Source organism: Pseudodesulfovibrio sp. zrk46 (assembly GCF_012516435.1).
Taxonomy (GTDB): Bacteria; Desulfobacterota; Desulfovibrionia; order Desulfovibrionales; family Desulfovibrionaceae; genus Pseudodesulfovibrio.
In genome coordinates this window covers 115,343-173,013 of the sequence record NZ_CP051216.1, presented here as the reverse complement: position 1 = coordinate 173,013, position 57,671 = coordinate 115,343, and the positions used below count along the sequence as shown (strand labels likewise).

Annotated in this window: 45 protein-coding genes (1 of these 45 cut by a window edge); 20 read left to right on the top strand and 25 right to left on the bottom strand. The window is 55.8% G+C overall.

The annotated features are described in order from the left end of the window. Window positions 1–198 precede the first annotated feature (198 nt). A complete protein-coding gene (locus tag HFN16_RS00795) occupies window positions 199–1,473 on the bottom strand; it encodes an IMP cyclohydrolase (protein ID WP_168888887.1) in 1,275 nt (424 codons plus the stop codon). Between the two features lie 256 nt (window positions 1,474–1,729). On the opposite strand from HFN16_RS00795, the gene HFN16_RS00790 reads away from it, so the two are divergent. The 6 genes from HFN16_RS00790 (at window position 1,730) to HFN16_RS00765 (ending at window position 9,040) form a co-directional block, all read left to right on the top strand. Further along, a complete protein-coding gene (locus HFN16_RS00790) occupies window positions 1,730–3,400 on the top strand; it encodes a methyl-accepting chemotaxis protein (RefSeq protein WP_168888886.1) in 1,671 nt (556 codons plus the stop codon). Between the two features lie 168 nt (window positions 3,401–3,568). Beyond that, on the top strand, window positions 3,569–5,788 hold the full coding sequence (locus HFN16_RS00785) for a bacteriohemerythrin (protein ID WP_168888885.1): 2,220 nt from the start codon (window positions 3,569–3,571) through the stop codon (window positions 5,786–5,788). A gap of 148 nt (window positions 5,789–5,936) precedes the next feature. Further along, entirely contained in the window at window positions 5,937–6,326 is a 390-nt protein-coding gene (locus HFN16_RS00780) for a hypothetical protein (protein WP_348771080.1), read from the top strand. Between the two features lie 112 nt (window positions 6,327–6,438). Continuing rightward, complete coding sequence (locus tag HFN16_RS00775) at window positions 6,439–7,704, top strand: adenylosuccinate synthase (protein ID WP_168888883.1); 1,266 nt, start codon at window positions 6,439–6,441, stop codon at window positions 7,702–7,704. Window positions 7,705–7,718: 14 nt separating this feature from the next. Then, entirely contained in the window at window positions 7,719–8,558 is an 840-nt protein-coding gene (locus HFN16_RS00770) for a DNA polymerase III subunit delta' (RefSeq protein WP_168888882.1), read from the top strand. A 2-nt stretch (window positions 8,559–8,560) separates the two neighbouring features. Continuing rightward, window positions 8,561–9,040, top strand: coding sequence for a GNAT family N-acetyltransferase (locus tag HFN16_RS00765; protein ID WP_168888881.1), 480 nt, complete (start codon window positions 8,561–8,563; stop codon window positions 9,038–9,040). Here the strand turns inward: HFN16_RS00765 and HFN16_RS00760 are convergent. Together HFN16_RS00760 and HFN16_RS00755 are read right to left on the bottom strand one after the other, a co-directional pair. Beyond that, entirely contained in the window at window positions 9,037–9,354 is a 318-nt protein-coding gene (locus HFN16_RS00760) for an antibiotic biosynthesis monooxygenase (RefSeq protein WP_168888880.1), read from the bottom strand. The two genes, HFN16_RS00765 and HFN16_RS00760, sit on opposite strands and share 4 nt — an antisense overlap. Next, the gene (locus HFN16_RS00755; RefSeq protein ID WP_168888879.1) at window positions 9,351–13,181 is read right to left on the bottom strand and encodes a class I adenylate cyclase; all 3,831 of its coding nucleotides are present in this window, start codon (window positions 13,179–13,181) and stop codon (window positions 9,351–9,353) included. The genes HFN16_RS00760 and HFN16_RS00755 overlap by 4 nt, the downstream gene beginning before the upstream one ends. A 279-nt stretch (window positions 13,182–13,460) precedes the next feature. Here HFN16_RS00755 and HFN16_RS00750 point away from each other — a divergent pair, with 279 nt between their 5' ends. From HFN16_RS00750 to HFN16_RS00730, 5 genes are all read left to right on the top strand, one after another. Next, window positions 13,461–15,581, top strand: coding sequence for an acyl-CoA dehydrogenase family protein (locus HFN16_RS00750; protein ID WP_168888878.1), 2,121 nt, complete (start codon window positions 13,461–13,463; stop codon window positions 15,579–15,581). An 84-nt stretch (window positions 15,582–15,665) separates the two neighbouring features. After that, window positions 15,666–17,507: a 4Fe-4S ferredoxin gene (locus HFN16_RS00745; protein ID WP_168888877.1), complete on the top strand. Its 1,842-nt coding sequence runs from the start codon at window positions 15,666–15,668 to the stop codon at window positions 17,505–17,507. Window positions 17,508–17,826: 319 nt separating this feature from the next. Beyond that, a complete protein-coding gene (locus tag HFN16_RS00740; RefSeq protein ID WP_168888876.1) occupies window positions 17,827–18,633 on the top strand; it encodes an electron transfer flavoprotein subunit beta in 807 nt (268 codons plus the stop codon). A gap of 12 nt (window positions 18,634–18,645) precedes the next feature. Beyond that, the gene (locus HFN16_RS00735) at window positions 18,646–19,659 is read left to right on the top strand and encodes an electron transfer flavoprotein subunit alpha (protein ID WP_168888875.1); all 1,014 of its coding nucleotides are present in this window, start codon (window positions 18,646–18,648) and stop codon (window positions 19,657–19,659) included. 77 nt (window positions 19,660–19,736) lie between these two features. Then, on the top strand, window positions 19,737–20,141 hold the full coding sequence (locus HFN16_RS00730; protein ID WP_168888874.1) for a rhodanese-like domain-containing protein: 405 nt from the start codon (window positions 19,737–19,739) through the stop codon (window positions 20,139–20,141). Window positions 20,142–20,212: 71 nt separating this feature from the next. Here the strand turns inward: HFN16_RS00730 and HFN16_RS00725 are convergent, their stop codons facing one another. The 8 genes from HFN16_RS00725 to HFN16_RS00690 all read right to left on the bottom strand — a co-directional run bounded on the left by HFN16_RS00725 (window position 20,213) and on the right by HFN16_RS00690 (window position 31,346). After that, window positions 20,213–21,607 carry a glutamate decarboxylase gene (locus HFN16_RS00725; RefSeq protein WP_168888873.1) on the bottom strand — a complete coding sequence of 465 codons (1,395 nt, stop codon included), beginning with the start codon at window positions 21,605–21,607 and terminating at the stop codon, window positions 20,213–20,215. 29 nt (window positions 21,608–21,636) lie between these two features. Then, the gene (locus HFN16_RS00720) at window positions 21,637–24,006 is read right to left on the bottom strand and encodes an adenylate/guanylate cyclase domain-containing protein (protein ID WP_168888872.1); all 2,370 of its coding nucleotides are present in this window, start codon (window positions 24,004–24,006) and stop codon (window positions 21,637–21,639) included. Window positions 24,007–24,033: 27 nt separating this feature from the next. Next, entirely contained in the window at window positions 24,034–26,109 is a 2,076-nt protein-coding gene (locus tag HFN16_RS00715; protein ID WP_168888871.1) for an ATP-binding protein, read from the bottom strand. Further along, window positions 26,102–28,405, bottom strand: a complete 2,304-nt coding sequence (locus tag HFN16_RS00710; protein ID WP_168888870.1) for an ATP-binding protein — start codon at window positions 28,403–28,405, stop codon at window positions 26,102–26,104. Before HFN16_RS00710 ends, HFN16_RS00715 begins: the two co-directional genes overlap by 8 nt. A gap of 18 nt (window positions 28,406–28,423) precedes the next feature. Then, the gene (locus tag HFN16_RS00705; protein WP_168888869.1) at window positions 28,424–29,197 is read right to left on the bottom strand and encodes a transporter substrate-binding domain-containing protein; all 774 of its coding nucleotides are present in this window, start codon (window positions 29,195–29,197) and stop codon (window positions 28,424–28,426) included. Between the two features lie 176 nt (window positions 29,198–29,373). Next, window positions 29,374–30,549 (bottom strand): pilus assembly protein TadG-related protein, encoded by a 1,176-nt coding sequence (locus tag HFN16_RS00700; RefSeq protein ID WP_168888868.1) that lies wholly within the window; start codon window positions 30,547–30,549, stop codon window positions 29,374–29,376. Between the two features lie 2 nt (window positions 30,550–30,551). Then, window positions 30,552–30,941 carry a TadE family protein gene (locus tag HFN16_RS00695; protein WP_168888867.1) on the bottom strand — a complete coding sequence of 130 codons (390 nt, stop codon included), beginning with the start codon at window positions 30,939–30,941 and terminating at the stop codon, window positions 30,552–30,554. A 3-nt stretch (window positions 30,942–30,944) separates the two neighbouring features. Continuing rightward, a complete protein-coding gene (locus HFN16_RS00690; protein ID WP_168888866.1) occupies window positions 30,945–31,346 on the bottom strand; it encodes a TadE/TadG family type IV pilus assembly protein in 402 nt (133 codons plus the stop codon). Window positions 31,347–31,604: 258 nt separating this feature from the next. On the opposite strand from HFN16_RS00690, the gene HFN16_RS00685 reads away from it, so the two are divergent. Beyond that, window positions 31,605–32,687 (top strand): (Fe-S)-binding protein, encoded by a 1,083-nt coding sequence (locus HFN16_RS00685; protein WP_168888865.1) that lies wholly within the window; start codon window positions 31,605–31,607, stop codon window positions 32,685–32,687. Here HFN16_RS00685 and HFN16_RS00680 read toward each other — a convergent pair. From HFN16_RS00680 to HFN16_RS00655, 6 genes are all read right to left on the bottom strand, one after another. Beyond that, complete coding sequence (locus HFN16_RS00680; protein ID WP_168888864.1) at window positions 32,684–33,436, bottom strand: hypothetical protein; 753 nt, start codon at window positions 33,434–33,436, stop codon at window positions 32,684–32,686. The two genes, HFN16_RS00685 and HFN16_RS00680, sit on opposite strands and share 4 nt — an antisense overlap. A 101-nt stretch (window positions 33,437–33,537) precedes the next feature. Continuing rightward, a complete protein-coding gene (hgcB, locus tag HFN16_RS00675) occupies window positions 33,538–33,825 on the bottom strand; it encodes a mercury methylation ferredoxin HgcB (RefSeq protein WP_168888863.1) in 288 nt (95 codons plus the stop codon). 11 nt (window positions 33,826–33,836) lie between these two features. After that, complete coding sequence (gene hgcA, locus HFN16_RS00670) at window positions 33,837–35,045, bottom strand: mercury methylation corrinoid protein HgcA (protein WP_264175419.1); 1,209 nt, start codon at window positions 35,043–35,045, stop codon at window positions 33,837–33,839. Continuing rightward, window positions 35,042–35,341: a metalloregulator ArsR/SmtB family transcription factor gene (locus HFN16_RS00665; protein ID WP_168888862.1), complete on the bottom strand. Its 300-nt coding sequence runs from the start codon at window positions 35,339–35,341 to the stop codon at window positions 35,042–35,044. The genes hgcA and HFN16_RS00665 overlap by 4 nt, the downstream gene beginning before the upstream one ends. A gap of 90 nt (window positions 35,342–35,431) precedes the next feature. Then, complete coding sequence (gene rarD, locus HFN16_RS00660; RefSeq protein WP_168888861.1) at window positions 35,432–36,349, bottom strand: EamA family transporter RarD; 918 nt, start codon at window positions 36,347–36,349, stop codon at window positions 35,432–35,434. Window positions 36,350–36,442: 93 nt separating this feature from the next. Beyond that, window positions 36,443–37,894, bottom strand: a complete 1,452-nt coding sequence (locus tag HFN16_RS00655; protein ID WP_247648393.1) for a PLP-dependent aminotransferase family protein — start codon at window positions 37,892–37,894, stop codon at window positions 36,443–36,445. Window positions 37,895–38,027: 133 nt separating this feature from the next. Between HFN16_RS00655 and HFN16_RS00650 the strand changes: the two genes are divergently transcribed. The 5 genes from HFN16_RS00650 (at window position 38,028) to HFN16_RS00630 (ending at window position 45,155) form a co-directional block, all read left to right on the top strand. Beyond that, window positions 38,028–38,738, top strand: a complete 711-nt coding sequence (locus HFN16_RS00650; RefSeq protein ID WP_168888860.1) for an AzlC family ABC transporter permease — start codon at window positions 38,028–38,030, stop codon at window positions 38,736–38,738. Further along, window positions 38,723–39,049: an AzlD domain-containing protein gene (locus HFN16_RS00645; RefSeq protein ID WP_168888859.1), complete on the top strand. Its 327-nt coding sequence runs from the start codon at window positions 38,723–38,725 to the stop codon at window positions 39,047–39,049. Before HFN16_RS00650 ends, HFN16_RS00645 begins: the two co-directional genes overlap by 16 nt. A 12-nt stretch (window positions 39,050–39,061) precedes the next feature. Continuing rightward, window positions 39,062–39,763, top strand: a complete 702-nt coding sequence (locus tag HFN16_RS00640; RefSeq protein WP_348771066.1) for an aspartate/glutamate racemase family protein — start codon at window positions 39,062–39,064, stop codon at window positions 39,761–39,763. A gap of 112 nt (window positions 39,764–39,875) precedes the next feature. Further along, window positions 39,876–43,208 (top strand): ATP-binding protein, encoded by a 3,333-nt coding sequence (locus HFN16_RS00635; RefSeq protein WP_168888858.1) that lies wholly within the window; start codon window positions 39,876–39,878, stop codon window positions 43,206–43,208. A 63-nt stretch (window positions 43,209–43,271) separates the two neighbouring features. After that, complete coding sequence (locus tag HFN16_RS00630; protein ID WP_247648392.1) at window positions 43,272–45,155, top strand: AMP-binding protein; 1,884 nt, start codon at window positions 43,272–43,274, stop codon at window positions 45,153–45,155. A 74-nt stretch (window positions 45,156–45,229) separates the two neighbouring features. On the opposite strand, the gene HFN16_RS00625 is transcribed toward HFN16_RS00630, so the two are convergent. The 5 genes from HFN16_RS00625 to HFN16_RS00605 form a co-directional block, all read right to left on the bottom strand. After that, on the bottom strand, window positions 45,230–45,772 hold the full coding sequence (locus HFN16_RS00625) for a peptidylprolyl isomerase (RefSeq protein ID WP_168888856.1): 543 nt from the start codon (window positions 45,770–45,772) through the stop codon (window positions 45,230–45,232). Window positions 45,773–45,791: 19 nt separating this feature from the next. Further along, window positions 45,792–47,039 (bottom strand): glycosyltransferase, encoded by a 1,248-nt coding sequence (locus tag HFN16_RS00620; protein WP_168888855.1) that lies wholly within the window; start codon window positions 47,037–47,039, stop codon window positions 45,792–45,794. A gap of 142 nt (window positions 47,040–47,181) precedes the next feature. Next, on the bottom strand, window positions 47,182–47,556 hold the full coding sequence (locus HFN16_RS00615; RefSeq protein WP_168888854.1) for a response regulator: 375 nt from the start codon (window positions 47,554–47,556) through the stop codon (window positions 47,182–47,184). 168 nt (window positions 47,557–47,724) lie between these two features. Beyond that, a complete protein-coding gene (locus HFN16_RS00610; RefSeq protein WP_168888853.1) occupies window positions 47,725–48,873 on the bottom strand; it encodes a hypothetical protein in 1,149 nt (382 codons plus the stop codon). A gap of 140 nt (window positions 48,874–49,013) precedes the next feature. After that, complete coding sequence (locus HFN16_RS00605; protein WP_168888852.1) at window positions 49,014–49,256, bottom strand: hypothetical protein; 243 nt, start codon at window positions 49,254–49,256, stop codon at window positions 49,014–49,016. Between the two features lie 156 nt (window positions 49,257–49,412). Here HFN16_RS00605 and HFN16_RS00600 point away from each other — a divergent pair, with 156 nt between their 5' ends. The 3 genes from HFN16_RS00600 to HFN16_RS00585 all read left to right on the top strand — a co-directional run bounded on the left by HFN16_RS00600 (window position 49,413) and on the right by HFN16_RS00585 (window position 54,602). After that, on the top strand, window positions 49,413–52,406 hold the full coding sequence (locus HFN16_RS00600; RefSeq protein ID WP_247648391.1) for a sigma 54-interacting transcriptional regulator: 2,994 nt from the start codon (window positions 49,413–49,415) through the stop codon (window positions 52,404–52,406). A 194-nt stretch (window positions 52,407–52,600) separates the two neighbouring features. After that, a complete protein-coding gene (locus HFN16_RS00590) occupies window positions 52,601–52,924 on the top strand; it encodes a thioredoxin family protein (protein ID WP_168888851.1) in 324 nt (107 codons plus the stop codon). Window positions 52,925–53,018: 94 nt separating this feature from the next. Next, window positions 53,019–54,602: a diguanylate cyclase gene (locus HFN16_RS00585; RefSeq protein WP_168888850.1), complete on the top strand. Its 1,584-nt coding sequence runs from the start codon at window positions 53,019–53,021 to the stop codon at window positions 54,600–54,602. A 72-nt stretch (window positions 54,603–54,674) separates the two neighbouring features. Here the strand turns inward: HFN16_RS00585 and HFN16_RS00580 are convergent, their stop codons facing one another. The 3 genes from HFN16_RS00580 to HFN16_RS00570 all read right to left on the bottom strand — a co-directional run. Beyond that, window positions 54,675–55,091 carry a MarR family transcriptional regulator gene (locus tag HFN16_RS00580; RefSeq protein ID WP_168888849.1) on the bottom strand — a complete coding sequence of 139 codons (417 nt, stop codon included), beginning with the start codon at window positions 55,089–55,091 and terminating at the stop codon, window positions 54,675–54,677. Between the two features lie 10 nt (window positions 55,092–55,101). Next, window positions 55,102–55,920, bottom strand: a complete 819-nt coding sequence (locus tag HFN16_RS00575) for a sulfite exporter TauE/SafE family protein (RefSeq protein WP_168888848.1) — start codon at window positions 55,918–55,920, stop codon at window positions 55,102–55,104. Window positions 55,921–56,314: 394 nt separating this feature from the next. Then, window positions 56,315–57,671: the final stretch of a cadherin-like domain-containing protein gene (locus tag HFN16_RS00570; RefSeq protein WP_168888847.1), read on the bottom strand. Its footprint extends 3,482 nt past the window's final position; the window shows 1,357 of its 4,839 coding nt (coding positions 3,483–4,839); its start codon lies off the right edge, out of view — the gene reads right to left on this strand; the stop codon is at window positions 56,315–56,317.

Here is a 57,671-nt window from a genome sequence, read left to right as displayed (position 1 = left end):
CGGCGCGGAAATTTCTATTATCAATCACTTTGCGCCTTCAGGCGCAGAATGGGATTCCAAAGGGTTATAGCCCTTTGGCCGCCGGAGGCGAAGTCATCAGACATCGCCGCGTAGCGGCATCCTCTTTAGTGTCTTATCTAAAAAAAGACTTCGCCGAATCGTGTTCGGCGAAGTCTTTTTTTTCAATGTCTCGCCAGTTTAGTGCTTGAAGGAGCGCTGTCCGGTGAAGACCATGGCCACCTGCGGGGTGGCTTCGTTCACGGCGGTGATCACTTCGTTGTCGCGGATGGAACCGCCGGGCTGGGCAATGGCGGTGACGCCCTGATCGATACAGAGGTCCACGCCGTCGCGGAACGGGAAGAAACCGTCGGAAACGACTACGGAGCCGGGCAGGCCGCCGCGAGCTTCTTCGGTGCGCTTCTCGATGTCTTCCAGCTTGGCCTTCATGTCTGCATCCTTGATGGCTGCCAACTTCAACTCGAAGAGTGACATTTCCAGTTCCTTGGATGCGAGCAGATCGGCGTACTTGATGTAGGCCTTGGTGGTGGCGAGGAGCACGCAACCAACGCGGTCCTGCTCACCGGTGCCGATGGCGGTGGTGACACCGTCGCGGGCAAAGATGACGGAGTTGGAAGTTACTCCGGCTTCTACGGCCCAGGCAAAGAGCATGTCGTCCGCTTCCTGCTTGGAGGGGGTGCGGGCGAGGAAGACGTTGCCGTCCTTCTCTGCCTTGGCTTCGATGAAGTCGTCGGCAGTGAGGATGCGGTTACGGAAGGAGAACTGGAGCACCATGCCGCCGTCGGAGAGGGACTTGATGTCCAGGAACGGCTGCTGGGCCAGTTCGGCCAGCTCGGTGATGCCGGGAATCTGCAGGATGCGCAGGTTCTTTTTCTTCTTCAGCAGCTCAAGGGCTTCGTTTTCGAATGCCGGGGCTGCGACCACTTCCACGTAAACCTTGCTGATGTGCTCGGCAGTGGCGAGGTCGAGGGTACGGTTGACCACAACAGCGCCGCCGAATGCGGCAATGCGGTCAGCCTCGAAGGCGCGGCGGAAAGCTTCGGCTACGCCGTCTTCGGTCCAGGCTGCGCCGCACGGGTTGTTGTGCTTCAGAATCAGCGCGGCGGGCTTGGCCGAAAGGTATTGCAAAATATTCAGTGCGTTATCAACGTCGGTCAGGTTGGTCTTGCCGGGGTGCTTGCCTGCCTGGAGCATGTGCTCTTCGGTCAGTGCGGAAACAAGGCCCTGTCCTGCGCCGATGAATTTGACGCCACCCACTTCGAGCGCGCCTGCCACCGGCTCGTAGAGCGCGGCGGGCTGGTCCGGGTTCTCGCCGTAACGCAGACCTTTGGTCTCGCCGTCGATCTCCCAGGTGCGCTTGCGGAAGGTCAGCTCCTGGTCGCCCAGAGTGAGCTTGAGGTCCTCCGGAAACGGGTCCTGCTGAAGGGTACTATACATTTTTTTCAGATCACTCATGTCGGTAAACTCCCTGTTGTTCTCTCGGTGGCGCGGTCTTAGCACACCTTCCCACGGCGGGCAAACGTCTCCTCAATAGGCAAATGGGTGGGATATTCATGGTGTGAAATGCATAATAACGGTCAAAAAATCATTCAACGTTGCAGTTTATAATAAGATTCTAATTCCCACATATTAACAAATGTGGCATAGTTGATCCAAAGTTGTACAATAGTATGCAGATCTCAAATTGAATGGGCAGAAAAAGGGGGTTGTCATGAAGCGCTTTAGGGATTGGGGAATGAGGAGCAAGATTCTCAGTTTGTTCCTCGCAACTGTGGCCCTGGTTCTGATTGGGCTGCTGGGATACTTTATCCCGGTTGTTGGCAATTCATTGATGGAAGAAAAGCGCGTCGCCACCAAGAGCGTGGTCGAGGTCGCTTATGGCGTCATCGATTACTGGGCAGGGCAGGCCGCCTCTGGTGCTGTCACCAAGGAAGAGGCTGAAAAGCGTGCCAAGGACGAGATTCGGGGTTTCCGCTACAAGGGTAGTGAGTATTTCTGGATCAACGATATGAACCATGTCGTGGTTATGCACGGTGCCAAGGCTTCCCTTGAAGGCAAGGACGTAAGCGGTCTCAAGGATGAAGATGGCGTTTACCTCTTCCGGGAAATGGTCACTGTCTCCAAGAAGCACGGACAGGGGTTCGTAAATTATCGTTGGCCCAAGGCCGGATCTGACCAGCCTGTTCCCAAGATCTCCTTCGTCAAGCTGTATAAGCCTTGGGGTTGGATCGTGGGTAGTGGTATTTATGTCGACGATGTTGAATCTCAGGTCATGAGTCTCAGGTTGCAGATTTTGATACCCACCATCATAGGTATCGCACTGCTTATTGCCGTGGTCATTTTCGTTGTTCGCGGATTGGTCCTGCCGTTGCAGCAGGCACTGATCGTGTCCAATGCCATGGCAGAAGGTGACTTGACCCATGACATTGAGGTCAAGAGTCAGGATGAAGTTGGTCTGTTGACCCAGGCGATGTCAGACATGCTGACGGCGCTCCGTCGGGTTGTCGGCGAAGTCGCTACCGCTACCGAGCAGGTTGCTGCCGGTAGTGAGGAGCTGGCATCCTCCGCCACCATCCTGTCCGAAGGTGCCACTGAGCAGGCCTCCAGTGTTGAAGAAGTCTCCGCCTCCATGGAAGAGATGACCTCCAGCATTGAGCAGAACGCCAGTAATGCAAAGATCACTGACGACATGACAAACAAGGCGGCCACGGATACCGAGCGCGGCGGCGATGCCGTAGCCAAGACCGTGGAGGCCATGAAGCAGATCGCTGAAAAGATCTCCATCATTGAAGACATTGCCCGTCAGACCAACCTGCTGGCATTGAACGCAGCCATTGAGGCCGCGCGTGCCGGTGAGCATGGTAAGGGCTTTGCAGTTGTTGCGGCCGAAGTTCGCAAGCTGGCCGAGCGTTCTGGAACCGCCGCTGCCGAGATCAGTGAACTCTCGGTGTCCAGTGTGGAAGTAGCGGAACAGGCCGGTGAGCTGCTTGGCCAGATCGTGCCGGATATCCAGAAGACCGCAGAGTTGGTGCAGGAAATCGCAGCCGCGAGTAACCAGCAGCGCAACGGCGGTGATCAGGTGAATTCCGCAGTGCACGAAATGGACAAGGTTATCCAGCAGAACGCTTCCGCTTCTGAGGAAGTCGCCTCCACTGCAGAAGAGCTGGCCGGTCAGGCGCAGCAACTGCAGGAAAGCATGCGCTTCTTCCAGGTAGGCGGATATGGCGGCAACACCATGATGCGCCAACCTCCTGCACCAAAGAAGACTACCGTGGTCAATCGTCCGGCTCAGCCGCTCCCCTCGGCTGCTCCGGCACCGAGTAAGGGCAACGGCGTAGACTTGGGCATGGATGACGATGATACCGGATTCGAGCGCTTCTAATTAATAAAGAACCACTAATATAAACAGGGCTTTTCCGTAAAAGGAGGGGCCCTGTTTGTTGTTATTTCCAGCAGAGTCGGTTAGGTTCTTCATAATGCGCTTATTTCCCTCTGTCGGAAGTGGGCTTGAAGTCTCGCAGACAGGCATATCGTTTTTTTGGAGGACTGTGTGAATATCAAAATGCGTCTTATTGGTTCAGTGGCACTCATTTCTCTGATCATTGTCGGCATGTTCGCCGCCACTTGGGTCGTCACCTCAAGCCAGAAGGATGACAGCCTGATCATCAATCTTGCTGGAAGACAGCGGATGCTCAGCCAGAAGTTGGCCAAGGAAACGTTGGCATATGGTGCGAGTGGCAATGCTGCTTACAAAGCAAATATCGAGAAGACCATCGCTGTCTTCGAATCCACCCTTATGGCGTTGTCTGATTCCGGTAACGCTCCCTTGAGCTTGGATCCCGCCGGAGCAAAGGCCTCTTTGCCAGCAGCCAGCCCTGCCGTGTACGCTCAGTTGGGCAAGGTGAAAAAGCTGTGGGTCGCTTATCGTCAGAATGTTGAAGAGGCTGTGGCTTCAGGACAGCCTGATGTGACCAAACTCTCTGCAATCAGCCTGAACGTGCTCAAGGAAATGAATAGCGCTGTGGGCATGATGCAGAAAGAGTCGGAAGGCCGGGTTACTACTCTGCTCATTGTACAGATGGTCGGCGTGGGAGTTGGAATTATTATCGTCCTCATTGTCCTGATCAGCCTCAACTCTCGGCTGACGACGCCGCTTTCCAACCTGCAGAATTACGCTGGTGAGGTGGCCAAGGGCAATCTGGATGCGAAGATTGAGGGCGACTATGTTAAGGAACTGTTGGTCCTCAAAAATTCCATCGTCACCATGGTGGAGAATATCAAGGAAAATATCGCTGAAGTGGCGTCTCAGAAGACCGAGGCCGAACGAAATGCTTCGACAGCACGAAAGGCCAAGGAGGCGGCTGAAAAACAGCAGGAACAGGTCAAAGAATTGCTGGATGCCATGGCTAAAGCCGCGCAGAAGGCTAGCGCAATCTCTCACGATGTGGCCGGTTCCGTCACTGAATTGGCTTCTCAGGTGGATGAGGTCAATCACGGTACAGATGTACAGCGTGACCGCATGACCGAGACTGCCACGGCCATGGAAGAGATGAATGCGACTGTTCTTGAAGTAGCCAATAATGCTTCCAATGCAGCAGAAGCTGCCGCCCGTGCTCGTGAAAACGCACAGACTGGTGCCGAGGGCGTGCGTCAGGCTGTTACTTCCATTGATGCAATCAAGGATCAGATTCTTGATCTTAATGAATCCATGTCTGAGCTCGGCCAGCAGGCCGAAAGCATTGGCCATATTATGAACGTGGTCACGGATATCGCTGACCAGACCAACCTGTTGGCCCTGAATGCCGCCATTGAGGCTGCCCGTGCCGGTGAGGCCGGTCGCGGTTTTGCCGTTGTTGCAGACGAAGTTCGCAAACTTGCCGAAAAGACCATGGACGCCACCAAGGAAGTCGGCGGGGCGGTCAATACCATTCAGGAACAGGCCCGCAGCAATATTCGCGCTGTTGAGAATTCCGTGAAGGATATCGTCAAATCCACCGAAGCAGCTAGCGAATCAGGGCGGTTCATGGATGAGATCGTGGCCATCGTCGAGGATACCGCCAATATGGTGGAATCCATTGCCACGGCGTCGGAAGAGCAGTCTGCTGCCAGCGAAGAAATCAATCAGGCCGTGGCCGACGTTACCCGGGTTGCTTCCGAAACCGCTGAAGGCATGGCGTTGGCTGCGAAGAAACTGGACTCCATGGCTGCCATGACCTCTGATCTGGATGTTGTTATTCGTGACATGTCCACAGGTTCGGCTCAGGTGGAGAAGGCGGGCCGGGGACTCAAGGAAATCGAGGCGGAGCTCAAGGTGCAGGGCTTGCGCATGTCAGATCGCTCCGGTCTCAGGGCCAGCGATTCCAGCGGCATGATGCAGTGGACCGATGAACTGTCCACCAATATTCGTGAGATTGATGAGCAGCATATCCGTTTGATCAATCTTATCAATGCCCTGCAAAAGGCCATGGTGTCCGGCAAGGGCAAGGAAGCCGTGGCGCAGGTGCTGGAAGAGCTCAAGGATTACACCGTATTCCACTTTGCACACGAAGAGACGCTGTTCGAGGAGTATGACTACCCCGAGACAGAAGGGCATGTGCAGGCGCACAAGATGTTCGTGGAGAAGGTTGTAGAGTTCGAACAGAAGATTTTGTCCGGTAAGGCATCGGTGACAATGGAAGTTCTTGATTTCCTGAAGGATTGGCTGGTGAAGCACATCATGGGTGTGGATCATCGATATAGCCCGTACTTCAACAAGAAGGGCCTGTACTAGATTGTCGAAATTGAATTAATCGCCTCCGGCCTCGTTCTGGGGCCGGGGGCGATTTTGCGTTGGCGGGTTGACGGTAATTTTGCTATGGCTAAAAATCCCGGCGTTCGCGCCAAGTACAATGTAAGGATTAACCATGTCTGATTCATATATGGAAAAGGCCCTTCTCAAATTGGCTCGTCAGATCAATGCGTTTGACGAAGCCTCGCTCATGAGCCTTTGGGAAAAATATGCGGAAATCGTGGCGAACTTCGAACCCACCAAACGATGGGAAGAAGCGGTTATCGTTTTCAATCTCATCCAGTCCACCCGCATGAAGAACCAGCTTTTCAACTACAACTGGGCGCAATCTCGTATGCCCGGTGAAGAACCTTCGGATATTGATCTCATGGCTCTGACCGCGCCGCAGACTCCCGTCCAGAGGGAGCCCGTGCAGGACTCCCCAGAGGCGCTGGAGGCGGAAGAGGCCGCCCGGGAAGAGGAAAAGAAGAAGGCGCGTCGGGGCAAGCTACTCACTCTGACACCGAAAAACAGGAAATAATTCATACCCTCCTGTAGTTGACATACGTACATATTTATACTTACGGAAGATAACCGTTTGTGTGCGTAAATTCCGCCGGGACGGTTTTCCCGGTTTTTTAAGGAGCAATAACATGGCCAATATTGTGGTTTTCGGCTCTCAGTGGGGAGACGAAGGCAAAGGCAAAATCGTCGACATGCTGGCAGAGGACTCTAAGGCTATCGTCCGTTTTCAGGGCGGTAACAACGCTGGTCACACTCTGGTAGTGGACGGCGAAGAGTGCATCCTGCATCTCATTCCCTCCGGTGTTCTTCACGAAGGCAAGCAGTGCCTCATCGGTAACGGTGTGGTTCTGGACCCGTTCGTTTTCTGTGAAGAGCTGGACAAGCTGGACGCCAAGGGACTCGATGTCTCCGCGGCCCGTATGATGATCAGCAAGAAGACTCACATCATCATGCCTTACCACCGGCTCATGGATTCGGCCCGTGAGGCCGCCAAGTCCGATGACGGTAAGATCGGTACCACCGGTCGCGGCATCGGCCCCTGCTACGAAGACAAGATGAATCGCTGCGGTATCCGCGCCGGTGACTTCACCGACACCGATCTGCTTAAGTCTAAGATCGCCAAGGCTTTGGAAGAGAAGAACGTTCTGTTCCAGCACCTGTACGGTGCAGAGCCCATGGATGTCGACGCTGTCTTCAACGAAGTTCTGCCCGTGGCTGAGCGCCTCGTCCCGTATCTGGGCGACGTGTCCTCCGCCATTCAGGAAGCGAACGGCTCCGTCCTGTTCGAGGGCGCGCAGGGTACCCATCTGGATATCGATCACGGCACCTACCCGTTCGTGACCTCCTCCAATACCGTCACCGCCAATGCTGCTGGTGGCGCTGGTTGTTCCCCTCGTGACCTCGATCGCATCATCGCCATCGTCAAGGCCTACACCACCCGTGTTGGTTCCGGCCCGTTCGCAACTGAACTGTTCGACGCTGACGGCGATTACCTGCAGAAGCAGGGCCACGAGTTCGGCGCAACCACCGGCCGCAAGCGCCGCTGCGGTTGGCTGGATCTGGTGGTGCTCAAGGAGTCCGTCCGTTTGAATGGTCCCACCGAGCTCGCCATCACCAAGCTGGACGTGCTGTCCGGCCTCAAGGAAATCAAGCTCTGTACTTCCTACGAATACAAGGGTGAGCAGATCGCCTACCCGCCGCAGGAGCAGAACGGCATGGCTTACGTCACGCCGGTTTACGAGACCATGCCCGGTTGGGATGACGACATCACTGGTGCTCGTTCCTGGGATGAACTGCCCGAGAACGCGGTTAACTACCTGCGTCGTATCGAAGAGATTACCGGCGTGAAGATCGGCATCGTTTCTGTCGGTCCGGACCGAGTTCAGACATTCTAAGGAGGGAACGGTAGATGACATCGAACGCCGATCCGTTGGCTGCCCTCATAGGGCACGAACACGCGGTCAAACGCCTCAATGCCATCGCCCATGATCCTCCGCAATCCATAGTTATCGAAGGGGGCGATGCGGATAGCCGCGTCGCCCTCGCCCTGTATTGGGCCATGCGTCTTAACTGCGCCTCCGGTTCCATTCCGTGTGGCCAGTGTCCGGCGTGTAAGCAGATCGCGGATTTCGCATTTAATGACCTGATTATGTTTGATGGTCGCGAAGGGTTGATCAAGGTGGAACCTGTCCGTGAGATGCGTGGCACTTGGGGCCAGCCGCCCAACGGCGACGGCCACCGCGTGACCGTGTTTGCCGAGGCCCAGATGTTCATGACCGAGTCGGCCAACGCACTGCTCAAGACGCTGGAAGAACCGCGTCCCGGTAATGTGTTCGTGCTGACTGCACCACAGCGGGAGCGATTGCTTGAGACGCTGGTATCCCGTTCGTGGGTCGTGACTTTAGCGTGGCCCGATGTTCGGCAAAACAATCCCGAGATCGATGAATGGACTCGTGCGCTGGTCAATTTCTGGTCCAGCGGCCGCGGCTGGTTTGGCCGCACCTCGGCAAAAGGGGCGGTGGACAAGCACCTCGCCATGCAGGTGGTGCTGGGCATGCAGCGTGAACTGCGCGAAGCCCTGTCCGGTAACTGCGCTACGCCGCTCTCCAATACCATGCGTCAGCAGCATGATCCTAAGTCTCTGCGTCGCATCGGGCTCATTCTCGATCAGGCCCAGGAAGCCCTCAACACACAGGTCCCGGTGAACCCGGCCATGGTGCTCGACTGGGTCGCCACAAGGATGTTCTAGTCATGCGCATCACGCCCTACGTAAATCAGTCTTCCGACGAGATCATCAAGCTCATCACCACCATCCAGATCGAAGAGTTCGGCGTTGCCACCTCTGCCGAGGCCCAGCCCGACCTGCGGGATATTCCCGGCTTCTATCAGCAGGGGCGGGGCAATTTCTGGCTCGCCTATGTGGAAGATGATCTGGCTGGCACCATCGCCATCAAGGATTGCGGTGACGGAGTGTGTGCTCTGCGCAAGATGTTCGTGAAGTCGGAATATCGTGGAAAGCAGCACGGCGTTGCTGCCGCTCTGATGCAGACGTTGCTGGAAGGGGCAAAGGCTGGCGGTGTGAGTGAAATCTATCTCGGCACCGTGGACGTCTATCACGCCGCCCATCGTTTCTACGAGAAAAACGGCTTTGTCGAAGTCGCGCGTAATGACGTCCCTGACTCCGTCCCTCTCATGGACGTAGACGTCAAATACTACCGCTATCGTTTTTAGCGAACGAAGCTGTTCTGTTTTTCCACCACACAGATTCGGGTGGTGAAATTCTCATACCATTCTTTCCGGCCCAGTTTCTGAGCCTTCAAATGTTCCGGGTGGAGCCGCCATGCTCTGATGGCTTCCAGTGATTCCCAATAGGAAACAGTGATCCCGGTTTCTTCTCTGACGGATTCCACACCGAGAAATCCTGGCATTGTCTGGGCAAGGGCCAACATGCGTGCAGCCGTTTCAGCGTACCCCGTGTCGACTTCAGTGCGAGTGGAAGTGAAGATTACTGCGTAGTACGGCGGTTCCGGTTTATTCAAACTCATATGAGATTGATCCTCTTGCATTGTGATCCCTTGGGGATGAACAGCAGCATCTGGGGTGCATCAATCACAGGCTGATCGAGATGCTTGGCGAGATACTTGGAAGGAAATTCTTCGAATTCCTTGCCGGGATTGCGGAAGGTCTTGCAGAACATTTCGCCCCAGTTTGTCGTATAGACACAGGACACGGTCTCAATCTTCTTCGCCTCTGTTGCGGTGATCAGGTTGAAGATCATGAATACGCGGGTCACGCGTTCGGCGTCTAAGCCTTCGTTGATGTCTCGCTCGAAGGTTTCGTCAAAGGGGAAGAACTCATACATGGCGGGCATGAGTTTCTGCAGGTCTGCCACGGAAAGGGGCGCGATGGTGCGGTCCGCCTGCAGCAGGCTGCGCGGATTGTAGATGCGGTTCGCCAAAAGCCATGTGAGCATGATGACTGCGTCGCCGCTGCGGTGCAGCAGTTGGAGCGAATCGGCTGACTTCTTTGCTTCGGAGCGGGAGCCGCCTCGTGCGATCCAGATGGGTTTCTTGCCCGGAGCCTTCTGTGCGGAAAGATGAAGAATCGGGAAACCGTCACCTTTGGTGTCCATGAACGGTACTCGCATGATCTTGTTGGGCTTCTTGGAGAAGTTCGCGCCGATGCGGCGGCCCATGCGGGTAAGGTCTTCGGCATTGATGAGGGCGTCGGTGCTGCCGTTCTGGCGCAACGCTCCCTGAATACGCTGGTAGGTATTCACCATGTACTCACGAACCGCTGAACCCATCCTGAGTGATTTGTCGAAGGTCCACGGTGTGTCTGCGGAGCAGATCTTGTCCGGATCGGTGTATGCCTTGCCGAACAACGCTTCAATGAGACTGGCATCCTCGGGCCGGGCGGGCAGATTCATGAAGAAGGGAATATCGCAGAGGTTTGCCTTGAACTTGAATGACTCGGTGAGAAGGCCTGCAGCTTTTTTGTCGCCACGTTTGGCGTAGTAGCCGCGAAGGGTGGAGAAGAGGGTGGCGTACGGATCGGTCCGCTTTACCCCTCTACGGCGCATGAACAGGTTGTGCTTGATGCGGTCACACAAGGGAATGGGTGAAGTCTTGGGGTCGGCATACGTTTCGAGCAGGCCGAGTTTGAGCACCGACTTGAAGGGCGAGTGGACTGCCTTGACCATTTGCCACAGTGAACCACCGAAATATTCATCGGCCGGAACCGGCGCGAGGTGGCCGAAATCTTCCAGGCGAGGGCGCCCTGTGAGAGGATAGCGACGAGCTGCCTGCATGTATTTATCGTAGGTTGCCTTGTCGGTTCCGGCAGGTGTTACCCACCACGCAATGTGTTTGCCTGCTATGCGCAGGGCTGTGCGGTAGAATTCCTCCTTGAGCAGCAGCGCCTGTGCAGAGCCGGAGCTCTCTTCGTCGCCGGAAGAAAAAATATTGGCGCGTACGTCGTCCATGCGCATGGGGAAGAAGTGCGCTTCCATTCCGAATTCACTCTCTGCCCATAGCCCGAGAGCATCAAGCTTGCGCTTGAGTCCCGCCTCTTCCTGCATGGTCAGGTCGCCGTCGTAGCAGACCCATGCATCGATGTCCGATTTGGCGGTCTGGGCCACGGAGCCGAGACTGCCCATGGCGTAGACAGCCACGATGTTGACCGTGGCCTTGGCCCGGTTAGGCTTGTGTTCCGGGAAATATTGTGAGGCGAGTTCCAGCGTGGTCAGTCCGGGAGTGTAGCCCCACACAGAGCAGGAAGGCACGCCTTGAATGTCGAATTTGTTTTCGAAAACATCGGTGCCAAGCAGGTACGGCAGAATGCGAATGTATATCTGCTGGTTGAGCTCAAAGGCGTTGATGGCGCGACTCAGACGGGCGCGGTTGTATGCCTGCATTCTTTCTTCGCGGCGGAAGAAGGTCATCTCGCGAGCCCAGGCACGAAGGACCTTCCCGGCAGCGCCGGGCGGGGCAATATTGGGGTCGGGCAGAGGTTCGCTCTCAGCCTTGGATGCCTGTGTGGAGAACTGCCGGACCCGGTTGGTCAGGAATAGTGAGTGCGGAAGGTCCGAGTGTAAAATGCGACAGTTGTGAACCGTGGAGCCGGGCATGTCTACGGCGTGGAAGGTGGTTCTGGTCAGTGATGCTCCCAGCAGCACGGAATCGCTGAACTCCACGCCTTGAAACTCGGCGGATTCGAAAGATGCATTCGTGAACTCCACCTCATCGAAGCGGGAAGAAGTGACGTGGATCTCGAAAAAGGTGACGCCGGACAGCACTGAGACTGAAAATCCGACTTTGATCATGGTGCCGCTGATGAACGCTGCGCCGCTCAGTGTACAGCCACGGAAGCGACATTCGTGGAACTTGCAGTTGGAAAAAGCCGCACCAGTGAAGTCGCAGTCGTTGAAGGAGCATTTGGAGAAGACAACGTCTGAGAAGTCTGTGCCGGAAAAATCATTGTTGTTGAATGTGCCGCCAATGTGCTCGCCGCCGCTGAACATCGAATTGACGAGCTTGCTGTTGGCAAGTTTGGCGCGGACGAACTTGACGTCGGAAAAGCTGGAGCCGGAAAGGTTAAGTCCGATGAACTCCCGTCCGTCAATCTCCGTATCCGCTACCTTGGAACAGATGAGCTCCATGTCGCGAACATTGCGGGCCTTGGGCAGGACCTTTTCCAATGTCTTTGGCGCACGGCCCAGGATGCGAGTGAGGAAGCCCGGTTTGTGGCAACTGGTGCCTGTATTTATCGCGCCGTTGCCGTTTCCATTGGTGGGTTCTGGAGGGGGTTCAGCGGTCGGGGCCACGCCCGTGCGCGTGAGGCTCTCAACGAAGTCGGGCGCAATGGCGAGAAGGGCGGAGAAGGCATCGGCCTCAGCCTTTTCTCGTTTGTCTTTCGGTAGTGAGGAAAGGTAGGAGATGTGAGCCTTCTCGCCAAGAAGCGGGACACGCGTATTGGCCGCTTTGGCCAGCGAGGGCATCTTCAGGCGCAGGGTGGCCAACAGCTTGCCGGAGGCCGGGGAGTACTGGGCGATGATGCCATCCAGGCAGGGGCCGGCCAGTGATTTGTCTGAGGTCTTGAGCACCTTGAGAAACATGTCGAGTACCGGCTTTGTGCCGGCTTCGGCAAGGTGGCCGACGGTGCGCAGGGCAAGCGGTGTTGCGGTGATGAATCCCACGCTGATGGATACCGCCAGGGTGTGCGCATGCTCGGGATCGTCCAACGCCCAGACCATGTAGCAAAGGTCTTCCATGGCATCGCCGCTGGTGCCGGTTTTCAGAGTGGTGGACAGCCATTCGCCGAACAGCCCGCTGATGATGACCTGCTTGGCAGGAAATGCCAGCGTTTCACCGCATCGGCCCAGTTCGGCAACAAAGGGCGTCAGTTCCTCTGGTTGCACGGCAGCGAGGGAGTTGATCAGCCCTTCCAGCCATTCCCGGGTCTGCTTGTCACGCTGGATGCTTTTGTCCAGCAGCATTTCATGGCTCAGGGCAAGGCGGTCCCGTGCCGGAAGTGAGGTCAGGATGGCGGCCAGCTTACGCATGGGGATGGACTTGCCGTGTACGAACCGGGCGCTGAGGATGCGGCCGAATCGACCTGCTCGCAGCATGGCCCTCAGGCATGATTTGATGGTGGACGGATCCTGGCTCTTCTGGAGGATTCTGTTCAGGGAAAGGACGGTGTCAGCTTTGGGAGCGGCCTGCCGGGTTTCTTCCGGTGGGGTTTTCTCAAGGAAATTCAAGAACCCTTGCACAAGCGGCTTGAGCCCGGCGGGTTCGGATGAAACCGCGTCGGGAGAATAGGAGCGGAGCTCGGCCGCCAATTGTGTAATTGTGTACTCAGGGTCGCTCATCTGTTCCGCCTTTATGCAGATGATACACCAGTTTGCAGTGATTTCCGAGGGATGTAAAGGTCGGTAGGGGGCAGTGACTATTATATTTTTTCAAAACGTGGCAAGAGTATGTGGCTTCGCCGGTATCTCGGAGACCGAAAAAGTGAGGTTTCATGCGGGTTAAACGATCGTTTTAAAGAGAAAAACACTTTGACTCGACCCCAAACATGCCATATCGTGCCGAACTAATATTATAATGACTGACAGGTCCGGTTTTCAATTAAACTTAGGATAGAATTTATGTATACATTACGCACTCTTCCGGGAGATGACGTCCGCCAGATCATGTGGCGGTTCGCTGATCGCTTCGATCTCCAGATGTCCGTACAGTCCGCACGTTCCATCGCTCGCAGCACCGTGGCCAAGCTCGTGGCCGAAGGCGCACGCAATACCCACGAATGGACTGAGCAGAAAGACGAGCTCCTGACCGCGTTCGACCAGTCCGGTCTGACCGCCATTTTCATGGACCCCCATCAGGGTGGCTTCATCGAAGGTCCCAAGAACCTGGCCCTGGCCCTCGTTTCCTACGAGCTGGCATGGGTTGATGCCGGTGCAGCAACTTCCGCGCTGGCTTCCTGCCTCGCTCTGGCTCCCATCCACGAGAAGGGTACTACTGAGCAGCGCGACGAATATATGTCCAAATGTGTTCCGCCCCAGCCGGGCGAGGACCGCAAAATCTGGCGCGGCGCATTCGCGCTGACCGAGCCGCTTCCCTACGTTGGTGTGGACACCGGCGTGCTCTGCGGCAAGGCCACCGTGGCTGACTGGAACGACGGCGAAGAGCCCATGCTCCAGATCGACAAGCGCGGCCGTTTCATCACCGGCATGGACTTCGCCAACTTCGTGACCGCAGCTGTCGAGTCCAATGACGAGCGCATCAAGGGCACCTTCATGGTCATTCTTGAAGAGGACGATGAAGGCATCTTCGACCGTGGCGCGCCCACCCTGAAGATGGTTCACCAGCTTTCTTCCACCCGTGACCCCATCCTGAACCTCAAGGTTCCCGCCTCCCGTATCATCGGTGGCTACGACGTGGTCGACGGCGTGATCGTTCCCAAATACAACCACTCCGAGATCATCGGTTCGGTTTTCCACCGCACCCGTATCCCGGTCGGTCTCATGTCTTCTGCCAAGCTGATTTCCGCCATTGAGCCGGTCATCCGCTACCATCGCAATCGTTTCCGTGGCGGTGACGCTTGTAAGGAAGGTTCCCCCCGTTTCGACAAGGGTATCCAGTCCAACGAAGATTCCCTGCAGCGTCTCATCGACGTCTGGGCATCCGGTGAAGCTGGTTGTTCCCTCGCTTTTGCCGCTTCCCGTCTGGCCGACCAGTTCGACCCCATCGAGAAGGCCAAGGAAGTCGAGTTCGAGGCTCAGGGTGTTACCTCTCCGCGCAAGCAGATGATGGCCCTCAAGAAGATGAAAGACGAAGTCTACGAATTCATCGATCTTGAATACACCCCGGAAGCAGAGCGCGATCAGGCTCGCTACGAGGAACTCAAGAACAATACCTTTGTTTCTTACGCATACATGGAAGCCTTGGCCGGTATCCTGAACCCCGGCGTCAAGCTGTGGAACACCGGTGAAGGCGCCAACATGATGCGCGAAGCCGTCTCTCTTGTTGGCGGTTATGGTATCACCGAGGATTGCCCCGGTTTCCTGATGCAGAAGTGGACCGACATTCAGCTCGAAGCCACCTACGAAGGCCCCGAGGCTGTGCAGCGTCGTCACCTGACCATGACCATGACCAGTGACGTTTTCGGTCGCATCATGGAGAACTGGATCAAGCAGATGAAGGTCGCAGGTAAGGACGTGCCGGGCCTGGGCGGTTACGCTCTCGCCTCCGCCATGGAACTCTGGCAGTGGACCATGAACCACCTGCAGAGCGCCAAGGATGATAACGGCAAGAAGCTGTACCACAACAAGCGTCAGGGCGTGACTTTTGCCATGGCCGATGCGCTTGGCTGGCTCCTCGGACCCTACTTCCTGGCCACTGACGTCATGGAGCTCATCGAGAAGGGCCCCATGTCTCCGACTCTGGCCGAAGGTCTCGAAGACCTGACTTCCTTCTATAAGGACATCTGCCACGTGCAGGCAGCCCGCGCCGCTGGCGAAGTGGCTCGCATCTGCACCGAACTGGTCTACGGTTTCAACACCTGTCAGGGTGAGGATAACAACGGCGTCCAGATTCTGGCCGAGCCTTCTGTGGAAGAGCCGTGCTGCATGGTCAACAAGGAGTTCACCGAACTCAAGGCCAAGCTCGACATCTGCATGTCCGGTGCCCGCATGGCCAAGGACAGAGCAGGTAACGCTCTTTCCGGCGTGATGATCCCGGAAGCGCTGGATTATCCCATCGGCTAATACATCTACAACGCGAGAGGGGAGCTTACGGTTCCCCTCTCGCTTTTCTCTTTTCGAATTTCACCACGACTCTCGGAGGCAACAATGAGCGATCAGACTCCCCGCGCAGAAATGGAGACTGATATTGTATGTGTCGGATTCGGGCCCGCTGCTGGCGGTTTCCTGACCACCCTGACACGCGGATTGATGAACGAGGACGGCACTCCTGTGGCCGAATCCAAAGCCATGCCGGGCATGCCGCCGCAGGTCATCTGCTACGAGCGCGCCGATGACATCGGTTTCGGTGTATCCGGTGTTGTCACCAAGGGCCGCTCCATCAAGGCCTCTTTCCCGGATCTCGATCTCTCCCAGATTCCCATGGCTCACGAAGTCACCGAGGAGAAAATCCTGTACCTGAATGACCCGTATGGTGCCAGCCGCCGTCCGGCTCCCTTCAAGCTCGCAGACAAGGTACTGGAAAAGTACATGGAAGACGGGGCCTACGAATTGCCGTACATTCCTCCCTTCCTTGAAAAGCATCCCGGTCTGATCTTCTCCATTGGCCAGCTCAACCAGTGGGTGGGCGGTAATCTGATGGGCACCGGCCTTGCTCAGATCTGGCCTTCCAGCCCGGTTGCCGAGCCCCTGCTGGATGGCAAGGCCGTCAAGGGTGTGCGCATGGCTGATCAGGGTGTTGAAAAAGACGGCACCCCCACCGGCATGTTCATGCCGGGTATGGACATGAAGGCTGCTCTCACAGTGGTAGCTGACGGTCCGGTTGGTCCTGTCGGCCAGCATCTCGACCGCGAGCTTGGTCTGCCCGAGGGCAACCATCAGCGTGAGTGGGCCGTGGGCATGAAATGTGTCGTGGACCTGCCTGAGGGTTGCGACTGGAAGCCTGGCACTGTGCTCCACACCATCGGCTATCCTGAGCCGGAAATTTTCGGATTCCTGTACGTTTACCCCGGCAATGTCGCCTCCATGGGCATCTTCGTGCCTTCCTGGTTCGACAATCCGGTCCGCACCGCTTATCGCTACATGCAGCACTGGATGCTGCACCCGTACCTCTGGAAGCGTCTCGAGGGCGGCACCATGCGTTCCTGGGGCGCCAAGTCCCTGGCCGAGTCCGGCAAGCGCGGCGAGCCTTTCCTGTGCGGTGACGGTTTTGCCCGTATTGGTGAAGGCTCCGGCTCCACCAACGTGCTCACCGGTTCCGGTGTGGATGAGGCATGGGCCACTGGCGTGCAACTCGGCGAGGCTGTTCTTGAACTGCTCAAGCAGGGTAAGGAATTCACCAAGGAAAATCTCGAAGCAACCTACGTCGCCCGTCGCCGTGATTCCTGGGTCGAAGAAGAAGCCAAGGTCGCCGAGAAAGCCCGTGACGGCTTCACTCGCGGCGTGATTCCCGGTTTCCTCGGCATGGGTATGACCGGTCTGACCAATGGCCTGCTCAACTTCCCGGGCAAGGCGCTTCGTCCGCAGGATCGTATTCCGACCATCGAGGAATACTACAAGGGCTACATCGCCAAGGGTGAGATCGAGCAGATTCGTGCCGAGTGTCTCAAGAAGGGCTCCAGTCTGCACGACGCACTCATGAATCGCGTGGGGTGGCCCGAGGTTCCGCTGGACGGTCAGCTCCTCGTTTCCCATCAGGACGCGCTCCTCATGGGCGGCAAGGTACAGGCCAATCCCGGTTACGCCGATCACGTTACCTTTGCTGATCCCAGCACCTGTCTGATCTGTAAGGAACAGGTATGTGTTGAAGCATGTTCCGGTCAGGCCATCTACACGAATCCTGAAGGCGGAACGCCGCTGTTCGATCGTGAGAAGTGTGTGCACTGTGGTGCATGTATGTGGAATTGCAGCAAAGATAACTATCAGGACCCCGAGCGGACGAACATCAAGTTCCGCGGTGGTTCCGGTGGCTCGCACTCTGCCGAGAACTAGGGTAAGAGAGTCAGGGTCGAACCGCCCTTGCGGGCGGGATGAAGAATTAGACAAGCAGGGCTTTGCCCCTGCACCCCACCAAAGGCCGAGGGCCTTTGGAATCCCGTCTGCGGCTGTCGCCGTAATGGGTTGTATACAAGAAAGATGTCTTTGAAAGCTCGCACGACTTCGAGCGAAGCGAGTGACAAAAAGTTTAGGAGGGTGTCGGGAACCCTTTTCTCAAAGGGTTCCTGACCCGTCGGAGACGCCTCTCCGGCGAGGAGGCCACGCTGGCAAGCGCTGCCGGAGGCCACTCACAAACACCAAGGAGAAACACACAATGAGCACTGATTTCCACATCGTGGTCTGCGGTTCCATCGTTCCGGATCCGCTCCAGACGCTCGCACCTCAGGACGGTCCCAATGGTCCGGTTCTGCAAAACGAAATGATGCTTCCGGCTGTGCTGGACCCCTGGGCAGGGCATGCCCTGTATGAGGCTGCCAATCTGGCCGCCCAGAATCCCGGAAGCCAGGTCTGGCTGGTGGCGCTCGGTCCCAAGGCCAAGCTCCAGCAGGTCATGATGGCCGTTTCCCAGAAAGCCCCGTTCCAGTTGGTCGTGGCTGATGGTTCCGCTTCCGGTTTCGAAGATAGCTATGAAACCGCCAAAACCCTGTCCGACACCATCGATGGAATCGCTGGTTTGGATAAGTCCAAGATGCTGCTGTTCGGCGGCTGGCAGTCCGCTTCCCGCGGCTCCGGTGCCGTGATGCAGATGGTTGGTGAGATGCAGGGCGTGACCGAACAGTTCCAGGGCGTTGATAAGATCACCGTGAACGGTGATGGCATCGAAGTCCTCGAGCGCGTAGAAGGCGGCGCATACCAGAAGTCCGTCGTTGATGGCGCACCGGCCGTTATGGGCTGGGCCACCGGCGAACTGCCTGAGCCTCCGAACAATCCGCAGATCGGCATGCAGAACATGCAGAAGAATATGCCCGCACTGCAGCAGGCCAAGCCTGCCGACCTGTCCGGCTCCTCCCTGAAGTTCCAGGGCGTGGAAGTGCCGCAGCAGCGTCGCGAGACCCGCGTGGTCAAGGATGCCTCGGTCGAAGATATGGCCAAAGAAATCGTCGAATGGATCAAGGGCTAGGGGGAGAATGATATGAGCACTGTACTGTACATCGCACACACCGAATGCGACGGCACTCTTGCCCGCGTCTCCCTGGAAACCCTGGCCGCTGCCAAGAATCTGGCCGAAGGCATGGGCGCTGAACTCGCTGTTGGTCTGGTTGGCGCTGATGTGGCTGCTGCCGCTGACTCCATCGCCGGTTGCGGCGGCAAGTTCTTTGCTGTCACCGGTCCCGAGTTCAACGATGGTATCTACTCTACCGATCTGGCTGCTGCCGAGGCAATCGCCAAGGCCGTTGACGCTGAAATTATTCTGGCTCCCGCCACCTCCCGCTACAGCCGTGCACTGCCCGGTCTGGCTATCCGTCTGGGTGGCCGTGTGGACACGCACCTGTCCTGCGTGGAAGCTGTGGATGGTAAGCCTGTTGCCAAGCGCTGGTTCTACCGCCAGCGCATGGAAGGCACCCTGACCCGTGAGGAGCGCCCTTGGGTGCTGACCATGGATTCCGGTTGTGCAGAGGCTTTTGAAGGCGCAGGTTCCGCAGATGTTGAAGCCGTGTCCGTAGACCTGTCCGGCATTCGTACCAAGGCCGCTGGCATGGAATGCGTGTCCGAGGACGAGCAGACCATCCGCCCCGATGCCGAACTGCTGTTCGTGACCGGCGCTGGCTGGATGAAGAAGCAGGCCGATGGCGCTACCCATGTGGCCGATGCAGAATCCCTGATCTCCGAGTTCATGGGGCAGACCAAATGCTCCATCGGTTCCTCCAAGTCTCTGGTGGACATCACCGGTGAAGAGGGCGAAGTCATCTCCTTCCTGACGCACATGCATCAGGTCGGCCAGACCGGTTCCTCCCCGCGTCACGCAAAGGGCTTGGCAACCTGTTGTCACGGTGAAGAGCCCCACGTTGTTGGTTGGCGCTTCATCCAGGAACGCCGCGCCATCAATACCGATGCCGGCTGCGGCTGGGCGCAGGGCAAATGCGACGTCCTCTACGTAGGCGATGCCTTTGAAATCATGAAGAAAGTGAACGAACTGCTCGGCTAGTCCGAAACTGATCGTTATTTATAGCCGCCCTGACAACTGCCGGGGCGGCTTTTTTTGCAACATGATGAGGATTATCAATGAATCAAAAGATAGTTATCCCCGTTGTCATCCTGCTGGTGGCAGGTATGTTGTTTTTCTTCAACATGGCTCCCACGCCCGAAGGATATACCGACTTTCAGGCCGTTGAGGCGCAGGAACAACTGAACGCCAACAAAGCCGTTGTCGTTCTGGATATCCGTACCCCCGCTGAGTTTAACAGTGGCCATATCCCCGGCGCGGTGAATGTCGATTTTTACAGCAAGGATTTTGAAGCCGAACTGTCCAAACTCGATAAGAACGCCCAGTATTTTGTTTATTGCCGAACCGGTAATCGGAGTTCGTCCGCGCTCAAGCTGATGCATAAACTCGGATTCACCAAAGTCTGGCATTTGTACAAGGGAATCGTTGACTGGAAGGGCGCTGGATTGCCTTTGGAAAATTAGCTAACGCATTTCTGGCTTCGGCCAATGAAAGAAAAAAGGCTATGGGGTGACCGTAGCCTTTTTGTTTTGTCTTATTTCGAGTGACTGTATCCGCCCGCTTCCTCTTCGGTCAGAGGCACGGTCACCGGATTGCGTTTGAAGTAATCCACGCACCGTTTCATATCCTCAATGAACAGGTCGCCCAGATCGCGGGAGAAACCGTGGCGCACAAGGATGCGCATGATGACGAGGTCCTCACGATTGGCGGGCATGGAGTATGCCGCGACCTGCCATCCACGACTGCGCAAGCGGTCGGACAGATCATACAGGGTGTAGCCGTGGTCGCCTTCCTTGAGCGACCAGCTGAAGGCCGGGATGCCGCCGTGCCCATCGTAGATGATGTCGAACATGCCCATCTTGCCCACCTCTTTGGCCATGCGCTGGGCAGTCTCGTAGCACGCCTGATGAATGCGCCGATATCCTTCGCGGCCGAGGCGCAGGAAGTTGTAGTACTGAGCCACGATCTGACCGCCGGGCCGGGAGAAGTTCAGGGCAAAGCAGGGCATGTTGCCGCCGAGGTAATTGACGTTGAAGATCAGGTCTTCGGGCAGGAATTCCTTCTCGCGCCATACGATCCAGCCCACACCGAGAGGAGAAAGGCCATACTTGTGTCCTGATGCGTTGATGGACACGATGCGCGGATTGCGGAAATCCCACTCCAGTTCCGGTTCCACAAAGGGAGCGAGGAACGCACCGCTGGCGCCGTCTACGTGAACCGGGATGTCCAGCCCGGTTTCTTCCTGCAACTTGTCGAGGGCATCGCAGACAGCTTTGACGGGCTCATACTGACAGGTGAAGGTGACGCCAAGGGTTGGCACCACGCCGATGGTGTTCTCGTCGCACCGCTTGAGCACCTCCTCGGGCGTCATGATCAGGCGATCCTTTTCCATGGGGATTTCGCGAAGCTCAATGTCCCAGTAGCGGGCAAATTTGTGCCAGCAGATCTGGACCGGGCCGCAGATGAGGTTGGGCTTGTCAGTGGGCTTGCCCTGTGCGCGCATCTTATCGCGCCAACGCCATTTCATGGCCATGCCGCCGAGCATGGCGGCCTCGCTGGAGCCGGTGGTGGAGCAACCAAGGGTGTTTTTGGCGTCCGGCGAGTTCCACAGGTCGGCCAGCATGTGTACGCAGCGCGCCTCAAGTTCGGCGGTCTGGGGATATTCATCCTTATCGATCATGTTCTTGTCCATGCACTCGTCCATGAGCTGGTGCACTTCGGGCTCGGCCCATGTCTGGCAGAAGGTCGCCAGGTTCTGGCGCGAGTTGCCATCGAGCATCAGTTCATCATGGACCACTTGATAGACGTGGCGCGGATCGTGTTCCTTGTGGGGAAAGCTGAATTTGGGCATCCGAACGGACAGGTCGGTAGATGCGTATACGTCGTCGAGAAGCTGGTCCCGGACCATATCTTTTTCATGCAGGGGCATGGTGTCTCCAATGGTATGTAAGGGTCAAATTACTTGCTGGTCATGATCCAGACGCCGTCCCAGTCGTCACCGGGCGGCGATTCGATGAAGTGGCGGCAGCGTTCGATGTACAGGGCGGCGAGTCTGTCCCGCTCATTGAGGGTGTGGCATTCTTCAAATAATTGCAACGCGCCGGGGAAGTCTGCCTTGTGGTAGGCGTCATATCCCTTGTGGAAAATCTTCAGTGACTGTTCCCTGTTGGGAAACGACTCTTCGGTGTGGTGATCCAGCACTTCGAAAATGGCTACGGGTTCGGTTTTGCCTTTCACACGGAGCAGGTCGGCCGGGCGCACCACGTATTCATCCTGTAGCTCTTTCAGCGTACCTTCACTGATGAGGATGTTGGAGCCGTATTGCTTGTTGGCTCCCTCCAGTCGTGAGGCGAGGTTTACGCCGTCTCCGATGACTGTGTAATCCATGCGCTTTTCCGAACCGATGTTGCCGACGACCACCTCGGCGGTGTTCAGGCCGATGCCAATGTCCAGTATCTGTTTGTTGTCGGCAGCCTGACGCCGGTTGAATTCGGCCAGCGCGCGCATCATCTCTACTGAAGCGTGAAGGGCGTTGTCCGCATCGTGCCCGGTGGGGAAGGGCGCACCGAATACCGCCATGATGGCATCGCCGATGTACTTGTCCAGAATGCCGCCGTAATCAAACAGGATATCCACCATGTCTGTGAAATATTCGTTCAGCATGGTCACGGTTTCGTGCGCGCCGAGAGCTTCGGAGATGGTGGTGAAGCTGCGGATGTCCGAGAAGAAAATGGTTACGGGTTTCATCTGGCCACCCAACTCCGACTCGCCTGCTTCCATGAGCTGGTCGGCCACTTCCTTCGTCATATAGCGGGCCAGTGTGCCTTGCAGTCGTTTTTCGCCACTGATGTCTTCGAATACGAGCAGGGTTCCGACCACTTCCTCTTTTCTATTTATGAGAGGAAGAGTGGTTGCGTTTACGGCCAGTATTTCCCCTTTGGGCAGGGCCATTTCGGTGTCGAGGGCCATGTCCGGATCGCCGGTCTCCATCACCTTGGCTACGGTGTCGGCCACCCATTGCGCATCGCCTGTGAAAAGCTCGGCCACAGGGCGTCCCAAAAGAGCTTCTTCTTGTTCGTCGAGCAACTTGAGCGCTACGGCGTTGCACTTCTCAACCTGCATCTCGTCATCGAACGTGATCAGGCCGCTGGACATGGATTCGAGGATGGACTCGTTGTAGTTCTTCATGCGCAGCACATCTTCGAACAACCGGGCGTTCTCGATGGCAATGGCCGCCTGTGCCGAAAAGGCCATGACGCGAGCTTCGTCCTTGGCCGTAAATGGCCCTCCTGCCTTGTTCAGCGACTGGATGACGCCGATGGGGGCGCCGTCCTTGTTGAGCACGGGCATGCAGAGAATGGTGTCGGTCTTGTAGCCGGTCTTCTTGTCGATCTCCTGATTGAAGCGGGGGTCGGCATAGGCATCGGGAATGTTCTCGGTCACGCCGGTGGTGAACACGGTGCCTGCGATACCGAGGTGGTTGGGGAAGCGGATTTCCTTGGTGCCGACACCCTCGGCCACCAGCGCCCAGAGTTCATTGGTTTTGGGGTCGTTGACGAACAGGGTGGAGCGGTCCGCCTCCAGAATGGTCGTGGTGGTGGACATGATCTTCTGGATGAGCGGCACCAGATGAATTTCCGTTGAGATGGCGCGGGTAACTTCAAAGAGCTCTTTCTCTTCCTTGCGGGAGCGTTCCACCTCTTCATAGAGCTGTGCCTTGACCAGTGCCGAGGATGCCTGAGCGCCCATGGCTTCGAGCATGGAGAGGTCGCTTTCGTCGAAAGCGCCGTCGAGCTTGTTGAGAATCTGGATGACCCCAACCGGCTTGCCGAACTTGTTGCGGATGGGGGCGGTCAGGATATTGCGGGTGCGATAGCCTGTTTTTTTGTCCACATCCTGATTGAAGCGGGAGTCTGCGTAGGCGTCCGGTATGAGCAGGGCCTCGCCCTTGGTGAACACCGTGCCTGCAATACCCAAATGGTTGGGAAAACGGATCTCCTGCATGTTTTCGCCCATGGCAATGCGGGAAAATAGCTCATTGGTGTTGCCGTCGTTGAGAAAGATGGTGCCGCGGTCGGCTCGAAGGGCTTCGGTCGTGAGGCTGACCAGCCGTGTGAAGAGAACGTCCAGAGAAAGAGAGTCGGCCAGACGGTTGGACACCTCAAGCAGGGCAGTGAATTTTTCAAAGGTCTCGGAAATCTTATCCAGGAAGATGTTACGGTCAGTCTGGCTGAGACCGTCGAGAATACGCCGGATGTCAGACTGCTGCAGCCGATGGTCAAAGACCTGGCTCAGTATTTCCGGTGTATAATCATGATAGTCCGCCATACTTCATGCTCCCCGACCAGTCTGCCCTTAGTGTACTCGATTCCCCATGGTTGCTGCAATGGCCTTCAGCAAATCGTCTGCTTCATAGGGCTTGGTAACGATACGCTCCATGCCTGCTTCCTCGAATTCCTTCTTCTCCGAGGTGTGTGCATAGGCTGTCAGGCCAATGATGGGCAGGTCTTTGGGGACGTTTTCCACTCCCCCGCTGCGTATGATTCTCGTGGCCTGAATGCCGTTGACCACTGGCATCTGCACATCCATGAGCACCAGATCGAAGGGAGTGGCGCTGAGTTGCTCAATGGCCTGCTGGCCGTTACCCACGAGGGTGACGTGATGCCCCGCCTTCTTGAGCAGGCGCGACGCCATGATGGAGTTCACCTGCTCGTCCTCGGCAAGGAGAATCTTGAGTCCGCGCACCTCGCTGATGGATGCATCGGCTTGAATATTTGAGAAAAGCGGGCTCTCTTCTGCCTGTTCCACTTCCAGCGGTATGACCAGAGAGAAGGTGCTGCCTTGGCCGGGTTCACTCTCAACCGAAACCCGTCCGCCCATGAGCGAGGCGAGTTCCTGCGAGATGGACAGGCCCAGGCCGGTGCCGCCGTACTGCTTGGTCATGTAATCTTCCACCAGTGTGAAGCTCTCGAATATGGCCTCCTGCAACTCTTTGGGAATACCGATGCCGGTGTCTTTAACCGAGAATCGTACAAGGGTGTGGTTCTCTTCGGTTGACGGAATGCCTGTCGGCGCGATGCTCAGTGAAATGCCGCCCGAGACCGTGAATTTGATGGCGTTGAAAATGAGGTTGGTGAGGATCTGGCGTAACTTGGCCTCGTCTCCGCATACGATCTTGGGAACTTCCGGTGCGATGGCCAGGGTGAGGTACAGGGATTTCTCGTGAGCCTGAAGTTCCAGTGGTGTTACCAACTCCTGTACGGAGCGGTGCAGGTCAAAACACTGCGCGGCCAGTTCCAACTTGCCCGCTTCGACTATGGAGAGGGAGAGCAGGTCCGTGACAACCTTGGCGAGATGCCGGGTGGCATCCAGCGAGAGGGAAAGGTATTCCTTCTGATCCGGCGTGAGGTCTGTGCCCATGAGAATCTGGGTCATGCCCATGATGCCGTTGAGCGGCGTGCGCAATTCGTGGCTCATGTTGGCCAGGAAGTGGTTCTTGGCCTGATTGGCTTCTTCTGCCGCCCGCTTTGCCTCGCGCAGGTTGTTCTCCATCCTCCTGCGCTGGATGATGCGCCATGCACCATCCATGACCATGGCGAGTTGGGCCGCATCCTGATCCGTGTACTCCATTTCCTTGTTGGCCAGACCGGCTACGAGCACCACGCGGTTGTCTTCCACCACAGGAATATTCATGTGGCGGTCAATGGATAGATGTCCCTCCGGCAGGTTCGCACTGCACGGGTGGGTAGAAAAATCATTGGTAATGATCGGGCGTCGCATCTTGGCGGCTTCGGACCAGAAGGTGTTGGTCTCAATGTTGAGCGCTGCCGGACATTCAAGGGAACTGGATTGCCTCATCCCTTCTTTGGACCAGACCTGAAGCGTCAGGTCCTTCTCCCGTTTGTCCATGAGATAGATGTACCCAATGCTGCTACCGGTCATCTCCAATCCGCTGTCCAAAACGTATTGGAGGATGGCGCCTTCGTTTTCGTCCATCATCTGTGAAAGATGATACAGCGTCTTGAACCGCATCTCTCTGAGGCGTTGCTCTGCTTCGCGGAGTTTGCGGGTGGTGATGTCTCGCGTCACGGCCACGCAGTAGTTATCGCCATCGATGTTCTGGCTGAGAACGTCCACTTCGACAGGGATGGCGGCACCATCGCTCGCTTTGAAGATTCGCTCCAAACGAACAAAACCATCGTTCTGGAAAGAGTCTGCGGTTTCCTGATCGTATGAAAGATTGGGACTGAAGTCGCGCAGGGGCCTGCCGAGTAACTCTTCCCTTGTGTATTTCAGCATGCGGCAAGCCGCATCATTGGCATTCAATACGGTAATGGACTCCAACGTCTCCGGTGTAGGAAATGGGAACACAAAGACGGCGTCCCGAGTGTGGAAGCGCATCATCTGTTGGACGTCGTTTGCGCTAATCATCGCGCCTCCCCTCCATGCCCGGAACACTCACATGGGTGGCCACACACTCCAGCAGCCCCGCCTTGCTTACAGGTTTGGGGAGATACCCGGTGCATCCCGCTTCAATGCATTTGTCGCGGTCTTCTTTGAATGCGTTGGCCGTTACCGCTACGATGGGGACCGGTGTTTTTCCCTGCTCCTTTTCATAGTCGCGGATTATGCGTGTGGCTTCGTAGCCGTCGATGACCGGCATCTGGATGTCCATGAGCACGAGGTCATAGGGTGACCGCTTGTAGTATTCAACAGCCTCGCTGCCGTCTGAGGCGAAGTCGAGGCGGCAGGCGGTCTTCTTGAAGTAGAGTTCGATAAGAGCCTGGTTGCTCTCTGAATCTTCGGCCACCAGAATATTGGTGGGCACTCGGGAGAGATAGGTTGCGTGATCTTCTTTTGAGTTGGCGGTTGCGACAGCCTGTTCCACGGGAGCCTCCACCAGATCGAACTTGAGGGTGAAATAGAAGGCTGAGCCCTGCCCAAGTGTGCTTTCAAGGTGAATGTCGCCACCCATCAGTTCCACCAGGCGGCGGGAGATGGCCAGTCCAAGACCGGTTCCGCCGTATTTGCGTGTGGTGGAGCTGTCCGCCTGAGTGAAACGATGGAAAATCTGTTGCTGCGCTTGAGGAGCGATGCCGATGCCGGTGTCGATGACGGCAAAGGTGATTCTGTCCGGTGAATCCGGGGAAGTGGGTTGGATGGTAAGCCGTACTTCGCCTTTCTCGGTAAATTTGACTCCGTTGTCGATGAGGTTGACCAGCACCTGGCGCAAACGGGTTGGGTCGCCTTTGATCTGGGTAGGTACGCCCGGGCCTACGTCGATGAAGAAGTCCAACCCCTTCTGTTCGGCCCGGTCGCCTACGATCTTGCGCATTCTGATCAGAAATTCCTCGAGGTTGAACTGGACGTGCTCCAGCTTTACTTCGCCAGCTTCGATCTTTGAGAGATCGAGGACGTCGTTGATGATAGCCATGAGCATTTCACCGGACGACTGGAATATCTCGATGTACTTGCGCTGTATCGGTGTTGGGTTGGTATCCAGAATGAGGTCGCCCATGCCGAGCATGGTGTTCATGGGAGTGCGGATTTCGTGGCTCATACCGGCCAGGAATTCGGACTTGGCCCGGTCTGCGGACTCAGCACGTTCTTTCTCATCGGCCAGCTCACTCTGCGCTTTCTTTCTTTGTGCTACTTCGATTTCCAGCGCCCTGTTGACCTCTTGCATCTCCTGAGTGCGGGATGCCAGTTGCGTCATGAGGGTGGCAGAACGTTCCACGGCGGTGCGGATGTTGTCCATCTCCTTGAGGCGTGCCTCGGTCAGGTCGAGGTCCCGGTCGCCTTGGGCGATGCGGTCCAGGCCATGAACGTAATTCATGATTGGCGTCACAATGTCACGCTGGGTGAAGAAGAGCATGACCAGCAGGGCGCCAAAGAGGCTTGCGGCCGCGAGAATGCTGTGGCGCATGGAAGTGTTGGCTTCATCAACAATGGACGTGAAAATCGTGTCCGCTGTGGAGGCTGCGTTGACCGACAGGTTTGCAGAAAGTCCTTCAAGAGAATTGTTGATGCGGGTCCAGAGCTTTTGAGTGGTATGTTTGGTGGTCAACCTCTCTTGAAGCAGGGAGAAAAGAGTGTACGCATCGTCCAGGGCTTGGTTCTTCCGTGTCGTTGTCGTCTTGGACTCTTTGGTCAGTTGGACAAAGCGGACCTTGAATTCCTCCAGTGTGGTGAGGTTCGTGGCTTTGTCAGAGAGGAAGAGCAGGGAGATCATCTCCTTGCCGTTGGGCATTTTCAGTAGCTCTGCCGAGTTGTCTGAGCCGGGCATGAATCCCAAGAGGATAGTATTGCAACGGGCGATGATTTCGTCCTGATTGTCCAGAATACGGGCCATGGTCTCAACATCGTGGTAGGCGTCCACTACCTGTCTGTTGATGGTCATGTCCTTTTCAAAGATGGAGTCCTGGGAGAGGATGCGTGCTGCCAGCTTGTACTGGCGGCGTACTCTGGGGGTCTCGGTCCGGTAGACGATCTCTGCGAAGCGCCCCATGCGCTCCAGGTTGATGGCCGTGCGCTGGCGGTCGAGAATGGACGGCAGAAGCACGTCGCGTGACTCTTCAGCCATGGAGCCGATTTCTGCCAGCGATCGGCTCATCACCAATCCGATGATGAACAGGAAGATAAGTGCGATGACGCTATACAGGCCGATAGTCGGAATCAAACGAGGTTTGCTCCGTCGATTCTTCCCGTATTCGCGATTTGTGGTCATGATGAGCGCGGTCCTTTCCTAGTAAATGGAGAAGGGGAAATACTTCAGATTGATCCGGTCATAGGTGCCGTTGAAACGAATCTCCCTGAGGGCGCTGTTGATCTGTGCCGCCAGTTGCGGCTTGCTCTTTGCCACTGCAATGCACGCCTCACTGGACGGATCATCTGCGGGCAAAGGATTGCCGATGAAATCGAATCGCTTCCCTTTGTCGGATTGAAGGAAATCGAAAATGGTCAGGCTGTCAGAGAGGACCGCATCCACCTCGCCTTTGTGGAGCATGTCAAAGCAGTCCTTCATGTCCGGAGCAGTGACAATGGAGGCAGACCCTTCAAAATTATCACGAAGATATTGCTCCTGAACCGTTCCTTCCTGGGCGGCCAGCTTCATGCCTTTGACACCTTCGCGGGTCTGGAAGAACAGTGTGGATGGTGTGCCGACGAACATGGAGCGAGAGCGGTAGTAATAGTCTGTGAAGATGGCGTGTTCTTCTCTTTCAGGGGTCTTGGCCATGCTGGCCACGATGACATCGAATTTCCCGGCATTCAGTTCCGGCAACAGGTTATCCCAGGCAACCGACTCAAGGGTGCAGGTGGTGCCCATGGCCTCACACAGGGCCATTGCTATGTCAACGTCGAATCCGACGAGCTTGCCGTCCTTGTCCACTTCATTGAATGGCGGGTATGCTCCCTCGGTGGCAATGCGCAGCGGATCCTGGGCCTGTGCCGGTTTCCACGGCAGGGCTATTACGGCAGTGAACAGGACGAGAATGATCAGCCGAAGGGGCGTTTGCATGCGAGCTCCTATTGTCTTTTACTTATCGATCTTATGTCATATTTATACATTAATGCAAACAATTGTGCATATGACCCCGGTTTATCACAAACTTAGGTCAAGTTGGATTGCAGATATAATAAGAGGCCCCGTCTCCTTATGGAAAACGGGGCCTCTTACGTGGGGGGAAGTGATTGTTACTGACGACTGGAATCGAGCATGATCCTGCTCATACGGAGCATGCAGTCGGAGTCATCGGTGGATTCCGGGTCAACGGCTACGGTGTTCATGAACCGGGCCGTGACGTTACCGACGGAATCAACGCTCTCGATAAAGAAGGCACCGAGTTCGTACACGATGATGGAATTTCTGCCGGACTGCGGAGGCTGCTTGGGATCATAGAAGGCCATGAGCGCAACGCGGGGGCTGTCCAGCGGGTCTGGGAAAATACTGCCTTCAATGGACTTGGTGGAGGAGTCCCAATAGGCGTATGGATCTTCGCCTATGAGGTCGCCGGTGCCCTGCTTGACCGGTCCGGCCGAGTTGCCGGGTTCGAGGAGCAATTCGTCTCCCGGGCCGACCGGGTAAAGGCTATTGGAGCCAGTGCAGCCTGCGATGTTTTCGCGAACGGCGTCGGCACCCGTGATAGGAGAGCCCTTGTTGGCAGGAGGCAGGTCAACGAGGTTGTACTGGCCGGGGGTGATGGCAAGGCTGGGATCGCCGGGCTTGATGATGATTTGTGTGCCTATGTCATCCTGGCCGTAGCCGATGATATCCACGGAATCCACTTCTTGTGGACTCTCGACGTCCATCTCTCCATTCTCATAATACTTGGTGCCGGGGGCAGCCTGGTCATTCCAGTTGAACTTGGTGGGGACCACAAAGGGCTTCACACACTTGCTGGAGCAGATGCCGACGATACCGGCGCGCGATACTGCTCTGAGGTCCATGTTCGGTACGCCGAGAATCTTACCGAAGTACAATTCAAGCGGGTTTCCGCGTGACTGGAGGCGGTTGATGCTGACTTCCACCTGATTGGCGTCTTCCGAAACAGGGACGCCGTCCTTGAGGAACAGAATATCATCGTCGGTAATGGCGAGATCCGACATGTCTTCGTCAACGAGGTTGCGCTTGGCGTAGTTCTTTACGATGACTCTGAGCTGGTCATAGTCATTGCCTTCGGCCAGCAGGGAGTTGGCACCGGCAAGGGCGCCGGCGTCTGCCGCGGTTTGCAAGGCGCCGCGCTTGAGATGGGCCTGTCCGAGGTCGACGGCAAGGGCTGCAAATCCCATGAGGACCATCATTGTCAGACCGACGAGGACACTGGCGATGCCTCGCTGGTCGCGTCGGAAATTACTTAATCGGGATATCATATCTACTCCATCTTGGCGTAGGCCGAAGTGGTCAGGCCGTTAGGCAGGAAGTCTTCCCAGGGAAAGATGGTGTAGCCGGAGAAATCATAGGCGAGCTGGACACTTACCTCTTCCCCTAAACCCGGCTGTTCAGGCCCTTGGACTATGGAGATGATGAGGTCTTCGGGGAACAGGCCTGCCGCTGCTACGTAATCCTTGATCATGGCGGTGGGGTCCTCGCCGCGTGATGCAGCGACCACACCGTCACGGGCGGCGCGCGTCAATACCTGATTGATGTCGATGAACTTGGATACATCCCATACTCCTGCAAACAGAGGGGCCATGAGCAGGGCGAGGGTGAATGCGAATTCGGCGATGGTGGCGCCTTGTCTTCCTTCGGTGTCGCGTCGCATGGTTTACCTCTCGTGCGTCATGACGGCAGTCGCCGAAATGGTGCTGACCCCGGAAAGGGTCGGGATGAGGTTGTCCACTGCGATGAAAGTAAAGGGTACGGATACGGTGACATCTACGGGGGTTGAGGGCTCTCTGGCTCCTACGGAAACGGATGCGGTGTCAGTGATTCCACCAATGTTAAGCTCTTCCAGGACCGTGGATTCAACTTGTGCGTTGGTCGTTTCGGACAGGATGGCAACACGAACACCTTCATAGGCCGCGCCACGTACTACGCTCTGCGTCCAGTACATGCGGCCAAAATCCATAATCCCCATCAGGAGCATCATGAACACGGGCAACAACAAACCGACTTCAACGGCTGCTATGCCGCGTCGCGTCTTGTTATTTCGTCTGTTGCTGGTCATGTCGGTTTCTCCGTGATGGTTATGTTTGTCTTAGTAATCGCAAGACTTGTGCCATGATTGAATAAATCGTGGATAAATTGATTTTTTCATTAAATATCAAATAGTAATGATGGTTTAGTGGTGGATAGATCGGCGGCATTCAATTCATACTGTTTTTAAAAGGTCTATTTTTTGTAGATGTACAATCATTAGCCTCTACAGAATGTGGATTTAAGTAGGATGTTGCTTTTCATTTGAGCAAAGCATAGGTTCGCCTCTATGGAATCCATAGACCGAATCGATGCAGGTGGCCGCACCCAAGCAATTCTCTCAAAATGTACTGATTGTGGTGTCTGCTGGAAGTCCTGCCGGTTTCTGAAAGAGTTCGGCACTCCGTATGAGATAGCGGTCAAGGTGGCTAAATTGCCGCCCGAAGAGTGGCCAGATCCTTTTGCGTGCAGCCTGTGCGGGTTGTGCGGGGCCCTTTGTCCCGAAGGTTTGCGTCCTGTGGAGATGTTCCGGGAGATGCGCCGGGCAATGGTCCGGGCTGGCAAAGTGGATTTGAAGCTCTATGCTCCCATTCTGACTTACGAAGCATTGGGTGCCAGTTCTCTGTTTTCCATGCTTCGACTTCCCGAAGGTGGCGACACCGTGCTGTTTCCAGGCTGCACAGTGCCGGGAACCCGGCCGGACACCACTCGTCAGTTGTTCCTTGCCCTGAGAGATCATCTACCAGATCTCGGTATCGCATTGGGATGCTGTGCCAAGCCGTCTCATGATCTGGGTCGTGAGGCTGTCTTCAAGGAGCGCTTTGGGCGGCTGCATGGAAAGCTCTCTCGTGCCGGGGTGAAACGGGTGGTGACCACCTGCCCCAATTGTCACAATATTTTCTCCCAGTACGGTAAGGACATTGACGTAGTGACCGCTTATGAACTGCTCGCAGAAGTTGGTGTCGAAGCCGATACTCGAGTTGAAATGGATGCGGTCGTGCATGATCCATGCGTTATTCGGCACGAAGGGGGCGTGCAGGATGCGGTTCGAATCCTGAGCAAGCGTTGCGGAGTATCGTTTAAGGCGGGGCGTAAGGAACGCAGACTCACCACATGTTGTGGCGAAGGCGGCATGGTCTCCTTTGTGCGACCGGAGTTGGCTGATATGTGGACCAAAGAGCAGGAAGCTCTTGTGGGTAAACGGGCCGTGGTTACATCCTGTGCCGGATGCGTGGGGTCACTTGGAAAGTCAATGGACGCACACCATGTCTTGGACTTGCTGTTTGATTCTCGTCCGGAAAATGCTATCAAGCCTCCCTTTACCTATTGGGAACGACTCAAACTCAAATGGTGGTTTCGTAAAAACGGCTAGTCGCTGCTCAGTTTTTCCTTGAGCAGCTTGTTCTCCTCGGTCATGGCCTGAACGTGCTTGATGATGGTCTCGCGGCTGCGAAGCAGGTCGTTGAGCGCATCAGGTAGGGAGCCACCTTTTTCGTTGGGATGGGCCACGTGAGCAACGCGGCAATCCGCGTCCAGCATAATCTTCTTTCCGTTTTGGCGGGCTTTCATGCAGAAGCCGATGTCGTCGCTGGTGATCTGCGCGCATTTGCCTTCCGGGCTGTCGTATTCGACTTCGATACAGGTGAACCACGGGTAGGGCATGGACTCCAGCGCTTCCCGCTTGAGCAGGAGAAAGCCTGCGCCGCACCAGTCCACTTCAAAGAGGCCGGTTCTGTCGGCAGACACTCGGTTTTCCTTTAAGGAGATGCCCTCTATCCCGCTGAACCATCCGGCGACCATCTGTTTCTTGTTCTGCTTGTGCAGATATGCGCCGCTGACGATATCGAGGTCATGGGCGATGAGTTGGTGGACATGTTCCACTGCAAAGCCCGTGTCCGCGTCGACGCACAGGAAGTAGTCGAAGTCGTCAAGCTTCTGATAAATATGGTTGGATTGCTCCCCGTTGATCATGGCGTTGCGCGAGCGGGGAACATTGCTGCCCTGTTGAGCCACGATGGTCACGTCGAAATCGCAGGAGGCCCGAAGGTCACTGACACTTTTCAGGGTGGCGTCAGTAATGCGTCCATGTTTGGCGTAGGGAATTCCAACCTTGAGCTTCATGGGGCCTCCTCGTGGGCAGTTCACGACAATTGACCGATCTTCTCTCCTTATGATGTGGCTTAAAATCGTGAAAAAGTAAATGCGTAGCCTGTTTCAGGCAATCAACAGCACTTTTTTCTGAGTCTTCCACCCGACATTTCGTAGAGCCAGTTATCCATAATAAGAGTGGCGCAGCCGGTCCCCGGATTCACGTTTACGGCCTCGGTGGGGCAGTTACGCATACACGCACCGCACTCTATGCAGCCGTTGAGGTCTGCAATGTGAGCTTTCCCCTCTTTCATGATCAGGGCGCGATGGGGGCATACTGTGACACACAGACCGCATCCGACGCAGGCGTCATGATTCAGCGTGAGAGTAGCAACATCGGGAAGGTATCGGTAATCTTTCATTGCTTGTCTTCCTATATAAACGGTGCTGCCAGCCAGAGTATGGTGGCGACCAGTGCTCCGCCGATTTGCCACGGCAGTGATTGGCGCATCTCACGCTCGACGCCTGTGGGCGAAGTGTACGGCGTGGAACCAGTGAAGTTCATGGCAAGGTAGGATGCGGCGGTGATGTTCCAAATGAGCAGAGCAGCGGCTTGTGTTGCTCCTTCTCCATTGAACAGACTCGTCGCGAGTATGCCAGCCAGTCCTCCGGTCAGGGCTCCCTTGGCAGAGAAGTGTCGCCACGGCAGGTGGGGCAGGAGTAGTGGGACGGCAACACATCCTGCCAGTATGGCAAGGATGCTGGCTCCGGCAAAGGTCAACCCGCGACTCCATGCCGCGGACATGGAGTAAAAGTCCGAACCGATACCGGACAGAAGGAATACTGCCAGCATCACGATAGCCATGGGCTTGACGAACTGGAACACTTCAACGGGGATGAGTTCTGCGCGTTGAACAAGATCAAACGTGACAGTGCGCATTGTCTCGTCGGCCTTGTTTCCGGCCGCAATGAAGGCAGGCAGGTCTCGGGCCTCAACAGGTCCGTATACAACCGTAAACCCCGATTGCTTGCGAATGGCCGTGGCCGAGGTCCCGGTTGCTCCGAGTTGCGGCAGGATAAGGGTGCGGTGGGATACTACCTTGTCCAGCTGGGCTTTTTGAACGCTCAGGACAATCTCTTCGGTGGAAAAAAGGGACTTGCCCGCCGCACACCACACGTTGATGCCGCGGGTATCTGCGATGAGCAGCCAGACATCCTGACCGCCCAACTCCTTGCGTACGGCGTCAAAAGTGAGTTTGTAGTTGGCGGTGACAAGGACTTGTGACTCGGGGGTGGGGTTGCCCACACAATACAGCCCCGGCACGACCTTGTAGTCGTAACGGCCATACCCTGTTCGGGCGCCGATGGTCCCGAGCATGTCTTTGAAGTTCAAATCGGTGGCCACGCGAGGGACGGGACCGACAGCGGTGTCGAGGAACCCATCCACGAATGGTTCCAGTGCATAGCCCGGCTTTTCAAAGTCCCCGGCACGGGGGACAGGCTTGGGGCCTCAACAGGGCGCGTCGTCTTCCGGCGCCGTAGGCGTGCCCGGAGCGCAGTCAGTGGACGTGCAGACTGTGGGCGCACAGTCCTTCGGGTCCATCATATCCATGGGCTCAAAGGGAGGTTTGTTCAAGGTCATGGTTGCACCTCGTTTTCCGGCATCAGTGAGTCCATGGTCAGGCCCAGGCGAAAGAGTGTTTCCTTATCAATGCAATAACACGTCTTTGGGCCTTCTATCTCGCCACGTACCAGTCCGGCCTCCTTGAGCACCTTTAGGTGCTGGCTCACCGTAGATTGGGCAAGAGGAAGCGCTTCCACTATTCGGCCGCAGATGCAGCGGTCTTCCTTGATGAGTTGGCGCAGGATGCTTATGCGCGCCGGGTGTCCCAGCGCTTTGCAGATATCAGCCAGCTTGTCGTCGTTGAATGGCGTCATGAAAATCTCCGTTAATCGTTGATCGACGATAAACGATTAATGAGACTCTGACAAGTCCAGAATGATTGCGTTGCAACCTCTTGTTTCGGTTTAGGTTTCGCTGCCGGCTAAGCGGCGTTGCTTGCGAATGGTGATGATGGATTCCGCCGAATAGACGGCCACAGCCGACCAGATCAGGGCGAATGTGATCAACTGACTGGAGCCGAAGGGCTCGTGGTAGAGAAATACACCCAACAGGAAGGCAATGCTCGGTGCAAGGTATTGCAAAATGCCGAGTGTGGAGAGCTGTAGCCGCCGTGCACCAAAGGCGAATCCTATGAGCGGCATGGCTGTGGCTACTCCGGCACCCATGAGGAAGAGGTCCACATGCATGTCGCCAGCGAGAAACCCACTGGTCCCTTCAACCTGCAAGTGCAGGATGTAATAGAGGGAAACAGGCGCAAGAATCAGGGTCTCGAGAAACAGGCCGGGCAGGGACTCCACGGCAGCGATTTTTCTGAGCAGTCCATAGAAGGCAAAGGAGATGGCAAGGGCCAGTGAGACCCACGGTACTTCTCCGTAGCTGATCACGGCGTTGGCCACGCCCATGGCGGCCAGTCCGATGGCCACGTACTGCATGCGGGACGGGCGCTCTTGGAAAACAATGAACCCGAGGATCACGTTCATGAGAGGATTCATGTAATAGCCAAGGCTTGATTCCAGAACGTGGTTGGTGTTCACGGCCCAGATGTAAAGGAGCCAGTTGGTACCGATGCAAAGGCTGCTGAGGACGAGGATGCCGACATTCCTGAAGGATCGCATGGGCGCAAAGGTTTCGGCCCACCGTTTGTTTATGGTCAACACCAGCGCGATGAAGACCAGTGACCAGACGATGCGGTGACACAGGATCTCCAAAGGCGCAACGGACTGAACCTCTTTCCAGTACATGGGAAGAAAGCCCCAGGCCATGAAGGCCCCCAAGGCAGCAAGGAATCCGCTGGTTTTGTCGGATATGGGACGTGGTGTCATCGGTAACCTCTCAGCCGTAGATGCGGCTGATGCACACTACGCCTGCGGGTTTGAGTGGTAAAGCGGAAAGTTACCGATTGACAGATGCTTATGCTACTTCTGAGCCAGCTCTGTGGCCAGGCCGCCAAGTGTCTCGATGCCCTGTCGCATCTGTTCGCTCCATGGCGCGCCGCAGCTCAGGCGGATGTAATTGGAGAACTTGTCCTGCGTGGAGAAGATCGGGCCGGGTGCGATGCCGATGCTTTTGGCGCGGGCCTGAAAAAAGAGCTCCACCGAATCCACCTGCTTGGGCAACTCCAGCCAGAGCACGCTGCCGCCACGAGGATGGGTGACACGAGTGCCGACCGGAAAATGTCGTTCCAGATGGAGCTGCATGGTGTCCATCTGTGTTTCCATGGCGTTTCGCAGTCGCTTGATCTGGCGTTCCATACGCCCTTGTCTCAGGTATTCGGCGATGGCCATCTGCCCTGGAGCCGAGGTGGAGACATTGGTGGTGGCCTTTATCTCCAGCACCTTCTGCCGGAACTTGCCGGGCAGCATCCATCCCACGCGATAGCCAGGAGCAATGGTCTTTGAAAAGGAGGAACACAGGAGAACCAGTCCCTTCTCGTCGAACTGTTTGTACGTGCCGGGCCGCTTGGGAGTGAAGTGAAGGTCCGTGTAAACATCGTCCTCCACCAGCGGAATATCGCGTTCGGCCAGTAGGCGCACGATCTCCTGCTTGGCTTCGTCCGGTGTAAGGCTGGCATCCGGGTTGTTGAAATTGGGTGCAAGGATGCAGGCGGAGATGTCGAAGGTCTTGAGGGCATGAGCAAGCTCGGCCGGAGAAACGCCGCCTTCGGGATCAGAGGGGATCTCAATGACGCGCAGGCCGAGGGTCTCCAGCAGTTGCAGGAAACAGTAATAGGTGGGGGACTGGATGAGGACCGTATCACCGGGACGGGTGATGGAGCGCATGCCCAGATACAGGGCTTCCATACAGCCCGCGGTGATGACCGGATCAGTCGGTCCTGCCGGGATGCCGAGCTCCATGGAGCGGAATGCGATCTGTCTGATGAGTTCGTCGTCACCCGGGATGGGAGCATACGCCAGTGCCCGCTCGGGATTGTCGCGGATCATGGCAGCGGTGATGCGTCCCAGCTCCTTGAGCGGGAGCAGGGGAGTGCCCGGCGCCACGACGCCCAGTGGAATTTCATTGGTGTCGGTGCCGCCCACCGATTCGAGCACTGTCTGAATGAGGCCGATGCGAGTTACGGGACGGGGGGCTTCCATGGGCGTAGGGCCGGACTCGGTCCGTGGCAGGCGCATGGCCTTTTGCTTGACGAAGAAGCCGGACCGGGGTCGGGATTCGATGACCCCCTTGCGCTCCAACTCGACGTATGCCTGATTAACCGTCGAGATGGATACGCCCAGATTGGTGCTCAGCTTGCGCAGTGAAGGGAGCTTTTCGCCAAGTTGCAGTGCGCCGTTTTCCACCATGCCCAGGATGTGTTTCTCCACGGCCTGATAGCGGTATACGTCGTTGTTCATGGTTGTCATACTCATGATTACCCCATGGAAAATGCAAAACTGTTATGCTTGATCTTTGTGAAAACTGTATCTGTACTGATGGCAGTTTTTCTCCTTTACTGCAAGTGACGGTTTGAGAGAGAAACCTCGTATGAAGGAGAGAGAGAAAATGACAACGGATGTTATTGAAAACGAGCGGGTGAAATCGCCGTTGGCGCAAGCCTTCGGCCATGCATCGCCCATCATCATGGGCTATGTGCCCGTGGGGGCGGCCTTTGGCGTGCTGGCCCACAAAACCGGGCTGTCCATGCTCAGCACGGTGCTCATGTCCACCATCGTGTTTGCCGGGTCGGCCCAGCTCATCGCCGTGGCCATGTTCGCCGCAGGCATGCCGCCCCTGTCCATTATTGCCACCACCTTTGTGGTCAATCTGCGTCATCTGCTCATGTCCGCCTCGCTGGCCCCGTACCTGCGCAGCTGGAAGAAGCGTGAACTCGTCATCTTCGGTTACGAGATCACGGACGAATCTTTTGCTGTCCACTCTGCGCGCTTCGGTAATGGCGACCTGTCCAAGCGGGTGTCCATCTACACCAACATGATCGCTCACGTTTCATGGATCGTGGCCTCGTGGGTCGGATTCATGACCGGCTCCGCCATCCCGGATGTCAAACCGCTGGGGCTGGATTACGCCTTGCCCGCCATGTTCATTGCGCTCCTCACTATGCAGGTGAAGAACGGACTGCATGTGTTCGTGGCCGGATTCACCGGCATGGCTGCCATCATTCTGGTGCAGTCGGGCGCGGATCAGTGGAGTGTCATTATTGCCACCTTGCTTGGCGCAACCTTTGGCGCAGGAGTCGAGACATGGATGAAAAGATAGTCATACTGACCATCGTGGGCATGACCATTGTCACCTATATTCCCCGCGTGGCCCCGATGTTGGCATTGGCCTCTCGCTCCCTGCCCGAACCCATGGTGCGCTGGCTTTCCTACGTGCCCACAGCCGTCTTGTCGGCTATGCTGTTCCCGTCCCTGTTGCTCAAGGAGAACGCCTTTGATTTCTCGGGCGATAATTTCTTCCTCTGGGCAGCCATTCCCGCCTTCCTGCTGGCGTGGAAAACCAAGAGCTTCTTCGGCACCGTTGCCCTCGGCATGGGGTTGGTCGCCGCCGGACGATACTTTTTAGGATAATCACAGGAGATCATGATGAAGACTATTGGGTTGCTCGGCGGCATGAGCTGGGAATCTTCGGCTGAATATTACCGTGTCATGAACGAAACCGTGAAGCACCGCCTCGGCGGGCTGCACTCGGCCAAGATCATCATGTTCAGCGTGGATTTCGCCGGGCTGCGCGCCCATATGCTCAAAGGGGATTGGGACGCCATCGCCGAGGAACTGTCCGGTGCGGCGTGCACGCTGGAGAAGGCGGGCGCAGACATTATGGTCATCGGCACCAACACCATGCACATGGTGGCTCCGCAGGTGGCGGATGCCGTAGATGTCCCCCTGGTTCATATCGCTGATGCCACGGCTGCGGCCTGCAAGGAGCAGGGTGCCACCAAGGTCGGCCTGCTCGGCACCATCTTCACCATGGAGAAGCCGTTCTATCGTGATCGTCTTGCTGAAAACGGCATCGAATCCATTGTGCCGTCCAGAGCGGATCGCGAATTGGTGGACAAGGTCATCTTTGACGAACTGTGTAAAGGCGAGTTCACGGATGCGGCCCGAAAGGAGTATGTCCGCATCATCGAAGACATGGCTGCACAGGGCGCACAGGCCGTGATTTTGGGATGTACCGAGATCGGGTTGCTGGTTACGCCGAAGGATACTGATGTGCCGGTTTTGGATACCTGCCGCATTCACGCGGAAAAATGTGTGGAACTGGCTTTTTCAGAAGAATTGTAACAGTATTTTCCCATGTATATATAATGGATGAAAAGGCTCTCGATATGTAGTATAGCGTCTTGTTCGTGCGGCATGGTGAAAGCCTGCTAACAAACAAGAGGAGACGAGAGGCTTGAAACGCTGGTTGGCATTCATAGTTCTGATTATCTGCCTGCTGCCGTGCATTGCGGCGGCTGAGGTGGATATTCGGGTCGGTTATTATGAAGATGCCCCTCTCTCGTTTCGTGGGGACAAAGGCAGGCCTCAGGGGCTCAGCATCGATATCCTGCAGGAGATCGCGTCCCAGTCCGGTTGGAAGCTCCATTTCCGCCGGGGCAACCGCAGCGATACTTACAATTGGCTGGCAAGTGGCGATGTGGATATCGTCGCTGCTTTGCCGTTCAGTTATGACAATGCGGACAAGTTCCGCTTCACCACCCATTCCATCATCGCCGACTGGGGAGCGGTGTACGTCTCCCATCTGGCCGTCAACAACATCCAGGATCTGGAAGGGCGGTACATCGGCGTGGTCAAGGGTGATCCCAACGCCGATGTCTTCAAGAATCTGGCCGGTAGTCTTGGTACCGGTTTTACCCTGATCCAGTTCGACAGCTATCACGATGTGTTCCGGGCCATTGCCAATAAGTCCGTGGATGCCGGTATTGCCAATCGACTCTACGGTCTGGGCCATTCCGAGAGTATGGGCGTACACGCGTCCACTGTGCTCTTCAATCCCGTGAGCATCCGCTTCGGCGTGTCCATGGTCAGCGGGGAAGGGCTGTTGCAGGAGCTGGATGCGCATCTGGGCAAGCTCAAAGAAAATAGCCGCTCTGCCTACTATATTGGTCTGGAAAAGTGGTTGGCTCCGGTTCGTTCTTTCGATCTTCTTACCGATTCACCCTATCTGGTAGCCGGCATCGTCCTGCTTGTTACCGTGCTGCTAGTCGGTGGCCTGTGGTTGTGGCAACGGCTAACGCTGACGTCCTCGGAAGTTTCTCGCCGTGAAGAGGAACTTGAAAAGGAAACCAAGGTCAGAAAGCGTGCACAGGTCGCCCTGTGGGAGAGTGTGGAGCGCCACCGCGCCATGTTCACCGACAATATGTTGCCGCAATTGCTGGTTAACGGTGCGCGCCATGAAATTGTAGAGGTGAATCCGTCTGCCGAGTCTTTTTACGGTTATCCTGCCGGGGCGCTGATCGGGATGAGTCTCTTTGATGTCAATGCCGAGCCCCTGCCCAAGGTCAAACGATACCTTCAGGAAATCAGTCAGGGGCGCAACCGCCTCATGGCCAAACACCGCCTCGCTGGCGGCAGGGTTCGTGATGTGGAGCTTTTCATCAGTACGCTCTACATCCATGAAGAAATACATAACTTTATCACCGTGGTGGACGTGTCCGAGCGTGTGGCCGCGGAAAAGGCCCGGATGGAAAGTGAAGAACGCCTCGACCAAGCGGTCAAGGGCGGTGATCTTGCCTTCTGGGATTGGGATGTTGTGACCGGTTCCATGGTCTTCAGCGAACGCTACGCCGAGATGCTGGGGTACACCTTGTCCGAGCTGGGCGATACCTATGACGACTGGTTGGTCCGACTGCACCCTGAGGATTATGATCAGGTACAGGATGACATGCGCCGTGCGCTGGAGAACGAGAACACCAGTCTCAACCAGCAGTTCCGTCTGCGTACTCGTAGCGGGGAGTGGCGCTGGTTTTCTTCCCGTGGTCGTGTGTCCCAGCGGACAGAGACCGGCCAGCCTTTGCGTATGACCGGTGTTGCCTACGACATCACGGCGCGCAAGGAGACCGAGAACCGTCTGGCCAGTATCAACGAGTGTATGCTGGAATTCGGCTCTGTGCCGGATGAAAACATTACTCGTCTGACCTATCTGGCGGGGCAACTGCTTGGCGGCAGTGTCGCGTTTTACTGTCGCGCACGTCAGGCCAGTCTGGTGACGGTAAGCGCCTGGAACATGGAAGAGCATCTGGGGTCCGAAGTGGTGTCCGGGCACCTCTCTCATGATCTGATCGGGCGCAATGTGGAGGGCATGTATGTCGTTCGCAAGTTGCAGGAATCCCGTTTTGTCCTGACCGATCCGGACGTGGAAGTTCTGGAGGCCGAGACCTATGCCGGGCATGTGGTGCGTGTCGACGGGCTCCCAGCCGGTGTACTGAGCGTCTTTTTCAAGGATGACTACGAGCCTTCCGCAGTAGATGAGCGGCTTATCGGTATTATCGTGGCCGCCATGCGCGTGGAAGAAGAGCGGAATCACTCCGGTCAGTTACTGGTGGAGGCCAAGGAGGCCGCAGAATTGGCCAGCCGGGCCAAGAGTGAATTTCTGGCCAACATGAGCCATGAAATCAGGACGCCCCTCAACGGTATCTTCGGCATGCTCCAGTTGGTGAACGAAACCGAACTCAATGACGAACAGCGCGACTTTGTGGCTACCGCACTTACTTCGGGGCGCAGCCTGTTACGCGTCATCAATGACGTCCTCGACTTCTCCAAGATGGAAGCCGGGATGCTCATTTTGGAAGAAGAGCCGTTCGATTTCCGTCATATGGTCAATAGCGTGCTCGATAACTTCACGGTTCAGTCCAGTGATAAGCAGCTTGATATGAAGGTGGAAATCGCCGAGGACATGCCGCAGATTATCATTGGTGACGAGGCGCGTATCCGGCAGATTCTGTTTAATCTGGTGGGCAATGCCGTGAAATTTACGCCCAAAGGCAGCGTGACCGTGGAGTCATGGAAGCTGCCTCCAGTTGCAACGGGCGAACCCATGCGGCTTTTCATCACCGTGTCCGATACAGGCATTGGTATTCCGGACGATATGATCGAGTCGGTATTCCGCGCATTCTCACAGGCTGACGGTTCCTACACCCGTCGTTACGGTGGTACTGGCCTTGGCCTCGGCATCGTCAAGCGGCTCGTCGACCTCATGGGCGGTGAGATTGCCGTGGAAAGCGGTGGCGAGCGGGGGACGAGAATCCACCTGTTTGTGAAGGTGCAGGCCGGACTCGGTGTTCCCATGACCGACGATCTGCCTGCGTCAGTAGCTATTCAGGTCGAGCCTTTGAATATCCTTTTGGTGGAAGATGAGCGGGTCAACCGCATGTCCGTGAAGCGTCATCTGGAGAAGCTCGGCCATACGGTCACCGAGGCAGTGGATGGCCTTCAGGCGCTGGAATTGCTCAAGTGGAACGATTTCGATGTGACACTCATGGACATCCAGATGCCCAACATGGATGGCCTGAGCACTACCCGGGCCATCAGGGAGTATCCCGAGTACATTGCCCGGGCTGATATGCCTATCGTGGCACTGACGGCGCATGCCATGAAAGGGGACCGGGAGAAGTTTCTGTCAGCGGGCATGGATGATTATTTAGCCAAGCCGGTGGAGTTCGTGGACCTGGTCGGTGTTCTCTCCCGCCTCTCCGCTGCCGTGCGTAAACGGAAAACAGATGCTTGACGCCGTAGCCTGAGATGATATGGCTCTTACGCGCATGCAGCGCATCATCTTTTGGAGGACCGCGTGAACGATCAGATCAAGACTCTCAAAGACCTGCTGGATAGCTCCGTAGCCCAGTACGCCGAAAGGAAAGCCCTCAGCTTCGTGGGCGACGAACCCATGACCTACGCCCAGATGCAGGCAAAGGTTCGTGACCTCGGTATCATGTTGGCCGGCTGCGGGATTAAGCCGGAAGACAAGGTCGCCATTATCAGCGAAAACATGCCCAACTGGGCCATTTCCTATTTCGCCATCACCACCATGGGTGCCATCGCGGTTCCTATTCTGCAGGAATTCCATCACAGCGCGGTGCATCACATCCTCCGCCACTCCGAGGCCAAGGTGGTCATCGCTTCGGAACGTTACATGGAGAAGGTGGAAGGGGAGAACCTGCCCCATCTCAAGACGGTCATCTGCATGAACGACCTGTCCATCATCAATGAGGACGCTCCCAAGACGACCTTTGATGAAGCCGTGGACACCGCTCGTGAGCGTTTTGAAGAACTGGGCGAAAAAGCCCGCAAGTTCATTGACAGCGAAACCGAGAGCAAGGCTGTCGAGAACGCCAGGGATAAGTTCGATGAGCTGGGCGAAAAGGCCCAGAAGCTCATGGACAAGGTCGATGATGACACTAAGGCCAAGATTTCCGGTGCGGTAGACACTGCCCGTTCCAAGTTCGGCGAATTCAGCCTCAAGGCACGCAAGTTCTTCGATAGCAAGACCGGTAAGGTGTTTGTTCTTACCAAGGACAGCGTGGCAGTGATCCTCTACACTTCAGGCACCACTGGTCACTCCAAGGGCGTGGTTCTGACCCACGGCAATCTGGTCGCCAACGTTATCGCGGGTATCCAGACTATCCCGGTTTACAAGGAAGATCGTTTTCTTTCCGTGCTGCCCATGTCCCACACCTACGAATCTACGGTGGGTACGCTGGTTCCCATTCACTGCGGTTCTTCCATCCACTACCTGCGTCGTCCGCCGACTCCTACGACCTTGTTGCCCGCCATGCAGAAGGTTCGTCCAACCGTCATGTGTGTGGTCCCGCTGATCATCGAAAAAATTTACAAGAAGCGCATCAGGCCCAAGCTCAACCGTAAGGGTGTGGTCGGCAGCTTGCTCAAGATCGGTGCAGCCCGTCGCAAGGTCTCCCAGATCGCAGGTGGCAAGCTCATCGAGGCCTTTGGCGGCGAACTTCGCTGCATGTGCATCGGTGGCGCAGCCATCGCTCCTGAAGTGGAGAAATTCCTGAATGACGCCGGTTTCCCCTACGCCATCGGCTACGGCATGACTGAAACCTCGCCCTTGCTGGCAGGTACTCGTCCCGGCAAGCAGCGCCTGCGCGGCATTGGTCCGGCACTCCCCGGCATCCGCCTCAAGATCGAAGATCCTGATCCGGAGACTGGTGAAGGCGAAATCCTCGCTAAGGGACCCAACGTCATGCGCGAGTATTACAAGGCTCCCAAGGACACTGAGAACACCTTCACCGAAGACGGCTGGCTCAAGACCGGCGACCTCGGTGTGTTTGATGACGACAACTACCTCTATATCAAGGGGCGCCTCAAGAACGTGATCATTGGTCCCAGCGGTGAGAATATCTATCCCGAAGAAGTGGAAGCGATCATCAATACCTGTGATCACGTCATGGAATCCCTCGCCTACGAAGATGATGGGAAGCTGGTGGCCAAGATTCACCTCAACTATGACGCGCTGGATGAAGAGTTTGGCGTGGGTAACATGATTGAATCCGAAGTCCGCGCCAAGGTGCAGAAACTGCTGGAGGACATCCGCAAGGAAGTCAACTCCAAGGTCTCCACCTTTGCCCGTCTCACTCGTGTCATGGAACAGCGTGAACCGTTCGAGAAGACACCCACTCAGAAGATCAAGCGATTCCTCTACCTCAACAAGTAGTTGAATCAGTATGGATAATGAAAAGGCGCGCTCCATATGGAGCGCGCCTTTTTTTGTATCTATCGCAGCTGCGGCTAGTAGACGTCAGCTGCAATGCGCATGCGCACGATGGCGTCGGGGTCTTTCACCATGCCGTTCTGCCCACGGCCTTTCTTGATCTTGTCCACGTGCTCCATGCCGGAGACGACTTTGCCCCAGATGGTGTACTTGCGGTCCAGGCTGGGAACGCGGGTGAAGCAGATGAAGAACTGGCTGTCAGCGCTGTTGGGGTCATTGGCGCGAGCCATGGCAGCAGTGCCGCGCTCAAAGGGGACACGGGAGAATTCAGCAGGCAGTTTTTCGCCGGAGCCGCCCATGCCCGTGCCGGTCGGATCGCCGCCCTGTGCCATGAAGCCTTCGATGACGCGGTGGAAGACCAGTCCGTCATAGAACTTCATACGGACGAGTTCCTTGATGCGTTCGACGTGTTTGGGTGCCAGTTTGGGGTACATTTCAATGATCACACGGCCGGTGGGAAGGTCCATGAGCAGGGTGTTTTCCTTGTCCATCGCCAGGCCGGGAGTGGCCATGATCAGGGTGAGGACAACCGCAAATAACAGATTCTTGATGCTTTTCATTTGTAATCCGGGTTGAGGGTTACTTGAAGCGACCAGGGCCGTCCTTGGCCGCCTGAGCCAATAGGTTGAGATGCACGGGCAGACACTTGCTGAGACAGTACTTGTCCAGAATGGTCTGGCGTGCGTTTTTTCTGAGGTCAGTGAGAGAGTCCTGCCTGTTCAGGGCAAAGATCACGGTCTTGGCGATCTTCTCTGATGAATGGAAGTCGGTGAGCAATCCATTCTCGCGGTGACGAAGCACCTCTCGTACGGGTTCGGTGTTGGAGCCAACCATGAGACAGCCGCAGGACATGGCCTCAAGGAAAGACCATGAGAGCACAAAGGGCCATGTCAGGTAAATATGAGCCGATGAGGCCTGAAGAACCTGCTTGTAGAGGCCGTACGGCAGGGGGCCGGTGAAGTGGACGCGTTTTTCGTCCACCTTGATCTTCTCGGTCATCTCCTGCTTGTAGGTGCGTCCGTCGGGCAGCTTTGCGCTGTAGCAGACACGGTCTTCGCCCACGATGAGCACATGGCAGTCGGGGCGTTCTTCCAGAATGGCAGGCAGGGCTTCATAGAACTGCGGGAACCCGCGGTAGGGCTCCAGGCCACGGGAGCAGTAAGTCACCAGTTCCTTGGCTCCGGTCAGGTCGGCATTGGGCAGGTCCAGTTTTTCAATGGGGAGCCTGCCGCCTTCTGCCGGAGCGAAATATTGGGTGTTGATGCCGTCATGTATCTGGGCGATCTTTGGCTGAAATTCAGAGGGGAATTGGGAGCGCTGCCATGCAGTGGGTGTAATACCGTGGCGGCATGCCACCAGATCGTGGAGGATGGCGGTGTTGCGCAGACGCAGTTGGGCCAGTTGCCCGTCACTGCGGCGGCGTTTGTCAAAGGTCGTCTCCGGGCTGTTCGCATTGTAGTACCACTCGAAGTAGCCGATGAAGGGCGTGTCCGGGTAGACATCCCTCAGGAACATGGTCTGCCCCCATCCCGAGTGGCCGATAATGACGTCTGGAATGAATCCTTTCTTTTTGAGTGCATTGCAGGTGCGGACCATGCCGACGCCGTGGCGAATGGCTTCCTCGAAATTGTTGACGAGCGGGTAGTGCGGGGATTCGGGGAGTTCGCCATCCGGTTTGAACAGCACCTTGTTCACTCCATCAATGAACCACTCCTTGCGCAGATTCTTGGTGGCAAAGACCACCTTGTTACCGGGCGTACGGCCAAGGTATTCGGCGACATGCCGGAACTGGGCGGGGAAGTTATTGTGAGTGATGAGTATGTTCATGCGTGTTCCTTGTACTCGACTACGGACCGGATGCGTTCCCTATACATAGCATGGGATACCCGGCAACCGGGGAGAGCGCAACCTTTGCGCAAAAGAAAGCCGCCTGCGTTTTCGGCGCAGGCGGCTGATTTGGTTCGGGATGCTATTCCTTTTCTCCAAGGCAGCGTCTGATGTAGCTCTGAAGCTCCGCCCGGTCGAGGGGCTTGGCCAGAAAGAGGGTGGCCCCGAGTTTCAGGAGATTGGAAATGTCGTTTACACCCACCACCGCGGACATGATGATAATGGGGAAGTCCGTGAACTGCTGGTCCCCCCGGATGGTCTTGATGAGCTGCTGCCCATCCATCTCCGGCATCATGATGTCGGTGAGAAGCAAGTCAAAGTCGTTGCTGGCCGTGAGCGCTTCGTACGCATGCTTTCCATGCGGGCTGATGAACCCGACGTGGCCCATTTCCTCTACTATCTTGAGGGCAAGTTTTTGGGAAATTCTGTCGTCTTCAGCGATGAGTACCTTGGCCATCCTGTCCCCTCCTGACACTGTTCAGTTCCGATGCCCGACTTGCTGCGAGTGATCCGGGTGAGTCTCTTAGGTGTCTATTCACTATGCGCCAACTTTGACCAAAAATCAAAGCAATGGACAATTATAATCAATGAATGTTGTGTTTTTTCAGAAAAAAGTGAGAACCGCTTAGAAGTATTCCCCAATTCGGAAATACAGCGCCTTGGAGTCTGGTCCGAATGCTGCTTCCATTCCCATATACATGCGTTGTTCCTCGGAGATGAGATAACGGATGCCCGCGCCGCCAGTGGGGATGACAGGGCGTTTGTAGAGTTCTTTGGGAGATTCGCCGATCCAGCCCAGTCCGCCAAAGAGGTTGGCGGCCCATTTTTTGGATATCTCATATCGGGCTTCGGCCTGAATGGAAGCGGATTGCTTGTCGATATACTGGGCGTAAGGAAAGCCGCGAAGATGCAGGAACGGCATGTCGAAAAACGGTGTGCTGCCCGTGGACAGGTTCAGGTCGGCCCGGCCTGCCAGTACGAGCCTGTCGGTGGGGGACCAGTAGTGGTTATAGTTCATTTCCGACTTTGCGTAGGTAAGGTCTCCGCCCCAGACATCCCTGTAGTCCATGAGGGAGAACTCGAACTTGCCGCCCTTGGTGGCATAGACGCTGTGGTCAGTGGTGTCCCACTCCCCGGCCAGTCCAAAACCACCGGTGGTGAAGCTCTGTTTCAGGTCCGGCAGCTTGTTATGCAGTTCAGACAGATTGAAGCCGAGGTGCCAGTTGAAGAGTTTGTATCTGGGACCGATGAACCAGTTGTCCGAAATCTTCGCGAGAAAGGTTGGCTGAAAGGCCGTGATGTTGGCGGTATACTTGATGGGTCTATCGCGGAGGATGGAGTCATCGCCGATGCCATAGAATTTCAGGTTGAACTCTCCGTAGCCAAGGAGAGCTGTGCCTCGGAATTTGTCGTTAGCGTAAAATCCTTTGTGGAATCCACCGACAGCCCAGCTTCTGTTGGTCGAGAGCATTCCCGCGACGCCTGAAATTGAGTGGCGGGTGGCGTTGTTCTCTCCTTGGCTATCATTCCCGAAATCATCTTCGGGGTGCATGTACATGCCGACACCAATAATTCCCCCGCCCAGAGTAGGGTTGATCATGGGAACTGGCGCGAGGACGATTCTGTCGGTGAATGACTTGCCGGTTTTCTCTGCTACTGCTGACGTGTCCTCCATGGTTTCGAACCACATGGCGTCGCCTTCGGCAAAGCTGACGGTCGGAATGACGAGTGTCAGCAGCATGAATGTGAGAAAAGTGGAAAGCAACCGTGTCATGCATCAACCTCTATGCTGTGCATATAGTGGAGATATGGATTTGTACAAGTTCGTGCTGAAGTGGATGTGTTGTCTTCAAGGGGGCGTTACAAAAAAGCCCCGGTGGTTAGGCCGGGGCAGTCTCGTCGGCGCGTGGCCGGTTATGCTTTTGCAATATGCATGATGTCGCCAAATTCACAGGTCACCGTGTACTCTCCCTGAGCGGTTTGCACAGTGTATGCGTTGCCCGGGAACAGTGTGGTGGCCGGTGAGAAGCTGTCGTTGACCATGATGTCTTTAGCTTCGCCGTTGGATTCGAAACGGACCGTTGTTCCGTCTGCAAGAGTGATGATCTCACCGTGATGGACGTCAACCGGAAGATCGGATTCAGTGTAACTTGACATGATTTCTCCTCCTTTTGCCTTATGCTTAAATTTTTCCCTCACTTTTCCCTATACACCTATGTCATGAAAAATGACAGGAGAATCGGATATGAACCAGCTAGAGGGGGCTGGTTATCAGTCCACAAGTGATGTATGGGTGTTTTCAGGAGATTTTCAGTGAGTTCTATCATTCTTGTTGCAGACAGCGACGAAAACATACGCGCACTTGTCAGCGATCTGTTAACGGCCAAGGGATACCAAGTCCGGACTGTTGCAGATTTGCCTGGCGCTGTGGATTTCATGCGGCAGGAAGAACCGGATCTTGTCTTTGCTCAAGCCGGGGCATCGGATGAGATCGCCAACTTAAGGTCCACGGCGCTCAAGCAGGGCTACGACGTTCCGGTGATTCTGTTGGTGCCGGCAGATATGGACCGCCCCGGTGATCTGGTGCAGCAACTGGGAGTAATGACATATCTCCTGAAGCCCGTGGATCGAAATCGTCTGGAGATGCTTGCCCGACGAGGTGTCGCTTACAAAGCGGACATGGTCCGTGAGCGCAAGTGCGTGCATGAACTCGGGCTGGTTAGAAATTTCCTTGATGCTCTTATCAACACCGGAGACGAGGCGGTCTTTCTGCTGGACGCAGAGGGTTCTGTCACCCGTATCAATGAAGCCGGCGCAGGTCTGATTCAGACCTCTGTGGATGAAGCCGTGGACAATGACTACCTGACGTTGCTGCCCAGCCTGTCGGCGTCCCTCCAGAAAGAAGCCATTGCCAAGGCGCGTTCCACCAATTTGCCGCAGCGGATTGAGGAGTATCGCTCCGGTGCGGTCTATATCACCATGGTTCGCCCGGTCGAGAATGAGGACATGCAGGCCGGGTTTGTCGTGACCACGCGTGACATCACAGCCCAGCGTCGATCCGAAGTGGGGTTGGCCGAGAGTGAGAAGCGGTACCGGTCTGTATATGAGGCGGCCAGGGATGCCATCATCATGTTTGATCGCAATGACGGCACGATTCTGGACTGCAACGCGGCTGCCCGGCGCCTGTATGGATACTCCACTGAGGACATGCGCAAGTTGTCCATCCGCGATATTTCCGATGAGCCAGAACGCTCCATGGAGGCCGTGCGAAACGGCGTGGAGCGAGTGCCACTGCGCTATCATAAGCGTAATGGCGGCACGACGTTTCCCACTGAAGTCACCATGAGCCATTTCGTCCATGACGGGCGAGAGGTGACCACGGCCTTTGTTCAGGATATTTCCCAGCGCAAGGTAGTTGAAGAGGCCCTGCGAGAAGGTGCGCGCCTATACCGGGCCGTTGTCGAAGACCAGACCGAGTTGATCTGCCGCTATAATCCTGACGGACGGCTTAACTTCGTTAATGGCGCTTATGCCCGCTTCTTCGGTGTGGATGAAGATGACATCATCGGACAGGAGTTTTTTCCGAAACTTGCGCAGGACGAGCGGCGTGATCTCAAATCGTGGTTGCAGGATGCAGGCCCCGGCAAGCCGGTATTTGATCGCGAGCAGCATGTAAAACGTGCTGATGGCGAGGCCCGTTGGATACTGTGGACCAATCGTGTCATTCTCAACCACCGGGGAAAGGTTGTTGAGATTCAGGCCGTAGGACGTGACATCACCGAGAGAAAAGATGCCGAGCAGGCGCTGGATCTCGCCACGGCGGAGAAGGAGCAGTACCGGCTCAATCTGGAAGCCACATTCCGCAGTATTCCTGATGCCATTCTGGCTGTGGATAACATGTTCAATATCATTGCCACCAATAGCGCAGCGGGAACCTTGCTCAGTCTTGACCGGGACCGGGTGCAGGGAGTGGATTATCAGGAAGTTGCCGAGCCCGGGAATCCCTGCCTGAGCGTGCTCAAACAGGTCCTTCGATCCAACAAGGCCGTTCGCAGTTATGAGGCTGAATTGGATGTGCCGACCTTGGGACAGCGTACGGTAGAACTGAACTGTACACCGCTCATCGATCAGAACAAGCAACACACCGGTGCGGTTCTGGTGGTGCGCGACGTTTCCCGTATAGCTGATCTGGAGAAACGGCTGCACGAACGCCACGGTTTCCGTGGGATCATCGGTCGAAGCTCCAAGATGCAAGACATTTACAAGCTGCTGGAGCAGCTCTCGTCGCTGGATTCCATCGTGCTCATTCTGGGCGAGTCCGGCACCGGTAAAGAGCTGGTGGCCGAGGCCCTGCACTATGGCGGTTCCCGTGCTGGAGCCCCGTTGATCAAGGTGAACTGTTCGGCCCTTTCCGAAAGCCTGTTGGAAAGCGAACTTTTCGGGCATGTCCGTGGCGCGTTTACAGGCGCGGTGCGTGACAAGGTCGGGCGTATTCAGGCAGCCCAGGGCGGTACGTTGTTCCTTGATGAAATCGGCGACATATCTCCACTTATCCAGCTGAAGCTGTTACGTTTTCTGGAGCAGAAGGAATACGAGCGTGTGGGCGAGTCCAAGACCCACTCCGCTGACGTTCGCATCATCGCGGCCACCAATGTGGATCTGCGTGAAGCTGTTCGTCTGGGAACATTCCGCGAGGATCTTTATTACCGTCTCAACGTCATGCCCGTGCTGTTGCCACCGCTTCGGGACAGACAGGCGGATATCCCCCTGTTGACCGACCATTTCCTTGAGATCTTCTCCGGTCTGTTCAACAAGGCCTTCAAAAAGGTGTCGTCCGAGGTCATGGATCTGTTCATGAGCTATTCCTGGCCGGGTAATATCCGAGAGTTGCGTCATATCCTTGAACATGCCTGCATCCTTTCCCCGGGCGGGGAAATCATCGCCAATTATTTGCGCCGTGATCTGGTAGATCAGATGCGTGCTTCTTCCATGGTCGCAGCTCCGCAGCACCATACTTATGGGGCGCAGCCTGCCTATGCACCCCCTGCCCAGCAGGCGTATCACCCGGCCCCGACCTATGCCCCCCATGCGCCTGTTCCTCAGGCCGGTGTGCCGCAATACGCTCATTACACTCCTGAGTCGGTAGACTACCCTCATCCGGTTGTTCCGGTTCGCCGGGTGGACAAGGAGTATGTCCTCGAAGCGTTGGCTCAATGTGAAGGCAATAAGGCCAAAGCTGCCCGCATGCTCGGCATCCACAGAGCCACCCTCTATCGCAAGCTCAAAGCGTGGGGACTGGATAATTAGTTCCAGTCATTGAATATCTCAATCCTTCCCTGATTCTCTCTTTGTATTCCGCCAATATTAGGACGGATTTATAATCATTATAAAAGGTTGATATGATGCAATGGCTTCGTGCTGTTGGTAAGGTGAATGGAACCCAAAGTGCGAACGGAGTTGTTTTATATATGGCTGTTATTGGATTAAATGGAGAGGGAAGAATGTTAAAAACTCTGGAACCACAAGATTTTGACGTGGAACTGCAGAGTAATCGAGAGCCCTTCGTGGTCGCTTTCCTCAAAAAGAATGAGCGATTCAGAAATCAGTCTCAGGCTTTGGATGAGGTGTCGCGGCATTACGATGGTAAAATCCGGTGTTATCTTTATGATACCGACTATCTCGACACGGCCATGGATCGCTTCATGGTCAAGGGTACCCCAACATTTTTGCTGTTTTCCGAAGGGAAAGAGGTGGACCGTCTCATTGGTGAGTCCGATCAGGAGACTTTGGATGAGTTTATTGGCAATTTCATGTTAAGTCGGTAAATGATAGTAGTAAGTAAGGGCCGTGGTTCTTCGTTGGCGGTGGAACCAGTGATAGCCTGATGTGGTGGCGATTTCGTCCGTGTCGGAGGACAATGTGGCTCTGAACATCTTGAATTACAAGCAGGGAGCTTCGCTCAAAAGTCTCCTGACGTTTTTCCTCTTTTTCATGGTGATCGGCTCGATTGTGTGCGGCGGTCTCCATCTCCTTTATTCTTATTATATCAAAGGTTTTGTCGGTGATCTCCTCGTTCGGGAAGAGCGTGGTGTCGCCTTGCGCAAATCTGTAATCGAAGACAGCTTGAATAGTATCGGTGATGACTTGGAATATCTGTCCTCAATGGATAGTACGCGGCAATTCATTTCCGGTCAGGACGGCTTGGAAGCCGTAGAGGCTGATTTATTTGCTTTCAGCAAAGCCAAGGGAGTATATGACCAGATCAGGCTCTTTAATGCCGAAGGCATGGAGTTGGTGCGCGTCAACAATGATGGTGGCATTCCCTATATCGTGCCGGATAATCGATTACAGAGTAAGAAGTCACGCTATTATTTCAGGGATACCATGGATCTTGATTTGGGTGATGTATATGTGTCGCCCATGGATTTGAATGTTGAAAACGGTCAGGTCGAAGTGCCGTACAAGCCTGTAATACGATTTGGCGTGTCCTTGTTCAACAAGTCCGGTAGGCCGGTGGGTGCCTTGATTCTGAATTACAAGGCTGACGGTCTGCTGGGTATGCTTCGAAAGACAGGTAATGTGACTGAAGGCCAGACCATGCTTCTCAATAATCAGGGGTATTGGTTGCTTGCACCTGATGCTGAAGACCAGTGGGGCTTCATGTTTGAGGGGAAGAAGAATCTTCGCTTCTCTGTTCGGCATCCAGCCCATTGGGCTCGCATCCACGCGTCGGATTCCGGCCAGATAACGACGGCCAACGAGGTCTATACCTTCGCAACTATCTATCCGCTTCATACCCGCTTCAGGACCAGCTTTGGTTCCAGCAGTCCAGATGAGTCCAGAGATGGATTGTTTCCGGCCAACCAGTATTTTTGGAAGCTGGTGTCTTATGTGCCCGATGTCCGGACGCAAGGGTATTCCAGCGGGATGATGTTCAAGATTTTCATTATAGGTGCAGGTCTGTTCGCCTTGTCCGGCACGATAGCATGGATTCTGTCTCTGGTATGGGCGAGGAGGCGTAAGGAACTGGGGTTTGCCTTTGAGGATGAGATGTCTAGCCCCCTGACGGGCATGACCGGGAAGAATCGCTTTCGGGACACATTGGAATTGGTCTATTCCTTGGCGGAAAAGCGCGGCCGCAGCCTGGCAGTTATTAGTGTGACCCTTGAGAATCTGTTGGAGCTGGCCGATGTGCACGGTGACAATGCGGCAGACGAACTGCTTGATCTTGTGGGAGATCGCTTGACCGAGGTCTTTATGGATGCCGACATGATTTCCCGAACAGCGTTTGCGCACTTTGCCATCCTGTTTGCTGAAGTAAGAAGCCGGAAAGAGTGTGTGGAAGATGTGGAGCGGGCAAAGGATATAATGCGGGATGAATTCATATTGCAAACTGGTGAGGTCACTGCCAACGTTTATTTCGACTTGAAAATGTACCCCGAAGACACCTTGTCATTAAAGGAATTGCAGCGTGTCGCCGAGGTAGGGGAGAGTCGCGGATAAATAAATTTCGATAATGAAAAGGGGCATATCCGGAATGGATATGCCCCTTTTAGTTGTATCTTTGGCAAGGAACTAGAATTCGCGATTCATCTTGATGAGGATGCCTTTGAGTGTCTGCCGTTCTTCATCGGTCAGGTTGGCGGTGATGTCGCGGGTGAGCTGGTTGTGCAGTTCGTCGTGCTCCTCAAAAATGAGCTGTCCTTGCTCGGTGAGTTCTACCAAAATGGAGCGTCGGTCCTTGTCGTGTGGCTTGCGTCGGATCATGCCCGCCTTTTCCAGACGGTCGGCCAGAACGGTCAGAGTGCCGGTCGTGACGCCCATGCGTTCTGCCAACTCCTTCATTCGCAGTGCCTTGTGAGTGCCGAGAATCTCCAGTGCGTGAACCTGAGGCAGGGTCAGTCCTTTGTCTCGGACGACACAATGCTCCCATGATGAGAGTTTTTCATAGAATTCCACAATGAGCTGCGTGAGTTGACCGGTGTCGGGCATGGCATCCTATTTAGGCCGGAACAAAGTCCAGGTAGAGGGTGTAGAATCCGAACATCACTGTCATGACGCCTACGGTGCGCATGATGGCTGGTTCGATCCAGGGCTTCTGCAATTTTCTGATGAGCCCGGTAACCTTATATATGGCGAAGATAACACCGGCAAGGGCTATGGCGGTGCCCACCGCGTAGCTCGCAAAGACCGAGACGGCCTGTATGGTGTTGGCCGATTCCAGCGCGTAGGAGTACATGATGGCGACCGTGGGACAAGGTACGATCATGTTCACGAAGCCGAGCGTCGCCAGCCCCCAAACGGTGGAACGCTTGGCAGAGAGCGGGGTATGATGGGAATGCCCGTGGTCATGATGATGGTCGTCGTGATGGTGTGCGTGGTCATGGTCGCAGCAGGAGTGATCGTGGTCATGCTCATGATGTTCATGGCCGTGGTCATGGTCGCAACAGGTGTGGTCGTGATCGTGGTCGTGATGGCCAGAGCAGCCACACTCGCCATGGTCATGGTTGTGCAGCAGGTGGGGACGCCACAGAAGAATGGCGCCAAGAATAATGATGATACCTGCCGTTATCAGATCGGTGATGTAGCGAATGGAATCGGGCAGGCTGGCAGACACGGTGCCGAGCAGCAAGCCAATGGCGAGGCAACCGAGGGTGGTTCCGATAATGAAGGCGGTGGTGAGGGTGAAAACGCGTTTGCCGCTTTTATCTCCGGCAACGAATGGGGCCAGGACCACCCAGGAGTGGCCGCACGGATTTACTCCGTGGATGAGCCCCAGGAAGAGACTTGATTGCAAGGCGACGAAAAAAAGGGAATCCATATAGTTGGTGCTCCTTATTGTTTGAAAGTCAAAATAAACTAGACCTAGATAGTTTGACAGTCAAGCTAAAAGAGAGCAGTGACGCAACATGTTGAAATAGAGAGATAGTTGAAGTGAGGGGGGGCTGAACGTATGGGTGCGGATGGGGAAGCCGGGGTGCCCGCTTCGTCGCCCATCCGCACCATGACTCGTGGCCGGGCCGGGGTTCAAATCGCCCGCCACGGGATTGAAGGTCGCGGTTGTTACCGATTGAATTAACCATAGCGCACGCACTGTTTCGCGCAATAAAATCGTACCGAATATAATATAGGTTTCGCCCCGAACCATTGTTCAATGATTCGGGGCGAAGTCGGTTTATAATTCCCCCCGCTTTGCGAGGGGAATCCGTTGCATATTAGGTGACGTCGATGTCTGCTGCCGTGATTTCGTCAGTGTCGGAGTCTTCACTGAACTCAATGTTGGTGATGAGCACTTCGTCTCCGGACATCTGATCATTGGGGTCGTAGAAGAGTGCGCCGGTGTTTTCGCCAACGTCACTAAGGTAGATCAGGCCGGTGGTGGCATTTTCGAAGTCATAACCGCCGGGCGGGAGCTCGTCATCGGTGGTGAGGTGGACGAATTGATCTTCATCCACGGTGCCGTTTTCAGAGGCAAGCTGGAAGGTGGCTTCGAACAGTGAGATCTGATCGGAAAGGGTGTTGAAGTCGGTAATCGTATCTGCGTCGTCGCTGTCGAGGGAGGTGAAGACGAAGGTGTCGCTGCCCTTGCCGCCGGTGAGCTCATCCTCACCAGCGCCGCCGATCAGGACATCGTCGCCCTTGCCGCCGTAGAGCTCATCGTCACCGGGGCCGCCGACCAGCACGTCTTCGCCATGGCCGCCATCCAGTTCATCTTCGTCATGGTCGCCAATCAGGACGTCATCGCCCTGACCTCCGATGAGGATGTCGTCGTCTGCGCCGCCATGGAGGTAGTCCATGCCCTGGCCGCCTTCAAGGGTGTCTTCGCCTGCGTCGCCGAAGATTGCGTCGTCGCCCTGGCTGCCACTGATTTCATCTTCATCACTGGTGCCGAAGACGGTAGCCTGATCATCGGTCGGGGCGTCGTGGTAGTCTTCGCCTGCGTAGTAGACATCCACATCGTAATCATCGCCTTCGCTGGAATCTTCTTCGTAGTAGGCATCAGGGTCGTATTCCGGATCAACCGTCAGGGATACATTGTCGAGCAGGACGCCGTAGGTGTTCTTCTCGTTACCGTCGTCGTGGTATTCAGGTTCGGTGAAGACGACCGTGGTTTCGTCGCTGTCTGCGGTGAATGCGAGCGTGAACTGACTCCAGCCTTCCATTGCTTCGGTGTCGTAACGATCCGGGCTGAAGGTTTCTTCCTGGATGATGGCACCGTCGCTCCAGACCTGAACGATGAGGGTCTCGCCTTCAGTACTGTCCGGGCGGACTGTGGCGTCAAAGCTCATGAGGTATTCTACGCCAGCCTCGGTGGCCACTGTCTGGGAGATGTAGTCCGTGGCGCCAGCGTAATCGATTTCAACGAAGTAGCCTTCATCGTTGCCGTCAGGATCAAGCACGCCGTTGAAGCCTGCCTGCCAGACCTCGATCTTGGCGTTGCCTTCGCCAATCTTGATGTTGCGCGGTGCTTCGGAGCTGGAACTGTAGAATCGACCGGCATCCCAGCCGTCAACGCTGGAAGCGTTGGCTGCGATCCAAGTGTCGCCAACGGCTGCCGTGACGTCGCTGAAG

Coding starts and splice junctions, on each gene's coding strand:
- HFN16_RS00795 (WP_168888887.1), bottom strand. CDS start 1,473: ATGAGTGATCTGAAAAAAATGTATAGTACCCTTCAGCAGGACCCGTTT.
- HFN16_RS00790 (WP_168888886.1), top strand. CDS start 1,730: ATGAAGCGCTTTAGGGATTGGGGAATGAGGAGCAAGATTCTCAGTTTG.
- HFN16_RS00780 (WP_348771080.1), top strand. CDS start 5,937: ATGGAAAAGGCCCTTCTCAAATTGGCTCGTCAGATCAATGCGTTTGAC.
- HFN16_RS00775 (WP_168888883.1), top strand. CDS start 6,439: ATGGCCAATATTGTGGTTTTCGGCTCTCAGTGGGGAGACGAAGGCAAA.
- HFN16_RS00770 (WP_168888882.1), top strand. CDS start 7,719: ATGACATCGAACGCCGATCCGTTGGCTGCCCTCATAGGGCACGAACAC.
- HFN16_RS00765 (WP_168888881.1), top strand. CDS start 8,561: ATGCGCATCACGCCCTACGTAAATCAGTCTTCCGACGAGATCATCAAG.
- HFN16_RS00760 (WP_168888880.1), bottom strand. CDS start 9,354: ATGAGTTTGAATAAACCGGAACCGCCGTACTACGCAGTAATCTTCACT.
- HFN16_RS00755 (WP_168888879.1), bottom strand. CDS start 13,181: ATGAGCGACCCTGAGTACACAATTACACAATTGGCGGCCGAGCTCCGC.
- HFN16_RS00750 (WP_168888878.1), top strand. CDS start 13,461: ATGTATACATTACGCACTCTTCCGGGAGATGACGTCCGCCAGATCATG.
- HFN16_RS00745 (WP_168888877.1), top strand. CDS start 15,666: ATGAGCGATCAGACTCCCCGCGCAGAAATGGAGACTGATATTGTATGT.
- HFN16_RS00740 (WP_168888876.1), top strand. CDS start 17,827: ATGAGCACTGATTTCCACATCGTGGTCTGCGGTTCCATCGTTCCGGAT.
- HFN16_RS00735 (WP_168888875.1), top strand. CDS start 18,646: ATGAGCACTGTACTGTACATCGCACACACCGAATGCGACGGCACTCTT.
- HFN16_RS00730 (WP_168888874.1), top strand. CDS start 19,737: ATGAATCAAAAGATAGTTATCCCCGTTGTCATCCTGCTGGTGGCAGGT.
- HFN16_RS00725 (WP_168888873.1), bottom strand. CDS start 21,607: ATGCCCCTGCATGAAAAAGATATGGTCCGGGACCAGCTTCTCGACGAC.
- HFN16_RS00720 (WP_168888872.1), bottom strand. CDS start 24,006: ATGGCGGACTATCATGATTATACACCGGAAATACTGAGCCAGGTCTTT.
- HFN16_RS00715 (WP_168888871.1), bottom strand. CDS start 26,109: ATGATTAGCGCAAACGACGTCCAACAGATGATGCGCTTCCACACTCGG.
- HFN16_RS00710 (WP_168888870.1), bottom strand. CDS start 28,405: ATGACCACAAATCGCGAATACGGGAAGAATCGACGGAGCAAACCTCGT.
- HFN16_RS00705 (WP_168888869.1), bottom strand. CDS start 29,197: ATGCAAACGCCCCTTCGGCTGATCATTCTCGTCCTGTTCACTGCCGTA.
- HFN16_RS00700 (WP_168888868.1), bottom strand. CDS start 30,549: ATGATATCCCGATTAAGTAATTTCCGACGCGACCAGCGAGGCATCGCC.
- HFN16_RS00695 (WP_168888867.1), bottom strand. CDS start 30,941: ATGCGACGCGACACCGAAGGAAGACAAGGCGCCACCATCGCCGAATTC.
- HFN16_RS00690 (WP_168888866.1), bottom strand. CDS start 31,346: ATGACCAGCAACAGACGAAATAACAAGACGCGACGCGGCATAGCAGCC.
- HFN16_RS00685 (WP_168888865.1), top strand. CDS start 31,605: ATGGAATCCATAGACCGAATCGATGCAGGTGGCCGCACCCAAGCAATT.
- HFN16_RS00680 (WP_168888864.1), bottom strand. CDS start 33,436: ATGAAGCTCAAGGTTGGAATTCCCTACGCCAAACATGGACGCATTACT.
- hgcB (WP_168888863.1), bottom strand. CDS start 33,825: ATGAAAGATTACCGATACCTTCCCGATGTTGCTACTCTCACGCTGAAT.
- HFN16_RS00665 (WP_168888862.1), bottom strand. CDS start 35,341: ATGACGCCATTCAACGACGACAAGCTGGCTGATATCTGCAAAGCGCTG.
- rarD (WP_168888861.1), bottom strand. CDS start 36,349: ATGACACCACGTCCCATATCCGACAAAACCAGCGGATTCCTTGCTGCC.
- HFN16_RS00655 (WP_247648393.1), bottom strand. CDS start 37,894: ATGAGTATGACAACCATGAACAACGACGTATACCGCTATCAGGCCGTG.
- HFN16_RS00650 (WP_168888860.1), top strand. CDS start 38,028: ATGACAACGGATGTTATTGAAAACGAGCGGGTGAAATCGCCGTTGGCG.
- HFN16_RS00645 (WP_168888859.1), top strand. CDS start 38,723: ATGGATGAAAAGATAGTCATACTGACCATCGTGGGCATGACCATTGTC.
- HFN16_RS00640 (WP_348771066.1), top strand. CDS start 39,062: ATGATGAAGACTATTGGGTTGCTCGGCGGCATGAGCTGGGAATCTTCG.
- HFN16_RS00625 (WP_168888856.1), bottom strand. CDS start 45,772: ATGAAAAGCATCAAGAATCTGTTATTTGCGGTTGTCCTCACCCTGATC.
- HFN16_RS00620 (WP_168888855.1), bottom strand. CDS start 47,039: ATGAACATACTCATCACTCACAATAACTTCCCCGCCCAGTTCCGGCAT.
- HFN16_RS00615 (WP_168888854.1), bottom strand. CDS start 47,556: ATGGCCAAGGTACTCATCGCTGAAGACGACAGAATTTCCCAAAAACTT.
- HFN16_RS00610 (WP_168888853.1), bottom strand. CDS start 48,873: ATGACACGGTTGCTTTCCACTTTTCTCACATTCATGCTGCTGACACTC.
- HFN16_RS00605 (WP_168888852.1), bottom strand. CDS start 49,256: ATGTCAAGTTACACTGAATCCGATCTTCCGGTTGACGTCCATCACGGT.
- HFN16_RS00590 (WP_168888851.1), top strand. CDS start 52,601: ATGTTAAAAACTCTGGAACCACAAGATTTTGACGTGGAACTGCAGAGT.
- HFN16_RS00580 (WP_168888849.1), bottom strand. CDS start 55,091: ATGCCCGACACCGGTCAACTCACGCAGCTCATTGTGGAATTCTATGAA.
- HFN16_RS00575 (WP_168888848.1), bottom strand. CDS start 55,920: ATGGATTCCCTTTTTTTCGTCGCCTTGCAATCAAGTCTCTTCCTGGGG.